At 44.3% G+C, this 57,671-nt stretch carries 27 protein-coding genes and 2 pseudogenes (2 of these 29 cut by a window edge); 21 read left to right on the forward strand and 8 right to left on the reverse strand.

The window, feature by feature from the left end:
• A protein-coding gene (locus AACW75_RS10745; protein ID WP_145568765.1) for a glycoside hydrolase crosses the window boundary here: on the forward strand, nucleotides 1–125 show its final stretch. The gene continues 2,275 nt to the left of window position 1, outside the view; only the last 125 of its 2,400 coding nucleotides appear in the window; its start codon lies off the left edge, out of view; it ends in the stop codon at nucleotides 123–125.
• A gap of 87 nt (nucleotides 126–212) precedes the next feature.
• Here AACW75_RS10745 and AACW75_RS10750 read toward each other — a convergent pair whose 3' ends face one another.
• Nucleotides 213–1,115, reverse strand: coding sequence for a LysR family transcriptional regulator (locus AACW75_RS10750; RefSeq protein WP_135457764.1), 903 nt, complete (start codon nucleotides 1,113–1,115; stop codon nucleotides 213–215).
• A gap of 127 nt (nucleotides 1,116–1,242) precedes the next feature.
• On the opposite strand from AACW75_RS10750, the gene AACW75_RS10755 reads away from it, so the two are divergent.
• The 5 genes from AACW75_RS10755 (at nucleotide 1,243) to AACW75_RS10775 (ending at nucleotide 7,454) form a co-directional block, all read left to right on the forward strand.
• Nucleotides 1,243–2,307, forward strand: a complete 1,065-nt coding sequence (locus tag AACW75_RS10755; protein ID WP_145568763.1) for an HlyD family secretion protein — start codon at nucleotides 1,243–1,245, stop codon at nucleotides 2,305–2,307.
• 3 nt (nucleotides 2,308–2,310) lie between these two features.
• Complete coding sequence (locus tag AACW75_RS10760) at nucleotides 2,311–3,861, forward strand: DHA2 family efflux MFS transporter permease subunit (protein WP_237297418.1); 1,551 nt, start codon at nucleotides 2,311–2,313, stop codon at nucleotides 3,859–3,861.
• Nucleotides 3,862–4,190: 329 nt separating this feature from the next.
• On the forward strand, nucleotides 4,191–5,774 hold the full coding sequence (locus tag AACW75_RS10765; protein ID WP_017074403.1) for a response regulator: 1,584 nt from the start codon (nucleotides 4,191–4,193) through the stop codon (nucleotides 5,772–5,774).
• Nucleotides 5,768–6,100 (forward strand): Hpt domain-containing protein, encoded by a 333-nt coding sequence (locus AACW75_RS10770; RefSeq protein WP_017074404.1) that lies wholly within the window; start codon nucleotides 5,768–5,770, stop codon nucleotides 6,098–6,100. Before AACW75_RS10765 ends, AACW75_RS10770 begins: the two co-directional genes overlap by 7 nt.
• Nucleotides 6,101–6,557: 457 nt before the next feature.
• Entirely contained in the window at nucleotides 6,558–7,454 is an 897-nt protein-coding gene (locus AACW75_RS10775) for a sigma-70 family RNA polymerase sigma factor (RefSeq protein WP_017074405.1), read from the forward strand.
• 167 nt (nucleotides 7,455–7,621) lie between these two features.
• Here the strand turns inward: AACW75_RS10775 and AACW75_RS10780 are convergent, their stop codons facing one another.
• The 3 genes and pseudogenes from AACW75_RS10780 to AACW75_RS26555 all read right to left on the reverse strand — a co-directional run.
• Entirely contained in the window at nucleotides 7,622–7,975 is a 354-nt protein-coding gene (locus AACW75_RS10780) for a hypothetical protein (protein ID WP_017074406.1), read from the reverse strand.
• Nucleotides 7,976–8,199: 224 nt separating this feature from the next.
• On the reverse strand, nucleotides 8,200–28,260 hold the full coding sequence (locus AACW75_RS10785) for a tandem-95 repeat protein (protein ID WP_445329519.1): 20,061 nt from the start codon (nucleotides 28,258–28,260) through the stop codon (nucleotides 8,200–8,202).
• Nucleotides 28,234–29,736 (reverse strand): annotated as a pseudogene (locus AACW75_RS26555) (tandem-95 repeat protein); the annotation flags it as partial. The pseudogene AACW75_RS26555 and the gene AACW75_RS10785, both read right to left, overlap by 27 nt.
• A 186-nt stretch (nucleotides 29,737–29,922) precedes the next feature.
• Between AACW75_RS26555 and AACW75_RS10790 the strand changes: the two are divergent.
• From AACW75_RS10790 to ggt, 11 genes are all read left to right on the forward strand, one after another.
• Nucleotides 29,923–30,285, forward strand: coding sequence for a hypothetical protein (locus AACW75_RS10790; RefSeq protein WP_017073944.1), 363 nt, complete (start codon nucleotides 29,923–29,925; stop codon nucleotides 30,283–30,285).
• A 3-nt stretch (nucleotides 30,286–30,288) separates the two neighbouring features.
• Nucleotides 30,289–31,638, forward strand: coding sequence for an HlyD family type I secretion periplasmic adaptor subunit (locus AACW75_RS10795; protein WP_145568757.1), 1,350 nt, complete (start codon nucleotides 30,289–30,291; stop codon nucleotides 31,636–31,638).
• Between the two features lie 3 nt (nucleotides 31,639–31,641).
• Entirely contained in the window at nucleotides 31,642–33,873 is a 2,232-nt protein-coding gene (locus tag AACW75_RS10800; RefSeq protein WP_145568755.1) for an ATP-binding response regulator, read from the forward strand.
• Nucleotides 33,848–35,272: a TolC family protein gene (locus AACW75_RS10805; protein ID WP_145568753.1), complete on the forward strand. Its 1,425-nt coding sequence runs from the start codon at nucleotides 33,848–33,850 to the stop codon at nucleotides 35,270–35,272. Before AACW75_RS10800 ends, AACW75_RS10805 begins: the two co-directional genes overlap by 26 nt.
• Nucleotides 35,262–36,845, forward strand: a complete 1,584-nt coding sequence (locus AACW75_RS10810) for an ABC transporter transmembrane domain-containing protein (protein ID WP_145568752.1) — start codon at nucleotides 35,262–35,264, stop codon at nucleotides 36,843–36,845. The genes AACW75_RS10805 and AACW75_RS10810 overlap by 11 nt, the downstream gene beginning before the upstream one ends.
• On the forward strand, nucleotides 36,845–38,983 hold the full coding sequence (locus AACW75_RS10815; protein ID WP_145565493.1) for an ATP-binding cassette domain-containing protein: 2,139 nt from the start codon (nucleotides 36,845–36,847) through the stop codon (nucleotides 38,981–38,983). Before AACW75_RS10810 ends, AACW75_RS10815 begins: the two co-directional genes overlap by 1 nt.
• Nucleotides 38,984–39,091: 108 nt before the next feature.
• A complete protein-coding gene (locus tag AACW75_RS10820) occupies nucleotides 39,092–39,466 on the forward strand; it encodes a hypothetical protein (RefSeq protein WP_145568750.1) in 375 nt (124 codons plus the stop codon).
• A gap of 215 nt (nucleotides 39,467–39,681) precedes the next feature.
• Nucleotides 39,682–42,864, forward strand: a complete 3,183-nt coding sequence (locus AACW75_RS10825) for a response regulator (protein WP_145568748.1) — start codon at nucleotides 39,682–39,684, stop codon at nucleotides 42,862–42,864.
• Between the two features lie 9 nt (nucleotides 42,865–42,873).
• On the forward strand, nucleotides 42,874–43,350 hold the full coding sequence (locus AACW75_RS10830) for a hypothetical protein (RefSeq protein WP_017073952.1): 477 nt from the start codon (nucleotides 42,874–42,876) through the stop codon (nucleotides 43,348–43,350).
• A 1-nt stretch (nucleotide 43,351) separates the two neighbouring features.
• Nucleotides 43,352–44,419 (forward strand): sulfate ABC transporter permease, encoded by a 1,068-nt coding sequence (locus AACW75_RS10835; RefSeq protein ID WP_145565491.1) that lies wholly within the window; start codon nucleotides 43,352–43,354, stop codon nucleotides 44,417–44,419.
• Between the two features lie 258 nt (nucleotides 44,420–44,677).
• On the forward strand, nucleotides 44,678–46,408 hold the full coding sequence (gene ggt, locus AACW75_RS10840; RefSeq protein ID WP_145568746.1) for a gamma-glutamyltransferase: 1,731 nt from the start codon (nucleotides 44,678–44,680) through the stop codon (nucleotides 46,406–46,408).
• Between the two features lie 224 nt (nucleotides 46,409–46,632).
• Here ggt and AACW75_RS10845 read toward each other — a convergent pair whose 3' ends face one another.
• Both AACW75_RS10845 and AACW75_RS10850 read right to left on the reverse strand, forming a co-directional pair.
• A complete protein-coding gene (locus tag AACW75_RS10845; RefSeq protein WP_145568744.1) occupies nucleotides 46,633–47,691 on the reverse strand; it encodes a HEAT repeat domain-containing protein in 1,059 nt (352 codons plus the stop codon).
• An 82-nt stretch (nucleotides 47,692–47,773) separates the two neighbouring features.
• Nucleotides 47,774–49,105 (reverse strand): anaerobic sulfatase maturase, encoded by a 1,332-nt coding sequence (locus tag AACW75_RS10850; RefSeq protein WP_135456890.1) that lies wholly within the window; start codon nucleotides 49,103–49,105, stop codon nucleotides 47,774–47,776.
• Nucleotides 49,106–49,242: 137 nt separating this feature from the next.
• On the opposite strand from AACW75_RS10850, the gene AACW75_RS10855 reads away from it, so the two are divergent.
• Nucleotides 49,243–50,031 (forward strand): formylglycine-generating enzyme family protein, encoded by a 789-nt coding sequence (locus tag AACW75_RS10855; protein ID WP_145568742.1) that lies wholly within the window; start codon nucleotides 49,243–49,245, stop codon nucleotides 50,029–50,031.
• A 209-nt stretch (nucleotides 50,032–50,240) separates the two neighbouring features.
• Nucleotides 50,241–51,923, forward strand: a complete 1,683-nt coding sequence (locus AACW75_RS10860) for an alkaline phosphatase family protein (RefSeq protein WP_145568740.1) — start codon at nucleotides 50,241–50,243, stop codon at nucleotides 51,921–51,923.
• A gap of 129 nt (nucleotides 51,924–52,052) precedes the next feature.
• On the opposite strand, the gene AACW75_RS10865 is transcribed toward AACW75_RS10860, so the two are convergent.
• On the reverse strand, nucleotides 52,053–53,147 hold the full coding sequence (locus AACW75_RS10865; RefSeq protein ID WP_237297420.1) for a substrate-binding domain-containing protein: 1,095 nt from the start codon (nucleotides 53,145–53,147) through the stop codon (nucleotides 52,053–52,055).
• An 81-nt stretch (nucleotides 53,148–53,228) separates the two neighbouring features.
• Between AACW75_RS10865 and AACW75_RS10870 the strand changes: the two genes are divergently transcribed.
• Nucleotides 53,229–54,347: a substrate-binding domain-containing protein gene (locus AACW75_RS10870; protein ID WP_017073960.1), complete on the forward strand. Its 1,119-nt coding sequence runs from the start codon at nucleotides 53,229–53,231 to the stop codon at nucleotides 54,345–54,347.
• Complete coding sequence (locus AACW75_RS10875) at nucleotides 54,344–56,836, forward strand: EAL domain-containing protein (RefSeq protein WP_145568736.1); 2,493 nt, start codon at nucleotides 54,344–54,346, stop codon at nucleotides 56,834–56,836. The genes AACW75_RS10870 and AACW75_RS10875 overlap by 4 nt, the downstream gene beginning before the upstream one ends.
• Before the next feature lie 157 nt (nucleotides 56,837–56,993).
• Here the strand turns inward: AACW75_RS10875 and yegS are convergent.
• Nucleotides 56,994–57,671 (reverse strand): annotated as a pseudogene (gene yegS, locus AACW75_RS10880) (lipid kinase YegS); it runs 226 nt beyond the window's last position.

The raw sequence follows: 57,671 nt of genomic DNA on the forward strand, positions 1-57,671 counted from the left end.
GCAAGATCATCGCGAACTTTTCAGAACAAACCTTTCACAAGGGTGGTCTTAAAATCGCGCCTACCTCTATAAAAGCCGTGTTAAGCAATGGAAGAATCGTAGAGTGGAAATCAGAGCTTAATTAGTTCTTTTTTATTCAGCTCTTTAGTTTTCTATTTTGATACTAAAGAGCTGAGTACTTGTTCAGTAACTTGATATGGCTAGACAAGAAGCTACTTATGCTTCCCACTTTTAAAAGCTGTTAACAGATAATCGATAAAGACTTTCTTACGCTTTGGCATCAACTGTCTGTCGGCATACACCAAACTTACAGATACCTCAGGCATATCATATTCGGGCAATAGTCTTATTAGCTTCCCTGTCTGAAAATGGTCCCGACAGATAAACTCCGGCAACACGGCGATACCCAAACCATCAACACAAGCAGTCAGGCAGGCTGTAATCGTGTTCACCCTCAACTGGCATGGCAGCTCTATCAAAATCGATTCACCGTCCTCCAGTTGCAAATGCCATTTAGGCAACCTTGCCGCTTTATTCACCACTTCAATCAACCTAAACGGTGGTTTTAGATCTGCGGGTGTTTTGATATCACCAAATTGCTCTAAATATTCCGGGCTAGCTACTAACGCACGTTTTGATGTTGTGAGATATCGAGAAACCAAGCTCGAATCCAAAAGCTCACCAATTTGCGCATAAAGATCGATACCTTCCGCAATGATATCAACTTCGCGATTCGTCAGTTCTAAGTTCAATGTGACATTTGGATGTTCTTTGAGGAAACTGTGAATATACTTCGCCAGAACTTGATGTCCCAACTCAACGGGAAGAACAACATTTAGAGGGCCACGGATGAGATCTTGGTTTGCTGAAACTTCTAATTCGGCTTGGCTCATGATCTCATGCATTTGAATACTCGATTGATAGAAGCGTTCCCCTTCCGGTGTTAGCACCAAACTTCGAGTCGAACGAGTGATCAATCTCACACCTAAGTGCTGTTCCAACTCTGCCAATTTCCGACTTACGGTCGACTTAGTCATGTTTAGAGCTTCCGCGGCATGCGTAAAACTCCCACAATCAACGACTTGTGTAAAAACAGTCACAGCATTTAAGTCCATCAGGTTCTCCTAAACTCACTATTAGTAAGATTTTTACAACAGTGTTTCCCTTTTTTCCTATCTTATCAATTAATGATATTCATTTACAATTCGTTACATCTAAATAAAAACAAAATGAGAAAACGAAATGACAGATAACAACAATGCTTCGCAATCAGTAAGCACAAAAAAACGTAAAAAAGCACCGCTTATTGCTACTGCGATCATGCTGTCATTGGGTTTAGCGGGGGCGGGATACTGGTACGGGTACGGTCAGTACTTTGAATCTACCGATAATGCCTATCTACAAGGCGACATCACTAACATTAGCCCTAAGGTATCTGGTTATATTGTTAAGTCTTACGTCAGTGACAACCAATCAGTAAAAGCAGGTGATTTGTTAGTGCAAATCGATGACCGCGATTATCAATCAGCACTTGCTCAGGCCAATGCTCATCTATCCGTTGTGCAATCAGATGTAAAAAACCTCACAGCCCAAAAAACGTTACAACGTAGCAAAATTAACCAAGCAGAAAGTCGAGTCGACTCCGCACAAGCAGAATACGAACGTGCGATTCAACAAGTTGTTCGCTCTCGTAGCTTGTTAAAACGTAATTACGCATCGCAAGATGAAGTCGATAGCATGGTGGCACAACAAAAAGTCACCCAAGCCGATTTAGAAGAAACAAAGGCTAATCTCGTCGCTACTAATGACCAATTAATCGTTATTGATAGTGAGATAGAACAAGCCAATGCATCGGTTACAGAAGCACAAGCGCAAAGGGAGCAAGCACAGCTCAATCTCGATTACACCAAAGTCTACGCCCCAACAGATGGTGTGATTGGTAAGCGCAGTGTGCGTAAAGGTTTGTTGATTCAAGCTGGCGCGCCGTTGATGAGTTTGGTGCCAAACAACCAAGTGTGGATTGAAGCAAACTTCAAAGAGACACAATTAAGCGGCATCCATAAAGGTCAAACCGTTGAAGTTGAATTAGATGCTTTTCCAGGTCAACCACTTGAGGGTGTCGTCGACAGTTTCTCTCCTGCGACTGGTGCAAAATTTGCGCTACTTCCACCGGAGAACGCAACGGGTAACTTTACAAAGATCGTTCAACGTGTACCTGTCAAAATTACCATTTCAGATCAGCAACAGCTTAAAGGTAGATTGCTTCCCGGGTTGTCTGTGGTAGCGACCATCGATAAACGAGGCTAGACCATGAGCAACGCTGGTGTTGTCACCCAAACTAATGATGAGCACGAGGTCACAACCCGTCATTGGATCGCCCTATTTGGCGGCTTGATTGGCGCGTTCATGGCGATCTTAGACATTCAGATCACCAACTCGTCTCTCAAAGACATTCAAGGTGCACTTTCTGCAACCTTAGACGAAAGCTCGTGGATCTCTACGTCTTACCTAGTCGCAGAGATGATCGCGATCCCACTCAGTGGCTGGCTGTCAAAAGCACTTGGTAAACGCCGTTATATCACGTGGACAACGGCCATTTTCACCATTTCATCTTTGTTGTGTTCGTTCTCTTGGAACATGACCTCGATGATTGTATTTCGCGCGATGCAAGGCTTCAGTGGTGGTGCTTTAATCCCGCTTGCTTTCTCGCTAGTGATTCAGTTATTGCCTGTCAATAAGCGCGCTGTGGGTATGGCACTGTTTGGTGTCACGGCAACGTTTGCTCCGTCTATTGGCCCAACGTTTGGTGGTTGGTTAACCGAGAACTTCTCGTGGCACTATATTTTCTACATCAATATTCCGCCTGCTCTGCTCGTAGTCTCAATGATCCGCTATGGCTTAGACGATGAAAAACTCGACCTTGGCACACTTAAAAAGGCCGATTGGTTCGGTATCGCCACCATGGCTCTCGGGTTAGGTTGTTTAGAAGTGGTATTGGAAGAAGGCAACCGTGAAGAGTGGTTCAGCTCAAGTTTCATCATTGGCTTAAGTATTGTGTCGGCGGTGAGTTTGGTTTACTTCGTAATAAACGAACTCCAACACAAAAAGCCGTTGGTTAATTTGCGGCTATTGCGGGATGGGCAATTTGCTATGTCTTGTATCGCCTATCTGATTTTAGGGATGGCGCTACTCGGGTCTATCTATGTTCTGCCAATGTACTTAACGCAGATACAGCAATATAACGCGATGGAAATTGGTGAAGTGTTGATGTGGATGGGATTCCCACAACTACTGATATTTCCGATTGTTCCGAAGCTGACACAAATCATTAAGCCCAAATACTTGGTCACCTTTGGTTTCGCGATGTTTGGTGTCAGTTGTTATGTAAATACCCATATGACGATTGATTTTGGTGGCCATCAGCTGATTTTGTCTATGGTTCTGCGTGCTATTGGCAGTCCATTTATTATGGTTCCATTGTCACTGGTTGCCATGAAGAACATCAGCAAAATGGACACGCCTGACGCTTCAACCTTAACCAACGTAATGCGTAACTTAGGTGGCGCTTTCAGTATCGCGATTATCGCTACTCTACTGGATAACAAAACCCGTGAGCATTTGGCTCATATCAAAGAGTCACTGCCTTCAGTGAGTCAATTAGGTTGGCAAACACTTAAAGACCAGCAAGCGTTCTTTATCCAATCAGGAAGCGATGCAGCAACGGCAATGCAACAAGCTCAGGCTAGCTTACTAGGAACCATGCAGCGTGACGCCGCAATTATGGCCTACAACGATGTATTCTTAATGATGACTGCGTTCTTAGCGTTAGCTGCGGTTCTGATTTTGAACATGCGTGATTAAAAGCCTATTGCTCTTAATTATAAGTTCTAACCTAAAAAATGAGTTCTAACCTAAAAAAGGCGACGAATAAAAAGCAAAATATCAAATAAAAAACGGTAATCACCCAAAGAGGTAAGCTTAGCGGCTTACTTCTTTTTGTTTAAAAAACCTGCTTAGCCACACAAAATTAAGGTCAAAATAATAACTACCCAATAGGTTTCATAAATTTTCGTTAATATTCTTTAATTACCAATAGTTTATTGAGTATTTACATGTGGTATTGCCACCTTGACAATGTGCAACTTGACACCTAAATTGAATCTATAGTTGAATATTTAGGGAAAGACGATTTGACCTTACATCCAGATCTAAGGGTTTTGCTTGTGGACGACTCTAAGAGTGCCACCATTCTTATCAAACAGCAGCTCGTTGGTCTGGGGATTTCGCACAAAAATATTTTCATCGCAACCAACTACCAACAAGCTATCAAAGCCGTCGAGACTCACTCTTTCCATGTACTTCTCATCGACTACCATCTCGAACAATCTTTTACTGGGTTTGAGTTATTAGGGATTCTTTATCGTAACCGACTCATTGACCATACCGTTGCGACGATTTTGCTTTCAGGTGATATGCGTCAGGAAACGGTATTGACGGCTTTATCCGGTGAAGCGCATCACTTTATTTCTAAACCGATCAATACGGCCGCTCTCGGAAAGAAAATCCAAACGGCGGTATTTGAAGCCAAGCAAATTACGCAGCTCACCAACCTTTATCCAATCAATGATCAAGCCGCACTCAATTCAGCGTTAAACATTCCGGGTAAAGACACAAAGGTACAGTTTGAAGCAACGCTAATAGAGCACTTGATCGCAAGCAAGAAATGGGAATTGCTCTCGTTTTTGCTCAATGAATCTAGAACAAACATGCACCCAACCAAGTTAGTGGCAGAAGCATTAATTTTAGACGGATTAGGCAAACCCAAATCAGCGATAGATAAACTACACAATTATCTTGTTGCGCAGCCTCTTTCTTTGAACGTAATAGATTGTCTGAGCTGTATTTACGAAAAGCACCACATGTTATTGCCAGCCCTAAAGCTAGCAATACGAGCCTTTGAATTAACGCCGAGTATCAGCCACCGAGCGATTCGTGCCATCGATTTAGCTGAGAACGCCGACAACACGCAAATATTAATCAAATTAGGTGAGATTTACGCGAACAGTATCTCATCCGCAGACATCGATGTAATTCACTCTATATCAACCTACTTCAATTCGTTAAAAGTTACGTACGAACGAGAAACGAATATGAACCGTAAGAAAGCGCTGATAGAACATGCAAACCAATTTACAACGCAGGTTAACTTAAAGCTCCCAAGTCATCTTCAAAATCAAGTACTTTCAAACCTGGCAATCTTCCATAGTCACATCTTAATATTTGAAAAAAACGAAAAGCTTGCTCATCAGAAATCAATCAAAGCGGCCATCTTGCTTTCTAACCGTTTTTACGAAAACCCTACTGATTTACTCACCCAATTATTACCGCTATTGATTCACTTTGGGGAATACTCTCTATACCGTGCAGTTGCGGAATGTATTCAATCTCGTGGCGATCCTTTGCTGCATAAAACCCCACCAGAAACGCTGTCACCTTCAACGTTGATCAACCTCGAAAGCTTGGATTCGATTGAAGATATTAAGGACTATATTCACAGTTATCCATATTCGGTCGCCGCTAAACTTGACTATTTATATGCTGTCAATAAAACTCAAATACAAGAACAACTTAGTGACGATTTCGTACAAGATATCACCCAACTAGAACTTCCAAAAAAATGGGAACAATGGATTAGTGACGCATCGTGTCATGGTTTTTCCACTAAGCCACCTAGCCCATTTTCAACAAGCAGCCGACAGGAGTCTATATGCTAGATTTTGATGCTTTGAATGCCTACTTAGACAATGACCAAGAAGTAATTTACGCGGTGTTATCCGTGTATCAAGAAGACCATGGCAATTCATTAGAAGAAATACAAGAATTAGTGCAACAGCAAGATTGGGGCAAGCTTCATTTTACTGTACATACTTTGAAAGGCATATTAGCCAGTTTCGGTGAAGAAACGGCTACAATGGCACTAGAAAGAGTGGAGCAAAACACGCTCAATAAGCTTGCCCCTCAAGATGAGGACCTTTCCGTCATCTATACAGAAGTGAAGATAATCAACCAACAAATTGAAGAAGTACTTAGCACTTATTAATAAGTCCACTGAGCTTTTAGTTGCTAGACCTTCTAGCTTCTAATTTCTAACTTCTTGGCTTAACATTTAAGGCTTCAGGCGCTATACATATCACCAGAATCAGATAAAGAGTTGAGATACTTTGGGAACATAGAACCTCAACTCTTGTCATTTCCTTTCAAAATTATCGACGAATCACCCACCTATAAATTCACCCAATTTATCGAGACCTAGCAACGTATAACACACGCTTAGTAAGTCCTGCATATTCATGTTTTCAATGAAGAACTGACATATTTGACGAGATGCAAAATAGTTAAATATTTGTAGATCTTTTTGTGACAGAAGCGCACGAAATTACATTTTATTTATTGGTAAAGAAGAAACTGTTATCTACACTCTAGTGAAACCAGGCGTTAATCACTTGGTGGCATAATAATAAAATAAAACGTTCAGTCGGCTAGATAAGGACAAGGAAATGAACAACGATAGTTTTGGTGTGTTCCAAGGGCTCACGGATCACCCTCCCATAAAAGAATCATTTTCTACCACAACAGAACCCTATGCTCACTATCTAAAGGATATTGTAGGTATTGATTTATTGTCTCGCGAAGATGAAGTGTATTACGCAAAATTAAACCAAACGGGTGACAAACAGGCGCGTGATGTAATGATCGAATCGAACCTGCGCCTTGTTGTAAAAATCGCCAAGAGTTATCTAAAACGTAAAGGTAACAATTTCACACTGCTCGATCTTATCGAAGAAGGTAATATCGGCTTGATTAAAGCCATCGATAAATATGACCCAGAACCGGGCTATCGTTTTTCAACTTATGCAGTGTGGTGGATTCGCGAAAACATCGAAGCCGCATTAATGAACAAAGGGCGCACCGTTCGATTACCCGCCCATGTTTGTAAAGAGATAAATAGCTTGGCATCAAAGAAGCTCGATGTAAGCAAAAAAATGAGTAAAGAGGTTTCTATCTCAGAGTTATCACTCAGTTCTGGTGTAAAAGCTGAACGTGTCGATCAACTGGTAGCCTTAAGCGGGTTTATTGATGTTACAACAACGGTTGGTATCAGCCACGCGCCACTCGTACTAGAACAATGCGAAAGTGAATACATCACCGACCCTCAGCAAGATTGTGAAGACCAATCATTCACACATGCGCTAGAGCAGATCATAAACACACTGCCACCTAAATTGCAGAAGGTTCTCATTCACCGTTTTGGCTTCTTCGACAACAACGTAAAAACGCTATCCGAAGTGGGTAAAATGTTGGATGTAAATGTATCCAATGAGCGAGTGAGACAGATGCAGAAAGAAGCCGTTGAGAGAATTCAAAAACGACTTAAATTTGATGGCTGGGTCTAAATAACTAAATCGACAAAGGTCTAAATAGATCAATAGGCATTAAAAGAACAATCACAAGGGTGAGCCTAAAGAGCTTGCCCTTTTTGTTTGCCGCCTTCTTAACAGACGCAGATCATCATAAACATTCAAACCAGAAAACATTGTGAATGAACAAAATCGACGTTTACTCACCTTAACGAAGTGGCTCTTTCACTACGCAGAATTAGATAACTCACATAAGTGGTTTCTAAGCAGTCTTGTTCCCACAACGACAAAATACGCTTGGTCGCAAAATAATAGTCTTTGTTTCTTAGTAACATGCCAACCGTACGGCTGAGTTTCTCAAATCGCGCTTGGTCGCTTGCCGAAATATAACCGTCTTCACTTTGAATAATCGGCGCTAGACCGTCGGCAAACCAATTATTCAGAATTTCTCGCATCTCCAATTCAGCCTCAGGCACATCAACGCTCGATAACTCACGGTGTTGAGGTGGTGGCACTATGTACTTCGATGCTTGCGGCGAACTAACATAACGATACATGTCGCCCCTCCTTCTTAACTGACCCTTTTAGTAATAAAGAACAATTTTGGCAATTCTCAAGTTTTTAGAGCCTTGTTTTTAAGATCAGCCTTTAAAGACAAGTAATGGAACCATAAATGAAGCATAAAAAAGCCACGCAAAGGTCACTCTGCATGGCTTTGATAAGGGCAACGTTACGGTGCCCTATCTGCTTGTCGGTTCAAAAGACAACTGAACTCATTGGGTTAAATTTGGCTTTGGTCGAAGTCGTTGCCTTGATCAGTTCCAGTTTGAGAATCTGAATCGAAGCTTCCAGAGTCGTCCGTGAAATCAACACCTTGCTCTTGACCACCTGAACTTGTCCAGTCACTGCCACCAGATTCCATACCCGCCATGTCCGGTTGCTGCTCTTGTGTAGAACCTTGCATGGTGTATTGATCATCGACCTCAACTTCAACAGAACCGCTTGCTCCGTCTATTGAGCTACCCAACTCGTCGTAACCTTGGAATTGGATTTCGCTAGTCCCTTCGTAACCTTCTGGAAGTTCAACGGACACCGGTTGCTCTAGGTTGCCACTGATTGTGAAGCTACCATCACCGTTATCCAGAGCGTTACTCACAGTGGAACCCTCAGGTAGGCCAGACATTTCAGCGTAATCAACCGATTCATTGCCACTCACCTCATCTGGAATCGAGATAGAAACAGTATCGCCCGGAGCCGCCGTTACATCAGCTATGCTGTCTTCGGCTTCAGTATCTTGAGCTTGGTCATCAACTTGTTGAGCCACATCTACTTGTTGCTCTTCTGTTGCTTGAGCAGCTTGTACTTGTGGTTCATCGCTTTGCACTGAATCATCGGTTACTTGGATACTTAAGCTATGGCTCGACACCTCACCACCATCGTTAACGTCAACATTCATTGCTAAGTTGCCATCGAAGTCTTCGTTTGGCCAGTAGGTCCACTCACCTTCGCCAGATTCAGCAAAGAAGCCTGCATCATTGGCGTCTGCAACATCGACAACTTGTGCCGAATCACTCGCACCTAATTCATCCACCAGCTGTGACTCGGTGATAGTTAATGAGCCATCGTCAGCTAAGACATAACCTTCGCTCACCATAGCTTCATCACTACCTTGAATATCCACATTGAAGAAACTTTCGATGCGATTTTCGCCATCGGTCGCTATAAATCCAACTTGAACATCTCCGGTGTAATCTTCCGCAGGTGTGAATTGATAGTTACCTTGGTTATCGCTCTCTATCACGCCCTGACCTTCCATCAAGCTCACTGATTCAATGCTCATGCTGTCGCCTTCTGCATCGCTCAGGTTCGCTAGCATGTCTTGATCCGTGAACGACAAGGTTGCATCGGCTGCGATTTCCGTAGTCGTGATGCTGTTAACTTCTGGTGCTGCATTCTCTTGTGAGTCGCCTTCTTTCACGACCACGCCAGTTTGCTCATCATGAAGCACGCCATCTTTATCAACCACGTAAGCAATGTCTGCTTCGCCAGTAAAGCCTGGTGCTGGTGTGAACGTCCAAGTGCCATCGCCATTATCGACAATCTCACCTTGGCTGCGGTCGGCAAGATGAACCAGTTTCACTTCATCATCGCTGTCAGCATCCACATTCTCAGCAAAGCCGATTAGGTCGTCCGCGGTTAGGATAATGGAATCACCCGCTACGGTTTCGAAATCACCTGAATCGATGCCATCTTCAAACGCTTCTGGCTCATCTCCGTAATCAACGGTTGTTGCACTTACGGTTACGAAGAACTCACCATGGAAGTCTTCAGGCGGCGTCATTTGAATGTTTGAGATATCCCAGTCAAACAGGTCGATATATTGACCCGGTTCGGTGATCATCACGGTGTTCACACCATCCGTCACCTCGAACCCAACAGGGAAACCTGTCATCACCAAGTTACTGAGTGTTTCTGAATCATCGACTAGGCCAACATTCAATCCTAAGTGACCCGTTTCATCTTCACCGAAGACTAACGGACCGTCATGGTCAGTTGAAATAACCGCACCATCTGCGACTGGACGGACAAACACAGGAACATCAAGAACCGTTTCGAACTCACCGTCACTCACGACCACTTGTAGGTCAGAAACGCCTGCAAAGTCGCCCGTTGGTGTGAATGTCCAAGTTCCATCACCGTTGTCTGTTACTTCTCCGCCATCTTCACCGTCTGCGGTGATAATGCGTGAAACCACAAGGTCCGCCGTATCAATGTCACCGAACAAGTTCATCAAGTCGCCAGCATCGAAGGTGAACGCGCCATCTTCGTCTGTGGTCATCATTGCGTTACCGACGTTAAATGGTGCGTCGTTAACCGGAATGACATCCACATTCAGCGAACCATCAACCACTTCTTCGCCGTCAGTAGCTTGATAACCCAGTTCTACCAAGCCATTGAAGTCTTGCGTAGTCACTAAGTGATACATGCCGTCTGGTTGCTGAGTTAAGGTCGCATTCGCTGGAGCTCGAACTGTGATGCTCTCAATGCTGATCTCATCGCCATCAAGATCTGTAACTTGATCCGCGATGTAAGCTGGGTCAATCACCATGACCACATCTTCTTCGCCTTGCATCTGAATCATTGGTGCTTCAGGTGCATCATTCACTGGCGTGACATCGATGTTGCCGTCAACAGAGATCGTCTCTTGGCCATCGCTAACGTTAAACGTCATCGGCACATCGCCATTGAAGTTTTCGTTTGGCGTGAATGACCAAGTACCATCTTCGTTGTCTAGCAACTCACCCAAGCTAGGGTCGATTTGTAGACCAGAAGCAGACAATTCATCTGCGGTGTTATCGATGTCGGTAGCTTGAGCTAACAACATGTCTTGTGTGATAAGAATGGTACTGTCTTCGGCTGTGGTTAATTCCACTTCCTCAGATTCAGGTCCATCGTTCACAGCCAGAACTTCGATACCTGCCGTTGTTGTTGAAGTTGCACCGTCATCATCGGTTACGACCACATCCAGGTTAATATCACCGTTAAAGTTCTCACTCGGCGTGAAGGTCACAGACCCATTATCGTTTTGAACCAAGGTGCCGTCAGAGCCCGAGTAAGTCACGCTTTCAAGCGATACTTCACCATCAACGTCCGAGCTATTAGCAATTAGCTGTTCAGGGCTAATTGCGATGGTGCCATCTTCGTTCATTTGGTAAGACGTTGAACCCGCAACCGGCGCATCGTTAACATCCGTTACCGTCACATCAATATTGGCATCGACTGTCTCAGTGCCATCAGTCACTGTGAAGCCAAGGTTTACATCGCCATTGAAGTTTTCGTTCGGAGCAAAACTGTAAGTGCCATCACCGTTATCAGTGAACACACCCTCTGCGCCCGTGTAAGACACATCCGTGATTGACAGGTCATCACCATCAATATCTGCAGCACCTGCTAATAGGTCAGCGTCAGTGAAGGTTAACGTACCATCTTCCTCAACAGTAAAGCTTTGGTCAGCAGCCGTTGGTAAGTCATTCACTGGGTTAACCGTTAGGTCGACGCCAGCTTGAACAGTTTCAAGGCCATCTGACACATCGAAGCTTAGGTCAATGTCACCGTTGAAATCAGCATTCGGCATGATAGTAAATGAACCATCATCGTTTGCTGTTACGGTTGCATTGTCACCTGCAGATAAGTTGCTTGCGGTCAGCGCATCACCATCAACATCGGAAGCGTTCGCCAACAACTGTTCTTGAGACAGCGTAATTGAGCCATCTTCATCAACCGAGTAAGCCACGTTTCCTGCTACTGGTGCGTCGTTGACGGCAATCACTTCAATACCAGCCGTTGTTTCAGCCGTTGCGCCATCGTCATCAATAACCGTCACATCAAGGTTGATGTCGCCGTTAAAGTTTTCATTTGGAGCAAACGTGACTGAACCATCTTGGTTTTGAACCAAGATGCCGTCTGGACCCGAATAACTCACGCTATCAAGTGATACTTCACCATCTACATCGGAGCTATTCGCAATCAACTGCTCAGGGCTCAATGTGATGGTGCCATCTTCGTTCATTTGGTAAGACGTTGCGCCTGCCACTGGTGCATCGTTAACGTCGGTTACCGTTACGTCGATGTTTGCATCAACCGTCTCTGTACCGTCAGATACTGAGAAGTCTAGGCTTACGTCACCGTTGAAGTTCTCGTTCGGTGCAAAGGTGTAAGTGCCATCGCCATTGTCGGTGAACACACCCTCTGCGCCAGTGTAAGAAACATCAGCGACTGAAAGCTCATCACCATCAATATCCGAAGCACCCGCTAGCAGTTGCTCGTCTGTAAAGGTAAGTGAACCATCCTCTTCAATGGTGTAAGCGACATCTTCTACAACCGCAATGTCATTCACTGGATTCACAGTAAGGTCGGCCGTTGCAACAACCGTTTCAGTACCATCAGAAAGGTCGAAGCTTAGGTCGATATCGCCATTAAAGTCGGCATCCGGGGTAATGGTAAATGAACCATCATCGTTTGCCGTAACCGTCGCGTTATCACCTGCGGTTAGGTTCGCAGCGGTAAGATCATCTCCGTCCACATCCGATGCTTGAGCTAGCAATTGTTCTTGGCTTAGCGTGATTGAACCATCTTCATCTACTGAGTAAGCCAAGTCGCCAGATACTGGAGCATCGTTGACGGCGATAACATCAATACCCGCAGTCGTTTGAGCGGTTGCACCGTCTTCATCAGCAACCGTCACATCTAGGCTGACATTGCCGTTGAAGTTTTCATTTGGTGCAAAGCTGTATGTACCATCACCGTTATCAGTAAAGATACCGTCTGCACCCGAGTACGAAACATCACTTACGGATACATCACCTTCAATGTCTGAGCTGTTCGCAAGAAGCTGAGCATCAGATAGTATAATGACGTTGTCTTCGTCGACACTGTAAGCCGTAGAACCCGCTACTGGTAAGTCATTTACTGCTATGACATCAATACCGGCTGTGGTTTCAGCCGTTGCGCCATCTTCATCCATAATGGACACATCAAGACTGATGTCGCCGTTAAAGTTTTCGTTTGGCGAGAAGGTGTAAGTGCCATTACCATTGTCAGTGAACACACCATCTGTGCCGCTGTAGCTTACATCGCTAACAAACACTTCCCCTTCAACATCCGAACTGTTCGTCAGAAGTTGTGCATCGCTTAGGGTTATGCTGCCATCCTCTTCAACACTGTAAGCGGTAGTTCCAGCAACCGGTACGTCATTAATTGGGACAACTTGCACATCAATGTTTGCCGATACAACATCGGTACCGTCACTGACATCGTAAGTTAGGTCAACGTTACCATTGAAGTTCTCGTTTGGAGCAAAGGTATAAGTACCATCGCCATTATCCGTGAACACACCGTCGGTACCTTCGTAATTAACCGATTCGACAGAAAGGTTCTCGCCATCAATATCCGTTGCACCAGCTAATAGCTGTTCATCGGTAAAGATCAACGACCCATCTTCATTAATGGTGTAGTCGTGGTCGTAAATAACAGAAAGGTCGTTAACGGCTGTAACGGTAACGTCTAGTTCTGCTGGAGTAACCCCACCGTTGCCATCGTCCACGTTATAGCTAATCGAGAATTCACCATTGAAGTTCTCTTCAGGAGTGATGGTGTAAGTGCCGTCACCATTGTCAGTGATAAGTGCGTTCTCAATTGAGACGTCTCCAACACTTGGTTCGTTACCACCCGTTTCACCAGAGTCTCCATCTTCATCACCCGTTAGCAACTCAGAGATATCAATGCCGTTTTCATTCGCGAGCGCTTCTTCAGCCGTTGGTAAATCAAACGCATTCTCGCTGCCTACATCTTGGCTTGGAACCACAACGCCATTAACGATATCAAACACATGCCAATGCTCACCCGTTGGATTGTCAGGCAAGTCTGGGGTAAAGGTCTCAACCAAAGTATCGCCTACAAACACCTGAACCTGCACATCTTCAACACCATCTACATCCCAACTTCTGTTGGTGTAATTGTGTACTGAATAGTGCATGTCAGCATCTTGATAATTTGGAATAGTGATGGTTTCAGGGCCACCGCCATTTGTGTCATCAACATCTTGTTGGACGACATTACCTTCACCAAGGTCGTGGCTCATATCGCGGTAATAGATATGGTCTAACTCATTCCCAGACTCTGTATCGTAAAGCCATAGGTGATTATCCATATCACGAGGGCTCTCACCCCAGGTCACGACGATACGCATATCTGTGTCTTCAAGGACTTCAGATATTGCAGTCACGCCACCATTAGTATCTTCACCTGCTGGTACAAGGAAGCTGCTGGTAATAGAGCCTTCTTGTTCAATAGTAACGGTACCTTGTTCAACAACAGGCCCACTCACAGAGTAGTGACCAGATTGGTCTGTCACCGTGGTGTATGAGTGACCGGCGTTATCGGTCATTGTGACGTCTGCACCAACGACTGGGCTACCCGTTTCAGCATCCAGCACTGTACCGGTTACGGTCGTTTCATCGCCCTGCTCTCCGATAATTGCGGTCATGTCATCGTCTTCGATGTCAGTCGCGAATTGTAGGAGTTCTTCTTGAGTAATGGTGTACGAACCATCTTCTTCAATGGTTATCGCAACATCAGCAGAAACAATTGGCGCATCGTTAACTGGATCAACCGTCAAACCTAAGTTAGCCGCAATCGGTGTGTCACCATCGCTGATACTGTAAGCCACATCGATGTAGCCATTGAAGTTTTCGCTTGGAGTGATCGAGAATGTGCCATCGCCATTATCGACAATCGTTGCATCATCTCCCACCAAGGTTAAGTCGGAAGCGACAAGATCATCACCTTCAATATCAGCGGCATTCGCTAGTAACTGCTCCTGCGTGATAGTGATGACATTATCTTCATCAACGTTCGCGTAAACATCAGATGTCGTTGGCAAGTCATTAACTGGGTTTACCGTCAGATCGGCGTTTGCCACAATTGACTCTGTACCATCCGAAATATCAAAGCTTAGGTCGATATTACCGTTGAAATCGGCGTCTGGTGTCACCGTAAAGGTACCATCACCGTTATCTACGACTGTCGCATTATCGCCCGCACTTAGGTTGCTTGCCGTAAGGTCATCACCATCCACATCAGAAGCTTGAGACAGCAATTGCTCTTGAGTCAGAATAATCGAGCCATCTTCATCAATGCTGTACGCCAAGTCACCTGATACCGGTGGATCGTTAATTGGCAAGACATCAATACTTGCGCTGGTGGCTACTGTCGCACCGTCTTCATCTGTCACTATGACATCGAGGCTCACATCGCCGTCGAAGTTTGCGTTAGGTGCGAAGCTAAATGTGCCATCGCCATTATCGGTAAAGATACCGTCTGAGCCTGTGTAGTTAACGCTGTCAATCGCCACTTCACCTTCGATGTCTGAAGCGTTCGCCAACAGTTGCTCTGAACTGATGGTGATGACTTCGTCTTCGTTGACTGAGTAACTGGTTGAACCCGCAATTGGTGGATCGTTCACCTCAAGTACAGTAATTCCAGCTGTCGTTGCTTCAGTTGCACCGTCTTCATCGGTCACAACAACATCTAGACTAACTTCGCCATTGAAATTTTCGTTTGGCGAGAAGGTATACGTACCGTTACCGTTGTCTTCAAATACACCATCGGCACCGGTGTAAGCCACACTATCAATCGCCACTTCACCTTCAATATCTGAAGAGTTAGCTAATAGCTGTTCGTTACTGATAGTAATCGAGTTGTCTTCATGAACCGTGTAAGACGTACTACCCGCCACTGGAGGGTCGTTCTCCGGCGTTACACTCACATCAATATTGGCTTGAACCGTATCCGTGCCATCTGACACATCAAAACTGAAGTTCACATCGCCATTGAAGTTCTCGTTTGGTGCAAAGCTGTAGCTGCCGTCGCCATTGTCAGTAAGAACACCGTCCGCACCCGTGTAAGTCACACCTTCTACTGTTAGGTCGTCTCCTTCAACATCGGTTGCGCCAGTTAACAAGTCAGTGTCCGTGAAATTAAGAACACCATCCTCACTAATAGTGAATGCTTGCTCTTGTGGCTCTGGCGCGTCATTGACTGGCGTTACTGTCAAGTCTAGACCGGCTGCCACCATCTCTTCTCCATCGGTGACATCGTAACTAAATTCGATATTACCGTTGAAGTTTTCACTTGGGGTAACGGTGAAGCTACCATCGTCGTTCATTTCAATGGTGGCATTTTCATCATTGGTGGTTAGGTTGATTGCTGATAAGTCATCACCATCAATATCGACAGCGTGTTCTAGCAGCTGTTCTTGCGTTAGCGTGATGCTATTATCTTCGGCAGTGACTGCACTGATATCCCCCTCAACTTCTGGAGCATCATTTGCTGGAGAGATATGAATCGTCACATCTTGTGTTGCCGTTGCGGTGGTGCCTGTATCAACATCAGTCGATGTCGCTTTAACGGTTAGTACCACATCACCATTGAAGTCACCTGAAGGAATAAACTCTAGCCCTTCTAGTTCTCCTGGTTGCAGTGACCAAGAGCCATCACCGTTATCCGTACCTGCAGAAAGCGAGCTTCCTTCCGGCACATCTTCGATCAAGATAGCGAGGTTTTCTGAACCATCCGTATCCGTTAGTGCCGCATCAATATCCAGTGGTACTGGCGTATCTTCGGTACCAATGATTTGGTAATCCGCGTCAGACACTGTGATTTCAATGTTGTCGATACCAAATGACTCATCACTCACGCTTTGGTTCAAGGTTGAACCGAAGCCTAATTCAAGTTGGCCGTCTTCAACGGGTACCGTTAGGTTGATTTGGTGTGCTTGGTCATTCCAACCACTGAAGCCCTCACCTTGTGATACGCCATGAACGACTTCACCCACTTCATTGCCAGCTGAATCGTACAACGTTGTCGTGCCATCTTGAGTTTGGAACGCCGAGTTGTCTAACGAAGTAAGCTCTTCGCCGCCGACAAAGATTTGGAACGACTCACCATCCCAAGAATCAATTTCATAGAAGCTAAACGAAATATTAACTTCGCTCACATCACTTGGAATGTCGTAGGTTTTGCTGACTGCTTCATCGCCGCCCGTGCCACCAATACGACCCAACATGTCACCCGACTCGAAGCCTTGTGAGCTTTCAGTACCCGTATTCCAGCCATTTGAGCCAGACTCGAAGTTGTCTGAAGCAATCACCAAGTCAGACGCAATCGACAGCTCTGGCATATCAACCACAGATTGAACATCAATCGTCGCTTCTGCTGGTACTATCGCTGTGCCGTCATTCACATCGAAGGTCACATTCACATTGCCATCGAAGTTTTCATTCGGAGCAAATGTGTAAGTACCGTCGCCGTTGTCCACCAGAGAACCGCTGTCAGAAGCGACATTTTCAACCGATAAGTTATCGCCATCAATGTCGCCTGCATTTTGCAGCAGTTGCTCTTCTGTGAAGGTAAAGCTGGTGTCTTCCTGACTGGTGAATTGTGGTTCACCGACTGTTGGCAAGTCATTCACAGGGTTAACCGTGAGATCTGCCGTTGCTTGAATCGTTGCATCACCATCGGTAATGTCGAAGTTCAAATCAATGTCGCCATTGAAGTTCGCATCTGGCGTAATGGTAAAGCTACCGTCATCGTTTACAGTGACGCTCGCATCACCACCAACGGTTAGGTTAGCCGCTGTTAAGTCATCGCCGTCAACATCGCTCGCTTGAGCAAGTAATTGCTCTTGGCTCAAGGTAATTGAACCATCTTCATCAACACTGTAAGCCAAATCACCCGATACCGGAGCATCGTTAACAGGCAGAACATCAATGTTTGCGTTGGTCGCTACGGTTGCGCCATCTTCATCAGTCACGACAACATCAAGGCTTACATCGCCATCGAAGTTAGCGTTTGGTGCGAAGCTAAATGTGCCATCGCCATTATCGGTAAAGATACCGTCTGAGCCGGTGTAGTTAACGCTGTCAATCGCCACTTCACCTTCGATGTCTGAAGCGTTCGCCAACAGTTGCTCTGAACTGATGGTGATGACTTCATCTTCGTTAACGGAGTAACTGGTTGAACCCGCAATTGGTGGATCGTTCACCTCAAGTACAGTAATTCCAGCTGTCGTTGCTTCAGTTGCACCTTCTTCATCGGTCACAACAACATCTAGACTAACTTCGCCATTGAAATTTTCGTTTGGCGAGAATGTATACGTACCGTTTCCGTTGTCTTCGAATACACCATCGGCACCGGTGTAAGCCACACTATCAATCGCCACTTCACCTTCAATATCTGAAGAGTTAGCGAGTAACTGTTCGTTGCTAATGGTAATCGAGTTGTCTTCATGAACCGTGTAAGACGTACTACCCGCAACCGGTGGATCGTTCTCTGGTGTCACGCTCACATCAATATTGGCTTGAACCGTATCGGTACCATCTGATACATCAAAACTGAAGTTCACATCACCATTGAAGTTCTCGTTTGGCGCAAAGCTGTAGCTTCCGTCGCCATTGTCAGTAAGAACCCCATCAGCCCCTGTGTAAGTAACGCCTTCAACCGATAGGTCATCCCCATCGATATCGGTAGCACCTGTTAGCAAGTCTTCATCTGTGAAGTTCAAGATGCCGTCTTCGCCAATGCTGAACGTTTGATCTTGAGGTTGTGGAAGGTCATTAACTGGATTAACGGTGAGGTCAGCCGTCGCAACCAGCGTATCGGTACCGTCACTAATGTCGAACGTTAGGTCAATGTCACCATTGAAGTTTGCATCTGGCGTAATGGTAAAGCTACCATCATCGTTAGCAACAACTGTCGCGTCTCCATCAACAATTAAGTTAGAAGCAGTAAGGTCGTCTCCGTCTACATCACTAGCTTGAGAAAGAAGTTGCTCTTGGCTCAAGGTAATTGAACCGTCTTCCTCTACGCTGTATGCCAAGTCTCCTGATACTGGAACATCATTGATTGGTAAGACATCAACCGTAATATGAGTATCAACTTGAGCGCCGTCTTCATCTTGAATGGTCACATCCAACTGCACTTGGCCGTTGAAGTTTTCATTCGGTGCAAAGCTACATGTGCCGTCACCATTGATTGAGAAGATTCCGTCTGGGCCGTCGTAGTTGATCTCGACGAGTTGTACATCACCTTCGATATCAGATGCGTTCAATAGAACTTGAGTCTCATTGAAGGTCAGTACCGAGTCTTCATCGATAGTGTATGACGTTGGACCAGCCACAGGAGGGTCGTTTACCTCAAGGACTGTAATACCCGCAGTCGTCGATACGGCTGCATCGTCTTCATCCACAACAACCACATCGAGGCTAACTTCGCCATTAAAGTTTTCGTTTGGAGAGAAGGTGTATGTGCCGTTACCGTTTATTTCAAGCACACCATCACTACCACTGTAGGTGACGCTATCAATCGCCACTTCCCCTTCAATATCTGAAGAGTTCGCTAGCAATTGTTCGTTACTGATCGTGATGGAGTTGTCTTCATGAACCGTGTAAGACGTGCTACCCGCGACAGGTGGATCATTCTCTGGCGTCACGCTGACATCAATGTTACCGGTTACCGTATCGGTACCATCTGATACATTGAACGAGAAGTTTACATCGCCATTGAAGTTTTCGTTTGGCGCGAAGCTGTATGTACCATCGCCATTATCGGTTAGGACACCATCTGCGCCAGTGTAAGTCACACCTTCAACACTTAGGTCGTCCCCTTCAATGTCCGTCGCGCCTGTTAATAGGTCTTGGTCTGTGAAGGTTAGTACACCATCTTCATTGACTGTAAATGCTTGGTCTTGTGCTTCTGGACCATCGTTCACTGGTGAAACCGTTAGCTCTAGATTGGTAGAGACAACATCATCACCATCAGAAACATCAAACGTAAAGTTAACATCGCCATTGAAATCAGCATCTGGCGTTAATGTGTAAGTACCATCACCGTTATCGGTAATCGTAACGCTGTCATCATCAGTGGCTAAATTCAGAGCGGTCAGCTGATCGCCATCTAAATCGCGAGCATTAGCTAACAAGTCTTCTTGCGTAATGATGATAGAACCATCTTCTTCCACAGTTGCAGCAACAGGAAGTGCTTCAGGTGCGTGCTCAATGTGCGCGCCTGTCGCGTTAATGTAGATGGTTTGAGAGACCGTTTCAGAATCATCATTCGATAGCTCTGTTGCGGTTGCGGTTACATGAACTTCAAGCTGTTCGTTGAAGTCTTCTGGTAACTGGATTTGTAGTGCATTTTCGATAGCCGTTGTTGGTAGGTTCACCGTACCATCAGGACCAACCGTCACTTCACCACTGTAGATTTGGCTGTTCACTTCACCGACATCGATTGTGAAGTTGAAGTCTGAATAGTCAGCATCACCGCCACCATACAAATCTTCAAAGCCGTAAACCAGCTCGCCGTCTTCATTAACCGTTGTGCGCGTATGTTCGATACCATCTTGGTTGAGCTGAGAGCTTGAACCACCATGGAATATCGCGTCACCATTCTGCCCTTGAACTACAGTTTCAGTTCCATCGGCAGCAACAAATACAAGTTGAGGATCAACCGTATCCATGTTTGCAGGCGAACCATCCGCTGCACGGAACTCGTACTGACCTTCCTGCATCGCGTCAAAGTCATTGTGCTGATGCCCGTTTGGAATCAAGAACAGGTTGAAACTTTCACCTTCTTCAACTTGGAAGCTGAACTGATCTTGCCCAGGAACAAGGTCACCACCGCCACCAACTTGTGATGCATTTTCATAGACAACTTCAACACCCGTGATGTTGCCGTCTTCGTCAACTTTGTAGTAACCCGCTGCGTTTTGGTAACCTGCCGTTTCACCTTCAAACGTTACTGTAATTTCAGTGTCGTTGTAACTGGTGATACCGTTCTCTTGGTCATTCAGAACGCCTTCGTTATCGTATTGAATAACCGAACCTTCTGGCACACCATCTACAGTTACGGTAAGTGTTTCAGATAAGTCTTGGTCGACAAGCGCCGCTGCAATATTCAGTTCAACAATGCCGCCTGGCTCAACCAAAATCGCTTGGTCATCAACGTTAACGCCATCGCCATCGGTAATCACAAGATCCGGCGCATCTGCGACCGCTTCAATGTGAACATTGAGGTCTTGTTCTACTTCAGTTGTGCCATCGGTAACTGTAAAACTGAACTGTAGATCGCCACTAAAGTGCTCTTCAGGAACGAAGCTGAACGTGCCATCGCCGTTATCGGTGACTGTGCCTTCATCACCAGAGTAATTGATACTAGTAACGCTTAAGTCGTCGCCATCAATATCAATCGCACCACTCAACAGATCTTCTTGGGTGAACAGGATGCTGCCATCCTCTTCAATGTGGTACATGCCTGGAGCAACAATTGGAATGTCATTCACCGGATTAACGGTCAATGTCATGTCATTAGAGGTACTTAACTCACCGTCGCTCACCTCATAAGTGAATGCAATATCACCATTGAAGTTTTCCGAAGGCGTCACTGTGTACGTGTCATCACCATTATTTACGATGGTGGCGTTTGGATCATTGGTTTCCAGCGCACTCGCAAACAGCTCATCACCATCTTGATCGCTCGCGCTTTCCAACAACATCTCTTGTGTAACGAGAATTGAACCATCTTCGTCGACATCTGCAACCATTGGCGTCGCTTCTGGCGTGTCATTGACGAACTCAACTTTTAGGTCAATGTTTGCGGCAACCACGTCAGTGCCATCGCTAACGTCAAACGCTAAGTCAACATTGCCGAAGAAACCCTGCTCTGGCGTTAATGTGTATGTACCGTCACCGTTGTCCGTGACTTCTACCGTGTCGCTCGCGCTAGTCACATTCACAACAGACAGCTCATCGCCTTCAACGTCTGTCGCTTGTGCTAATAGCTCAGCTTCGGTAATGGTGATTGCTTGACCATCTTCCGTTGTGAAAGACATATCCGGTACGTCTGGCGCATCGTTGATTGGATTTACGGTCAGGTTAAGATCGGCTGCCACTGTCTCAATTGCGTCAGTGACATCGTAAGTGAACTCAATCTCACCAAAGAAGTCTGCACTTGGTGTGATTGTGAAGCTACCGTCTGAGTTTTCTACAATAACCGCATTTGGATCGTTGGTCGCAAAGTTAACCGCTTCAAGGTTGTCACCATCGACATCGGTTGCATTCGCCAACAAGTCCTCTTGCGTAATGGTGATTGAACCATCTTCATCAACCGCCGCTTCAATTGGGCCGCTAACTTCAGGGCCTTCGTTGACAATCTCAACGTCGACTGTTGCAATGCTTGGCGCGCTTGCTTGACCATCACTAATATCGAAGGTCAGATTCACTTCACCAGAGAAGTTCTCTGCAGGCTCGAAGGTGAACGTATTATCTCCATTATCTGTTAACGTACCTTGCGTTTGGTCTGCAAGTAATAGGTTTTCAACATGAAGAATGTCACCATCAACATCGGTCGCACCAGACAATAGGTCTTTCGCTTCGATGATCATGGAGCCGTTTTCAAGCATTTGGGTGTGTAGCGGCTCACCTGGAACAGGAATATCGTTGACTGGTATAACTGTTAGATCTAGGTGCGTTGCTACTTCATCGGTGCCATCGAAGACTTTGTAATCGATGTCGATTTCACCATTGAAGTTTTCATTCGGCATGAAGGTAAACGTGCCATCGCCGTTGTCGACCAAGTCACCGTGATCACCACCGTAAGTGATGTCAGAAATAGACAGCGTATCGCCTTCCACATCTGTAGTGTTCGCCAATAAATCATCAGCACTGAAAGTAATACCTTGGTCTTCGTCTGTCGATAGCACCATTGGACCAGAAACGATTGGTGCATCATTCACCGACTCGAAGTTAATGTTAATGATGTTGTCGTCGGTCAATTCACCATCGGTAACTTGATAACCCAGTTCGATTTCACCATGGAAGTTTTCATCCGGTGTTACCGTCCAAGTACCATCACCATTATCAGTCAGTGTTGCATGCTCTGAGTTTTCACCCACCAGCTCTAGATTTTGAATATCAAGGTCGTCGCCATCAATATCAGAGGCTTGTGCCAGTAGCTGTTCTTCTGTAATCACAACAGAAGCAAACTGAGCAGAACCTTCCGTATCGATAGTGATATTTGGAAGATCAGCCGTTAGCTCGATTTCGTTGTCACCCGCATGGATGTTCAACTCAACCGTTTCAGTGATTTCAGAACCGTCTACACCAATCGAAGTAAACACGGCTTCATCATGACAGGTTTGTGACACTGTCATGTTTTGAACGACGTAAGTACCATTTCCTTGTACCGTACCGAGTTCAAAGTAAGACACAGGTTCAGAAACGGTAAGCGTGTAATCAGTCTCGTAACCACCACGATCTTCTTTGTGGTAAGTCATCGAGTCAATTAGGTCGCCATCCTCATTGAATGCTTTGATTTCTACTTCTGTAAAGTGACGTGAATCTTCCATGAACCAACCACCTAAACCATCTAGGTGGAAACTAATTTCGTTGATGTCTTGGCCTTCAACTGAAACAGTCAGTTTTTCATCACCACTCAGCCCTTGGCGATCGGTATCACCAAGGCCGTGACCAATGTGTGTGTTGCCATTCCAAGCGCCAAGCGGATCATCGTTACTTTGAACCGTTACCGTTAAGTCGCCATCCGAGAACTCACGCGTGTATGGGTCTACTTCTGTGCCCCAATCGTCTACGCTCGCATTATCGTCAAAGGTACCAATTTGCGTGGTATGTGTTCCTTCAGCCAGAGCACCCTCGCTTGGAACAAAGCGTACTTCTGTATCAGCAGGCACTTCTTGTCCGACTTCCAGTACTACCCACTCATTGTCAAGATTTGCTTCGATGATGCCGTTTTCTGGTGCTTGATCCAGGCGTAGTGCCGGCTCTTCACGAAGCGTCACACCAACCGTTTGGTCTTCTTGTGCTTGAATGAAGATTTCTTCGCCCGCTTCTGGCGCATCATTGACTGGGTTAACCGTTAAGTCGAGTGTGGTCAGAACTTCATTGTCACCATCACTGATGCTGTATGTGAAGTCCAACTCGCCATTGAAGTTCTCTGTGTGCGTGATGGTGAATGAACCATCGTCATTAGTAACAATTGTTGCGTCTGGATCGTTGGTTTGTAAGTTAGATGCCGTTAACTCATCACCTTCAACGTCAGTTGCATTCGCAAGTAACTGCTCTTGAGTAATAGTAATGGAATTATCTTCGTCTACCTCAGCCTGAATGCCCGAAGTTTCAGGTCCATCATTCACAGCAATAACATCGATGCCAGCGGTTGTTGTTGCGGTTGCACCGTCTTCATCAACGACAACAACATCAAGTGAGATGTCACCGTCGAAGTTTTCATTTGGTGTGAAGGTGTATGTGCCATTACCGTTACCAACGAATGAGCCGTCATCACCAGCGTAACTAACACTTGATAGAGCAACATCACCTTCAACATCGGAAGAATTTGCTAATAACTGCTCATCACTGATCGTGATTTGGCCGTCTTCTTGAACTGTGTAAGACGTTGAACCTGCGACTGGAGGATCGTTCTCTGGCGTCACGCTGACATCGATGACAGCAGCCGTTGAGCCCGTGCCATCAGAAACATCAAATGAGAATTGAACATCGCCATTGAAGTTCTCGTTTGGTGCAAAGCTATATGTGCCGTCACCATTATCACTAAGAACACCGTCTGCGCCAGTGTAGAGCACGTTTTCAATCGACAATTCATCACCATCAATATCCGATGCTCCTGCGAGTAGGTCAGCATCGGTGAAGAGTAGTGTGCCGTCTTCTTCAATTGAGAACTGTTGATCTTGCGCTTGTGGCAAGTCATTCAGCGGATTCACGGTAATGTCTAGGCCAACTTGAACTGAACCACCGTCGTTATCGATAATATCGAAGCTTAAGTCTAAGTCGCCGTTGTAATCAGCGTCTGGTGTAATCGTATAGCTACCATCGTCGTTTTGTTGGATGGTCGCGTTTTCATCGGTCGACAGGTTAATAGCTTCTAGGTTTTCGCTATCAATATCACCCGCTCGAGCTAGTAATTGATCCTGGCTCAGAGTGATCGAGCTATCTTCATTAATGGTATAAGCCAATTCACCAGAAGTCGGTGGATCGTTGATTGGTAGTACATCAACATTAATATGAGTATCAACCGTTGCGCCGTCTTCATCTTTAATGGTCACACCCAGTTGAACTTGACCATTAAAGTTTTCATTGGGTGCAAAGCTACATGTACCATCACCATTTACGATAAAGATTCCGTCCGAGCCATCGTAATTGATGCCAACTAGCTCTACATCGCCCTCAACGTCAGAGGCATTCACTAAAATCTGAGATTCGCTGAATGTAAGAACAGAATCTTCATCAATGGTGTAAGACGTTGGACCTGCAACCGGTGGGTCATTCACTTCTAGAACGGTAATGCCCGCGGTGGTTTCATCAATCGAACCATCTTCATCAGCAACAACCACGTCAAGGCTGATATCACCACTGAAGTTTTCATTAGGAAGGAAGGTATAACTGCCGTCACCGTTGTCTTGGAACACACCATCTGTGCCGCTGTAGGTCACGCTATCAATCGATACCGCGCCTTCAACGTCAGATGAATTTACTAACAATTGCTCATCAGAAATAGTAATGGCATTGTCTTCGTTCACCATATATGAGGTAGAACCCGCAACTGGCGGATCGTTCTCAGGCGTCACGCTAACGTCAATGTTGGCGCTGACTGTTTCTGTACCATCAGACACATCGAAGCTGAAGTTCACATCACCATTGAAGTTTTCATTTGGCGCAAAGGTATAAGTACCATCACCGTGGTCGGTCAGTACGCCATCACCACCTGTATAGCTAATACCCTCTACGGTTAAGTCATCGCCATCAATATCGGTGGCACCGGTAAGTAGATCGGCATCTGTAAATTGCAGCGTACCGTCTTCTTCAATACTGAATTGTTGGTCTTGAGGCGCGGGTAAATCGTTAACTGGATTAACAGTAAGATCTGCAGTTGCCTGAACCGTGTCAGTACCATCAGTGAGGTTGAATTGAATATCAATGTCACCATTGAAGTTCGCATCTGGCGTAATGGTAAAACTACCATCATCATTAGCGGTTACTGTCGCGTTACCATCAACCGTTAGGTCGCTCGCAGTTAGGTCTTGGCCTTCAACATCAGACGCCTGAGACAACAACTGTTCTTGGCTCAATGTGATTGAACCATCTTCGTTAACGTTGTACGCCAAGTCACCCGATACTGGCGCATCATTAATTGGCAGAACATCAACATTGATGACAGTATCAACTTCTGCACCGTCTTCATCACGAATGGTCACATCAAGCTGAACTTGGCCATTAAAATTCTCATTCGGAGCGAAACTACAAGTACCATCGCCATTAACTGAGAAGATACCATCTGGGCCATCGTAGCTAATACCAACAAGCTCAACGTCCCCTTCAACATCAGAAGCATTAAGTAGCACTTGCGACTCATTGAATGTCAGTACTGAGTCTTCATCAATGGTGTAAGACGTTGGGCCTGCAACTGGCGGATCGTTCACTTCAAGAACGGTAATTCCAGCGGTTGTGGCATCGGTTGCACCTTCTTCATCAGTGACAACCACATCCAGTGCTATTTCACCGTTAAAATTCTCGTTTGGCGAGAAGGTATAAGTACCGTTACCGTTGATTTCAAGGACACCGTCACTACCAGAGTAAGTCACGCTGTCTATGGATACATCACCTTCAATATCTGAAGATGTTGCCAATAGTTGTGCATCAGAAATGGTAATCGAATTATCTTCATTCACCGTGTAAGACGTTGAACCCGCAACTGGCGGATCGTTCTCAGGAGTCACGCTAACATCAATGTTTGCAGACACCGTATCGGTACCGTCAGAAACAACAAAATTAAAGTTTACGTCGCCGTTGAAATTTTCATTTGGAGCAAAGCTATATGAGCCCTCACCCAGGTCTGTTAATACGCCATCAGTACCTTCATAAGTGATACCTTCAACAGTTAGGTTATCACCTTCAACGTCTGTCGCGCCTGTAAGCAGATCCGCGTCAGTGAACTGAAGAGTACCGTCTTCTGCAATACTGAACTGTTGATCTTGAGGAACTGGTAGATCGTTAACTGGGTTAACCGTAAGGTCTGCTGAAGCTTGAACCGTATTGGTGCCATCTGAGATATCGAAGCTGATATCAATGTCACCATTGAAGTTCTCATCTGGCGTGATGGTAAAACTGCCATCATCGTTTTGAGTAACTGTTGCATCACCGCCAACTGTTAGGCTGCTAGCCGTTAGGTCATCACCTTCAACATCTGATGCTTGAGAAAGTAGCTGTTCTTGGCCTATACGAATTGAACCGTCTTCGTCCACTGAATAAGCTAAGTCACCCGACACTGGCGCATCATCAACCGCGGTAACACTTACATCGATGTTCGCAGAGACTGTATCTGTACCATCTGATACATCAAAACCGAAGTTTACATCGCCGTTGAAGTTTTCATTCGGAGCAAAGGTGTAAGTACCATTACCGTTGTCGGTAAAAATACCGTCGCCGCCATCGTAGGTCACACCTTCAACCGTTAGGTTGTCGCCTTCAATGTCCGTTGCACCTGTTAACAGATCTGCATCAGTGAAGATGAGTGTACCGTCTTCTTCAACGCTGAATTGTTGATCTTGAGGAACGGGCAAATCATTAACTGGGTTAACCGTCAGGTCTGCAGAGGCTTGAACTGTGTTGGTACCATCTGAGATATCAAAGCTGATATCGATGTCGCCATTGAAGTTCTCATCTGGCGTGATGGTGAAACTGCCATCATCGTTCTGAGTAACTGTTGCATCACCGCCAACTGTTAGGCTGCTAGCCGTTAGGTCATCGCCTTCAACATCTGATGCTTGCGATAAAAGCTGCTCTTGGCTTAAACGAATCGAACCGTCTTCGTCCACTGAATAAGCTAAGTCACCCGACACTGGCGCATCATCAACAGCGGTAACACTTACATCGATGTTCGCAGAGACTGTATCGGTACCATCTGATACATCAAAACCGAAGTTTACGTCACCGTTGAAGTTTTCATTCGGAGCAAAGGTGTACGTACCATTACCGTTGTCGGTAAGAATGCCGTCACCGCCATCGTAGGTCACACCTTCAACCGTTAGGTTGTCGCCTTCAATGTCCGTAGCACCTGTTAACAGATCTGCATCAGTGAAGATGAGTGTGCCATCTTCTTCAACGCTGAACTGTTGATCTTGAGGGACTGGTAGGTCGTTAACTGGGTTAACTGTTAAATCTGCTGATGCTTGAACCGTATTGGTACCATCGGAGATATCGAAGCTGATATCGATGTCGCCATTGAAGTTCTCATCTGGCGTGATGGTGAAACTGCCATCATCGTTCTGAGTAACTGTTGCATCACCGCCAACTGTTAGGCTGCTAGCCGATAGGTCATCACCTTCAACATCTGATGCTTGCGATAAAAGCTGTTCTTGGCTCAAACGGATAGAACCGTCTTCGTCCACTGAGTAAGCAAGGTCACCCGATACTGGCGCATCATCAACCGCCGTTACACTCACATCAATGTTTGCGGACACCGTATCAGTCCCGTCAGACACATCGAAGCTGAAGTTTACATCGCCGTTGAAGTTTTCATTCGGAGCAAAGGTGTAAGTACCATTACCGTTGTCGGTAAAAATACCGTCGCCACCATCGTAGGTCACACTTTCAACCGTTAGGTTGTCGCCTTCAATGTCCGTTGCACCGGTTAGTAGATCTGCATCAGTGAAAACAAGCGTGCCGTCTTCTTCTATTTCAAAGGTTTTATCTTCTGGTACAGGTGCATCATTAATAGGACGAACCGTTAAATCAATTGCGCTGCTTACGGTTTCTTGACCGTCACTAATATCAAAAGTAAGGTCAAGCTCACCATTAAAGTCAGCGGAAGGTACAACTGTGAATGTACCGTCACCATTGTCTTGAACCGTTGCATCTGCGCCGACTTGAACGTTTGAAGCAACCAGCTCATCGCCATCTACATCACTTGCGTATTCGAGTAATTGTTCTTGAGTGAATGTTATGGATCCATCTTCATCGATGATGTAAGCCAGGTCTTGTTGAGCTTCTGGTGCATCATTTTCACTTTCCACTTTGATTTTAAACGTTTCGCTTACCGTCTCAGAATCAAAGTCATCTTCTACTTCACTGATAGTCCCTTCGTCAGAAGCTTGAACATCAACGGCGAATGTCTCTTCTACCGTTTGTGAATCGAGATCATCACCGACTTGTTGCTCACCAGAGTTAGAAGAATCAGCACTAGGCGCAGCTGACGTTGTTACTGCTTGGCCTTGTTCTTCATTACCTTCAGCGCTCGAAGCACCTCCAGAACCTGCGGTATTTTCACCACCGACAGCTTGAGCGCCAGCACCCGCTCCGCCCCCACTACCGGCAGCATTCTCTGAGCCAGCTTCAGAAGCCGCACCACCGACTACATTGGATTGAGCTACATCTGAATCACTACCACTTTCTGGCGTCTCTTCTTGAACAGCCCCACCAGAAGCAGACGCATCTTCTGCATTACCTGCGCCACTTGGGTTGTCTTCTAGCGCTTGGTTGATTTCATCTGCCGCATCCGTGTTTTCAGCACCCGTCGCGATTGTCGACGCAATCGTATTCTGTTGATTTTGTTGATTCTGCTGTTGGGAGGGCGTACCCGCGTCGTTCGTGTCCGTTTGTTCTACCGCGTCATTTAGATCTTCGTTTTGGTTGTTTTGGTTATTTTGGTTATTTTGGTTATTTTCGCCTGCCATTACAGCCTCCGTTGCGACTAGCTAACTGATCGTATTTAGAGGCATTAAAGGACACCATTTTGAAAAACCAAGTTTTTATACAACTTTTTTCATATTTTTCTTTTTATACATAAAGAATGAAAAAAAATTTGAAAACTGTCTTTAAAGATCCTTAGTTATTGTCATTAAAGCAATTAAGGCAGTGGAATGATGATAGACATGACGAATTTGTTGCGTTCAATCGGCAACAACCACAAAGGGCTGCAATTGTTGTTAGGCGACTTTTATCAAGATTTTTCAGACGCAGATATGAACATAGATACTCTCCATGACAAGCAGCGTTTTGATGAGCTCAGCAGTTACTCAAAAAAACTGAAAAGCATCTTAACTTTGCTCTGTGACCAAGACCTACCACCCAAGATGGCCAAATTGGAACATTTGAGTAAACACCACTTCCCTGCGCCTGAAGCGCTTTTAGAGGATGTAAAAACTGAGCTACAAAACGTCAATCGACAGATCAATCACTTGTTGGATATTAAGGAAGTAATAGATGACAAGTCATCGAGGTAGGTCATGAGCAATAACCAAATAGAGCATCACCTTAGAAAAGCGCTCGTTTCTAATAACGAAGCGTCTAAGGTAACAGCGGATGACACCATCGTGCTCGCCAGTGCCATGACCAGCGTTCACAAAACGTTGCTCATCATCTTTCTGCTCGCTTTGGTCGCTATCGCTGTAGCGTCACAAGCACGTATCGACATTGTCGTTTCTGTGCGCGGTGAATTGCTACTGGAATCCGACGTCGAGAAAGTTCAACACTTAGAAGGCGGCATATTGGAAGAGATGTTAGTCCGAAAAGGAGAAGTTGTTTATGAAGGACAACCAATCGCACGAATACGCTCATTAGACCGCAACACACAACTCGATACCGTGAATACCGAAATTACTCAGCTAGAGCTAGACAAAATTCGTTATGAAAGCCTACGTGACATGATCGAACCAAACTTCGCTTCTTACATCGAAAAGTTTCCGGAACAAGTTCAGGTAAACATGAATACGTGGCAGCAAGAGTTCTCTAAAAACCGCTCTAACGAAGAGCTCATTACACACGATATTAAACACAAGAGTTCTCTGATTAAATCGATGCTTAAGCGTCGTAAAAGTTCAGAGAACCAACTATCGCTCATTCGCAAACAACTCAACATCAAAAACACGCTTTATAAAGAAGAGATGGCGTCGTATGTCGACGTTCTGAACATGAAAGTACAAGAATCCAATATGGTACGTGAGATTGAAAACCTCGATGAGTCGGTCATGAATGAACGTTTTCAGCTCGACAAACTTGAAAAGCAGCACCGAGACTTGGTTGAGAATCGAAACTCAGAATACCAAGCACAAATCATTCAGGCGAATAAAGACCTCAAGCTTAAACGAATCTTACAACCACAACATTCCGACAAGGTTGATCGATTAGTCGTCTACTCTCCGGTTGATGGTGTGGTCGATAAATTGCACTTCAACTTCCGATCGGCAGTAATTCCACCAGGTGAGAGTATCGCTGATATTGCACCGATTAATAACTCCCTACACGGAGAAGCAAAGATCCCTCGTAAAGACATGGGTTTTGTTGAAATTGGTCAGGCTGTGAAAGTAAAAATGGACACTTATAACTTTGCAAAATACGGATTTGTTGAGGGAACGATCGCCTCAATCAGCCGTTCATCATATGAAGAAGAAGATGCCGAATTCTATTTAGCCGAGATCGAAATTGACCGAAACTTTCTTGAGCGAGGAGGCACACAATACAAACTATCGCCTTACATGGAATTTACCGCCGATGTAAAAACAGGCTCGCGTCGCGTAATCGAATACGCAGCGAAACCTGTGATGTCTGCCATTGAAGATGCATTCGATGAGAGGTAGTCAATGAGCGGAAAACCTTCATACAACATTTCAGTTCCAGCGCTACGTCTTAGCATAGGGTTTAGCGTGGTATTAGCCACGCTCGCTTTCTATTTATACTTTTCTTGGTCAAAAGTAGATTCAGTAGCGCAAGTGCAAAGTGCCCCACTGCTCATACAAGCTCAGAAGCTTAATCAGACCATAGAACAAGATATTCAAACTCTGCAGCAGTGCTTAAGTACCGACACTTGTGGTACTAACGAATTCAATCTAGTTAACTTGAAGCGTGAAATAGATGAATTTCGATCTTTAGCCTCTTTGAACAAAACTGAGTTCAGTTTGGTTGGAGCAACTGAATACACGCAACTGGAATTAGCGATTAACCGCTTCTCCGATAGCGCTAAAGCACGTACCGATGTACTCGATTTATATCTATCACTGACCAACAACTATCTACAGATGGATGACAACTACCGCACCATGTTTAACAACCATGCGAGCGATTTGATGTCTGAGAAAAACGAGTTCTTTGTTTGGTTGTTTATGGTGGTCGTAATACTGGCCGTGATAACGGTTCTATCTAACGCAGTCGCCATGTTGAAGCTGAAAAAATCCAGCTCTAACGAACGCGAAATCGACTACGAGTTCGATGCACTATATCAAGAACTAAAACAGTTAGATTTACAAAGGCTTGAAGAGCTTCTTAATGAAGTGAGTATCAATCCCAAACAGCGTCAGATCTACTCCCATCTAAAACTGATCTTCAGTAAATTGGAAGACCAAAAGCGCAATAACGATCTCTACAAACAGTTGTATGCACTCATCGGCTATGAGATTCGCGGAATCACCAATACCATTAACGGCGGTGTCCAGTACCTCGTTCAAGAAACCGATGAAAACGGCGTGTTGATGGCGAAGGACATTACCTCTGCATGTAGCACCCTATCTGAGCTAGCAGAAAACTATAATCGATTGATTTCACAGGGTACGGAAAGCAAGTCGAAAGAGTTTTCTCTGCTGAGCGTGTTATCTGAATTGATGATTCATATCAGCGCCAAAGTTCAGAGGAACGAAGGTCAACTTGACTGCTTTATTTCCGACAACTTACCTAATCGTGTTGAAGGCCAATCTACCAGCTTGTTCTGGATCTTGTTCCTGCAGCTTTCTAATGCCATCCAACTCAAATCAAACAAGAAGTTGTTCGTGACAATAGAGTCTGGCGCAGCTTCGGATATGGAAAATACGCGTGTCACCATCAACCTTAATTTCCTTTCAACGTTAGATGTCTCTGTCGCCAAGCTCAATAAGCTCCATTGGAGCGATCATAAACACCATACTGCTAACACAGACGACTTAGCGAAAAGCGTATTAAAAGATTACGGGTATTACGAAAGTCACTGGTTCCAATCGGGTACACAGGAACGTTTTCAGATCGAGCTTGATCTCAAGGCGAAGAATTTCCATACAGAGAAAACACGCTTCGATGGCAAACGTTTACTGCTGTGCGCCAATACACAAGTTCGTATCGATGTAATGAAGAAAATGCTCAACAACTTGGGGCTTGATATCACTGAAATCCGCACTGCAAATGAGTTGTTTTCAGCGGCGAAGACCTTTGGTGAGTACGATGCCATCATGCTGACCGATACCTTTGAACCTAACAAGCTGCCATCACTGAGCAAAACGGTGAAATCTCAACTTAAGAATCATCCAAATACCAAGCTGTTGCTATCAGTAACCAATACTCAGCATGCACAAGAGTGTCACAGCTTCGTCGATAAGATCATCAACTCCCCTGCGATTCCTTATGAGTTTATTCCGAACTTACTCACCATTATGGAAGCAGAAGCATCAGAAGAGCAGATGGAAAACAGTTCATTCCTTATCGTAGAGGATGACCGAGTTCAACAAATCTTACTTAAACGAATCCTCACCAAACAAGAGTATGAACCAGACACGGTTGGCGATGGTGCCGACGCAGTTGAGCACTTTATGAATAAACGTTCTGACATCATCTTCATGGACTGCATCATGCCAGGTATGGGCGGCATTGAAGCGACCAAACGCATTCGCCAGTTTGAACAAGAGAACGAGAAAAACCCTTGTACCATCATAGGGGCAACCGCATTGACCAGCAGTAACGAACACCAGGCTTGTATTGAAGCCGGAATGGATTACGTGATCAGCAAACCTTACAAAAGCGACCAAATCATCAAGGTGATCAACAAGTATGTGGCGGTACAGAAACTTAACTAGCAGCATTATGGCTGCGCTTGCATTCAGCACAACACCTTCAGCATCGGCGACGACCCTGCTTGAGGCGGTAGAGCTCGGCCTACAAAACAGTCTTTCTCTTCGTGCGAGCAACAAAGGGGTTGAAGAAAACGAGTACAACATTGGCGTCAGCCGATCTAAGTTTCTCCCTTCGCTTAATGGTGCCGCCGATACCACCTGGAACGAAAATGAAACCTTGTTATCAAGTGTGCCTGATGAGACCTCAAGCTATAACTCAAACAGCTACAGTCTTTCCCTTTCCCAATCAGTATTCAACCTTGGCGATATTTTCAAATACGGAACAGCAAAGCTCGACTTCAATATTGAAGAGATTAAACATGAGAACAAAATTCAAAGCACTATTTCGGAAATCGGTTCACAGTATTTTGAATACCTGAAAAACAACGCTCAAATCAAAGCGACTAAGGTTGAGCTTAAATCGTCTGAGACTCGTGAACATCAGATGCGACGTAACGTAGAGCTAGGAAATACAGCGGCCAGTGAACTGTACGAAGTTATTGCTCAAAAAGAAGGTGTGTCGAATCGATTAAGAACCTTGCAGAAAGATCGTCGTGTCATTCTTAACGGGCTGTCTATTCAAATTCAGTACCCTATTACGCCATCACAAGATATATATGAAAGTGTCCCGTTAAAGGAAATAAATGAAACCGAACAGCGCACGATCATGGATCAAGCCTTAAAGCTCAATAACGACTTGTTAGTAGCAAAGAAAAACGTCGAAAGAAGCCGAAGAAGCTTAAAAGAAAGCGGTTCGAACTTCTTACCTACCGTTTCGCTTTCAGCCAGCTATCGTCACGATGATGCCAATAACTACGACAAAACCGACATAACAGCGACCGGCGAAAGCAACTCAACAAGCGTAGGGCTGAATCTCGCTGTACCTATCTTGTCAGGTGGTTCTGACTACTATGGATATCAAAGATCTTCAACTGCCATTGAAAGAACTGAATTGCTTTACCAAGACTCGCTATACACCACACGCAACAGCGTTAACACCTCAGTTCTCAACATTAACGATTTCTCACAGTCTATAAGCAGTTACGAAAACATCATTCGCGCTAATTATGCCTCTTACAAAGGTATCCAAAGGGCGTACCAGTTAGGCACGCGTACTATCACCGATTTGCTTGCCGCAGAAAGTAAATTGTTCAGCGCGTTAAGAGACTATGAAAGCGCACGTTACGACTACATCATCGAAACCATCAAGCTTGAGCAGGTTAAAGGCGTGCTTTCCGTGCAGTCTATAGAGAGTGTTATGCAGCTAATGAGTGACATCGAAGGTCGAAACAAGCAAGAATTAGTGCCTAAACACCTGCTCTCAACGTCGTCTTTGAGAAAAGGAGTTAGCAATGCAAACTGAGCAATTTTCTCAAAAAATCAACATGGCAGATAAATGCTATCTGACTTTCTCGACAATCATTTCAACGCTATTTGGTTTGGTGCTGCCCTTCTCGATTCTGATCATTTTCGACCGAGTCTTGCCCAACCAAGCACAAGACACGTTGTTCTTGTTGTTCGCGATTATCTTGATTTCCATCTTCCTCGACTACCATCTGAAAAGTCAGGAAGAGAAGATTTCTTCCGTAATCATGAGACAGTTTGAGACCAATTTAACCAACAAGGTATTCCAATCCATTTGTTTGGCTGAAATCTCCAAATTTCGCCGCTTAGAACCTGGTGAATACCTAGAACGGATCTCAACCATTCCTGAGCTGAAAACCTTCTTTGGTGGAGAGTCGGTTCGAGCCCTGATAAACCTTGCCGTCAGCGTGATAACCATCCTCATCATCGGCCTAATTAACATATGGGCAGGCGTTACACTTCTGATTGCCTCGGTTATCTTAGCTATTTTCGCTTGGAGCCTGTCTAAACAAAAGATTGGCAGCCTACAAAACAAGTCTGATATTGAAGGTTTAACGACGTCCAAAATCATTGAAATCATCTCTAGTCCACTTGATATTAAAGCGCGAAACATGGAATACCGAGTTGAAAGTTTGATGACACAGATGGTCGAAGAGCGTGAAGTTGAGAACATCAAATATGAACAAATTGAATCGAATTTTGGTTTGATCTTGGCGCTGATACAACAACTCTCGATTGCTTGTGTGGTTGTGGTTTTAGCAACCGCGGTTATCAACATGGAATCAAGCCAAGGCATCATGGCGGCAATCATTATGCTGACCAACCGTTACTTCGCGCCTTACCAACAAGTAATGCGTACTGCGAGCCGCTGGGAATTAAACAAACTCCATATACAACGTATCGCGGAACTGCTTGAACTGGCAGCCTCTGTTGAGCATCAACATGAAACAACAGAAGTTGAACGTATTTCAATCAAGTACTCTGACAAACAACGTATCGAGTTTGAACTAGGACAAGCCTACCTGCTCACAGGTAAGAGTGGTGCAGGCAAGACACACTTAGCCAACTGTATTACGCGACAAAACAATGATAGCAAACTAGAAATAATGATTAACGACACGCGTCTAGATGATGTTAACTACAACGTGTGGCGCAACAGCGTGCTAATGGTAGATAAAACCAGTTCGTTCGTAGAAGGATCCATTATTGATAATCTGACCTGCTTTCGACCGAGTTTGAATAACACTGCGTTTGCGTTATGTGAAACCATGAACATCAAAGCACAAATAGATGCCCTGCCGGCCGGCTTTTACACTGAAATCAAAGGCCATATGCGCAATCCATTCTCGCGCCAAGTCGGTTACGCTTTGTTGTTAGTCCGCGCTCTGCTCGCCAGTAAACGCGTCTTAATATTCGACGACATCGATTGTGTCTTTGATGATGAATTTGCGCGCGTGGTGTTAACCAGTACCGCTTATCGTGCCAATGACAAGATCCTGATTATCGCCAGTAATAAAATGGACAAACTTAACCATCGCCTCAAACGTGTCAAACTTACGGGAGGTGAATAATGAGTATCCTAGTAGACTTCAACAATGTTCCACAGCGCGTAGCAGATTTTGAATCAAGCGGGTATGACGAGCGCTACAGCCAATCACCTCTGATTCGAGGTTTGGCCTACACCCTGATAGCACTTGAATGGGAAGGGACTCCTTCTATCCTCAGTGACGCCTTTATTCCAAAACCGAAAGACAGCGATAGCTTTACCGCAACCATAGAACGCCTAGGGTATCGCTGTGATGTCACTAAACTTAAAACACTCGAGAATATCGATAAGCACCCTCACCCATGCTTTATTGAGATAGAAAACCTTAATGCCATCTTTTTGGGGACCAAGGATGGCAAGTTGCTTTTGTTCGATTACACGAACAACAACACCATTGAATATCCAATGTGTAAGAAGCCCTGCTTATTGATTGCAATTAGTGAATATTCTCGTCTGTTTCGCGAACCCCCACCCGAATCCCAAGATAGAAGTAATTGGATAAAATACGCTTTTTACCGCTACAACAATGAACTCAAAAGCCTAATCATCCTAAGCTTTGTGATCAGTATCTTAGGAGCGTTGCAGCCTTTCTTCATTATGAGCGTGTATAACTTCGCACTCACCTCGAGTTCTCAAGCAACGCTCTATTGGTTGACCTTGTTTGCCGTCATTGTTGGTTTCTCGGAATACTTCTTTAAAAAGATGCGGGTCAACATCATTGCGACCTCCGGTAAAGATCTCGCGGTGCACATATCCCAAGCCGTAATATCGAAGCTTCTTTGGCTGCCCTACGCGATGACATCAACCGCTGGCGTTTCATCCCAGTTAGCTCGTTTGAAAGATATCGACACCTTCCGTCGATTAGTGACTGCAGAATCCACCCTAAGCTACTTTGATATGCCATTTGTGATTGTATTCATCATTGCGATTGCTCTGATGTCTGGCACCGCAGCTCTTGTGGTGATGGGCGGCTTAATCTTGATGTTGGTGTTCTGTGTGTACTCACGCTATATCTACTCACAAGCCACATCCAAAAGCTCTCGAGCTAACGCGATGGTGTCTTACCAATGGAATGAAATTCTTCGTGGCATCAAGACCATTCAAGGCTTGCCTCTACTGCGTGTGGTTCAATCTCGCTTTAGCGCTTCGCATATGCAAAGTACCAGTGATGCCGAGAACGTAGCTGTGACAAACAGTAAAATTCAGGCTGCGGGCGGTAGTTTAATTCAGGTGATTGGTACTGCCAGTATCGTGACTGCAGTAATTGGGGTAATGGAAGGCACTTCAGATGCTGGCGCCATGCTCGCGACCGTTATTCTGGTTTGGAAAGCATTAGGCCCGATCATGGGCATCTATAACTCAATTTCTAAGTTTCAATCCATAAAGGCGTCATCGGCACAGATAAACAATTTAATGTCGATGAATGACGACAAGCTAACGCTAGAGAAAAGTCCGCCTATTCGCCTGTTCCAAGGCAGCATTGTGGGCAGTGGGGTGAGCCACCGTTACACCGGGGCCGCAACAGGCTTAACCAACCTTGGTTTCAAAATTCCACCCAGTGCAAAAGTGGTCATCTGTGGCCCGACAGGTTGCGGAAAAACAACGTTAATTTCTATCATTGCAGGGTTGGAAGATCGCTATCAAGGCGCAGTGTCCGTCGATGGTTACAACATTAAGCAATTTAACAGTTATCGATATCGTACATCGATTAACTACATCCCTTTTAATCTACACATTTTTGAGGGCTCTTTAGAAACCAACTTCATTCTACACAATGGGCTCATTCCAACAGATAAGATGCAAGAGATGGTGAGCTTCTTCGAGTTAGATGAATGGCTACCAGAAGGCTTAGCAACACAATTAAGCGTGGATAAATGTAAAAGTCTTCCCAACGGAATTCAGCAAAAACTGCGCTTAGCGCTTGGCCTAGGTAACTGTGAGCAATCTCTGATCATCATTGATGAACCGTTCAACGGCTCTGAAAATGAAAATGCACAGTATTTTAATCGTTTGTTCACCGATAAACTTCTGAATAAAACGGTGATTTTTTCCACCAATGATCCTGGTTTGATTGCCACATCAAACATGAGTTTAGTCTTAGAATCAGACGGGAATTTGAAATATTTTGGCTTAACAGACAAATACTTAAACAGTTTGAGTTAAAACTTCAACGCTTATTCACAATTCACTCTTTAGATAAATGGATGTAATTGACAAATTCATAAGTGAGAGGGATGATTCAGTCTCAAAACATTGGTAACAAGGAAGCAAATGTACACTTTCGTTGCAGACAAGCTTGATGTAGCGTACTTATCCGCGATTCCTGAAGGTCATCAACTTCAGGACTGTGACGTACCCGAAGAAGAAATCGAACTCAGAGAGATCGTTGAAGTTTGGTACGTGTGTGCATTCCTACCCGCTTTCAATCTTAAGAAAATTGACATCGCAAACAAAGCCGAGCTGTCCGTCATACAAACACATGCTTTGAATAACGATACAAATACGCTCGCTTTTTTATTAAAAAACAGAGCATATCGTGCCGCGCTAAAGCGAATGCTAGGAATTTGGACATTAGAGCCTTCAGCAAAAACGGTGTTAGAACAGCTTCTATTTGAAGTAACTCAAGACAAAAATCGTGCTCATTAGCGCGTCTTTTAGGTTACTCATCAATAAGCATAAAAAAATAAACCGACTGCCAATCGCTATAAACCACTAAAAACAGAATCCATTTCAAAATAAGCTCTGGAATCACAAGAACTTATACCCCTCCCACACTTCCACTAAATTTACAGTTTCAAAGTTTCCATATCATCATTTTTATTCTACTGTTTTGATATAAAAACAGTTGGATGGATCCTTATATGGCAATTACGGTCTGGAATAACCTTTCAGTCAAACATAAACTCTTTGGCTTAGTTTTACTTCCCATTTCACTACTGCTCTTTCTTGCTGGCAGACAAGCTTTTATCTTGACGACTCAGTTAACCGACTTTGAGCGAACGAATCAGTTATCAGCCTATCTTCAAGATATTTCGGTCTTGTATCGAAGTACATCAGCTTCTAGCCCTGAAGAGTTCGCGATGCAAAGCAGCCAAGTAAAGGCAGAATTAAAAAACCTATCCCCAATCATTTTTTTAGATGCTGCTGATGAGATGAATCAACTTGTTGCTGATTTTAACGAAGCGACCCTTTCTACGATGCAAGCTACCGACAGTTACGATAAATTGGACGCACTTGAATGGCAGAGCGATTTGTACAAACAATTACTGCTAGAGGTTGAAAAAGTCCCATTTGAAAACACCAAGCGGGAAATTCAACAACACCTCACGGCCTTGCAACAACTTGAATGGTTGATGTTTTGGTCGAACGAGGAATTCAAACTCGGTACCTCATTGATTGAGATATTCCAAAACAGCCAAGAGTACGATCCTGAACTTGCAGAGCAAATCGAAACATTGAGCGAAAGACAACAACTGTTTTTAGAACGCTTTGTTTCGTTGAATGCAAACGAACATCAAGTATCTTTAATGGTTGAAGTATTTAGAAATGATGTTTTCGCTCAGAGTCAAGAAATCAGAAGCGCTCTGCTAGACCTCAACGCAATCAGCCAACTTACACCACAAGAAATCTCTGTTGGCCTAGAAGCGATGAGTGCTCGACTTAACTTGTTGCAAAGCCTTGGAGGGGTAATTAAACAGGAATTCCAAACAGAAGTTGCTCAAGCGATTTCAGATGCCCAAATGGAACGAACACTGTTTATCTCCATCGTCGCCTTACTCGCCACCATTGTTATGGGCTTAACCTTGAGTCTGGCAAGACAAGTGACGAATAATCTTGGACTCGTCCTTAATTTTTTAAAAAGCGAAAACGATGAAACCCGCCCCTCTCTGGAAAAACTGATTCAAGGTAAGGATGAACTCAGTCTTTTTGCTCAACAGGTAGAACGACTAACCATCGAAAGAGAACACGCCAAAGAAAAACTAACCCTAGCAAAAGAAGACGCAGAAAAAGCGAAAGACCACGCCATACAAGCTAGCAAAGCTAAAAGTAGTTTCTTGGCCAACATGTCTCATGAAATTCGAACCCCTCTCAATGGCGTCATTGGTATTTCAGAAATACTGGCTGATACACCACTGACACCAACACAACGAGATTACGTTGATACCATTGAAACCTCATCTCAACTATTACTCAGCTTAATCAACGACATCTTAGACTTTTCTAAGATCGAATCCGGCATGCTGCTTATCAGCCCACATTCAGCATCCATTAGAGAGTCGATATATGACATCGCTTCTATCGTTGCACCAAAAGCAAAAGAGCAGAAAGTTTTGGTTAACGTCGATATCAGTCCAGACACCCCCGCTCGAGTGATGATAGACGATCATCGATTAAGACAAATCTTAATGAACTTTATGTCTAATGCGGTGAAATTTACTGCCGAAGGTGGGGTGACATTATCCATCCAGACTCTCAGCAATACTGAAAACAACGTGACCATTAGATTCGCAGTTAGGGATACCGGTATTGGTATCGATAGACAGCAGCAGAAACAGATATTCGAACCCTTTGCTCAAGAAGATGATTCAACTACACGTCAGTTTGGTGGCACGGGGCTTGGCCTGGCGATTAGTACGCAATTAGTTGAACTGATGGGTGGTCAGATTCAACTCGATTCCGTTAAAGGTGAAGGCAGTTGTTTCTACTTCGATTTAGAGTTACCCGTTGACTTAATGCTACCGAAGCCAAGCATCGCAACTGCCGATATTTACGTACTTGGTAACGAGAACGAGCTATCTAGACGCATAGAATGCGACCTCAATCTTTATGGTCTAAAAGTTACTCAGCAAACAAGTGATACGGTTGCAATAACAGAACAACTCGCTGCTCAAAAGCACAATAAACCAATCACTGTTGTTTTTGCTGAAGACGATGCGTTCCAAGCCAGTGACTACTCGAATGACTTGGACAAGCTGCATCAGAATGGAATCACTATTTGTCTAATTCGTTCATTTCTTAGCGAGCCAGCCGATATCGGAGACTGTGTTACAGCACAAGTATCGCAGCCCCTACTCGGCTTGCGGTTAATTAAAGCGGTTGAACTTTGTGATACACAAGGTCTAGCTGAATTATCAGAGGCTAGCCAAGCACCTTTAGAGATACAGCATAAAATTCTTATCGTCGAAGACAATAAAATTAACCAGAAGATCGCTGGTCTTCATGTTGGAAAAAGTGGTTTCGAATTTGAGTTTGCTAACAACGGCCAAGAAGCCATAGACAAGTTCACAGCAAACCCTCATTACGCTGCGATCCTGATGGACTGCATGATGCCCGTTATGGATGGTTTTGAAGCAACGAGTAATATTCGACGAATTGAACAAGAAACTAAGGCTACACGCCGTATTCCGATCATTGCCTTAACCGCCAGTGTTATTGATGACGACATTCAAAAATGTTTCGACGTAGGTATGGACGACTACGTACCAAAACCTTTCAAGTTCGAAATGTTAAAAGAGAAAATACTCACCGCAGTAGAAGCAATGCCGCTTCCTAGCGGGCATATCCCTCCTGCTACATCAAAAGCTTCAACCATAGCCCCGATTCACAATGCTAATTCAGCTAAACCAACGTTACCGGAAGAAGTCGACCAACAAACAGTGCCAACTAAATCCGAAAGAATATTGTTAGTTGAAGATAACCGGGTTAATCAGAAAGTGGCATCTGTAATGTTAACTAAAGCGGGATATGCATTTGAAATTGCTGAGAACGGGCAAATCGCCGTTGATATGTATCAAAACGACAGTAGCTTCGACATTATTCTCATGGATTGCATGATGCCAGTTATGGACGGTTTCACAGCGACAAAAGAGATAAGAGAGCTCGAGAAAAATCTAGGTTTAAGAAAGACGCCTATTATCGCGTTAACGGCCAGTGTTATCGATGATGATATCCAAAAATGCTTTGATTCGGGTATGGATGGATACGTAGCGAAGCCAGTGCGAAAAGAAAAGCTATTCCACCAAATAGAAAGTGCGACTTGTTAGGAGAAACCAATGGATTGGATCAGAACGATTAACGCACTCTCTCGCAGAGTTGTGCTACCAACCGCAATTGGGCTGTTAGGGAGCTTACTCCTTTTCACCCCAGCGCATGCAGCGGAAGATTACGCCATTTTTTCTTTAGATTCTGGTTTTGAAGAGATATCAATAAACAAAGCCAGAAAGCTATATCGAGGAAAAACCAAACGCCTGAACGGCAAGCGAGTAGAACTATCAGATTGGCCTGAAAACAGCACCGAAAGAGAAGATTTTTATCAGCTGTTACTTGGGAAAAATGCAGCTCAAATGAACGCGCATTGGGCTGGCTTATCTTTCTCAGGGAAAGCGCGTTATCCAAGAGAGATCAAACAGGCTTCAGCTGACAGCTTAGTTAATTGGCTGGACGACAAACCAAATCGTATTGGTTACTCACCGCTCTCTTCAGTTCCTCAAAATGCCAACGTTCTATACGTTATAAGTTCGGAGAAATAACATGAAAAAAATAATCACGTCAGTGCTATGTGCTTCAATTGCCTCTCCGGCCTTTGCCATTATTGAACTTACCGATAATTTGTCATTAAGCGGATTTGGCTCTACGTCTTGGGCAAAATCAGATAACGACAATCCTTTAATCATTAACCGCGGTTTTACTGATGAAAACTGTTATGACTGTGATACCACGTTTGGCGTTCAGTTAGATTACTACTACAACTCGTTCAGAGCCTCAGTACAAGTTGTCAAACCACCACAGTTTGAATGGAGTGACCCACAGTTAGAATGGGCTTACGTCGGCTATGAGTTTAATGACTTCGATGTCAGTGTAGGGCGATTAAGACTTCCACTTTTCCTTGCATCTGAGTATTACTATGTGGGTCAAGCCTACATGACAGCTAGACCGCCTACAGAGGTCTATAACAGCGTACTTGGCATCACGGCTTTCAATGGTATCAAAGTGAGCTGGACTCATGATGTAAGCGATGAAGCGACCCTATTACTCTCCCCATTCTTCGGTATAAAAGACAATAATGAAGTTGATTTCAATTCGACAACCGAGCTTGAGTTTGAAACCAATCGAATGTTCGGAGCGAACCTGCAGCTTAGTGGTGAAGATTACCGTTGGAACTTATCTTTCCTAGATTCAAATTTTGATCAAACGGTTAAAATCAAAAACATTGGCTCTCTTCCAACAGATGACAATCAGCATATCCAACTTTGGTCTTTGGGTGCAGAATATGAATTTGGTCAAGCTGTGCTTTCAAGTGAGGGGCAAATTAGCGACTTCTCATCATCGATGTATGCAAGTTTGGGCTATAGATTAAGTTCATTCACTCCCTATGTAGTTTACGGAGCAGAGTTTGATTCACACGAGCACCTAACAGGAAACAGCTACCTAATTGGTGTGGATTACGATGTGTTACCAAACGTCTCTATCAATGGTGAAGTGCAATATTTTGAAGCTCGTAAAACAAACGGGGCGTTTGTAGAAGATTTTAACGCACTCACTGGCTTTGATGATAAAGATGCGGTGCTCTACACCATCATGCTAAGTTTCGTTTTCTAACCTAGAATTAAACAATCGTCATTCAAATCAAAGCCCAAGATAACCACTCTACCTTGGGCTTTTTTATCGCTGTAATTTTTCAGTCCAACCTATCGAAACATAAACCATAACTATCGTTTCAATGGTGAATATTGAGATGGTTTTATTCCAATGTCAGAGCCGTCAACATTGTGTCAAAAGGCTGCAAACTCACGAACTTCACTCCCATTGCTCGGTCAACTTCACAGCAAATAAAAAGACACCTTAAACGGAGAACGCATGCGAATAGCGACTTTATCTTTAAGTTTGGTTTCAGCGGTCGGTTTCGCGGCCGAGCCAAATCCTTTTCCAATTACGCCAGATGAAAGTGGCGAAGAGTTTATGGTAAGTGCAACTAACCCATACGTGAGTAGTACTGGGTATTCGATACTCAAAAAAGGTGGTAATGCCATTGATGCAATGGTGGCGATGCAGATGACCATGTCGGTCGTAGAACCAGATATGACGGGAATCGGCGGTGGTACTTTCGCTCTGTTTTACCAGCAAGACAAAGACCAGTTTCTTGCACTCGATGGGCGTGATGAAGCCCCTTCAAGCGCCACACCCGATATGTTCATCGAAGATGGTGAAGCGCTCAGTCGCAACAAGATTTTAGGCCCTCGTTCTGTTGCTATCCCTGGCACACTTCGCTTGCTTTATAGCGCTCATCAACAATACGGAAAAATGCCTTGGTCTGAACTAGTTCAACCCGCCATAGATCTCGCAAGCAAAGGCTATGCGATGAACAGCTACACCTACGACATCGTAGTTCGTGAGCAAGAACGGTTGATTGAAGATCCAGAAATCAAAGCACTCTATTGGAATAGCGACGAGATTAAGCCAACAGGCACTTTAATGAAAAACCCAAAACTTGCCTATACGCTCGCGAACATAGCTCTGCGGGGTGATCAGTATCTCTATGGTGGAGAGTTTGGTAAGCGAATCGTTGAGACGGTTAACAGCCGAATCGACTCAGACCACGCCAAGCTTTCTATTAAAGACTTTGAGCAATACAAAATGAAGCAACGTGATGTTATTGAAAGCGACTATCGTGGCAATAAGATTGTGTCATTTGGCTATCCTGCCTCTGGAGGCGTGATGGTTGCTCAAAGCCTTGAAATGTTAGAAGCCTACGACTTGGCAAGTATGTCGACAACGGATGTTGAACCATGGCGACTAATGACAGAAGCAATGAGAATAGCCAAAGCCGATCGTATCGCTTATGCAGGTGACCCGGATTTCGTTGAGGCACCCGTTACTGCCCTACTAAACAAAGCCTACATCGACGAGCGACGTAAACTCATCCCTGAAAGTGGCATAGCTAAAACCAAACCGAAAGCAGGCAAGTTATCCAATACTGAATACGCTCAGTATCAAGGGTTTGAGAGCCAAGACACTGGGCATATTTCCATTATCGACAAAGATGGTAATGCCATTGCAATGACCAGCACCGTCGGCACGGGAATGGGATCCGGAGTAATGGTCGATGGCGTGATTCTCAATGCACAAATGGCAAACTTTTCTACAAAGCCAACCATCAACGGTAAGCCCACTCAAAACTCCATTGAAGCAGGCAAGCGACCTCGCTCAGCGATAACGCCATTAATGGTGATGGATAAAAAAGACGACCTGCGTTTAGTGGTTGGTTCTCCTGGTAGCTCACAAATTCCGGGGTATGTGTTAAAAACCGTGGTTGGTGTTTTAGATTGGGATCTGTCTGCGCAGGAAGCAATTGACCTTCCAAACATCCAATACGGCACCAAGATCGACCGCACCAAACCTTATGACCCAACAGGTTTATTGGTCGAGAAGAAAACTTACGCTGAAATGTTGGTGCCAGAGTTTATTCAGCTCGGTTATCCAGTACATGTTATTCCTGTGGTCAGCGGCTTGAACGCCATTGAAATCAAAGATGGCAAGATCCATGGCGCAACAGACAGACGTCGTGCATCTAGTTCTATGGGTGAGTAATTAGTCGAAATGAGCAAAGTAATATAGGTGACTAACGATATAGGTGACTAACAATATAAGTGGCCAGCAATAGAAATGGGTAAGTAATGAACTTGCCCACTTTTTCTTTTCCAACCTTTGTTTTGTCTAAGCATTAGGTGAATGCAAAAAAGCCAGTCGAATATATCGACTGGCTTTTAAGCTTATGTGCTCTGATGATCTAAGTTTACGCGGTTAATCTAAACTTACGAGCTTGAGCTCACTCGTTTTTCTTTTAATTGCTCAATAACATAGTCTGGTGCGACTTTACCTAACTCTGTCAGGCAATCATCAGTTTTTTCATTACCGTAACGTACGTAAATATCACAAACCGCGTACAGTTGTTCTGGAGAACCAGAAATCAAATACGCTTTCTCGAACGATTTAGTCGATTTATCGATATCCAACTCTTCTTGTAATACCCCATTGAGATACCAATAGTAGCTGTTGTCTTTTGCAAGGTTAGCGGCGACCTCGATCTCTTGAGCGGCTTGTTTCTTTTCTTCTAAGCGAACTAAAGTCAGTGATTTAGAGTAATGCAGTGCCGCGTTGTTTGGCACTTGCTCAATACCACGATCTAACACCGCAACTGCTTCTTGATCTTTAGTTTGCGCTCTAAAGTTATCTGCATAGCTCAACCAAACTTGGGCGTTGTTGCCATGGGACTGCACTAGCTCAACATAAATAGTTTCCGCTTTTTCCCATTCGTTATGCCAACGTAAAACATCAGCAAACAACAATTGAAACTTTTCAGATTCTTGTGTTTCCAAAAATGTGATTAGCTCAGCAACAGGCTGTTCTATTTGAGCTTTTTGCTCGTCATCTAACGTATTGTAATCACGAACTAAATTGGATGTCGCTGTGTGACGCACCATTGAATCACTGTCTTTTAGCAAAGGAGAAACCAACGCCCAACGGTGCTCCAATTGATATGGTGCAGAACCGATAACCGACGCTTCACGAACTTCAGGGTTTTGATCCTTTAAGCCTCGCGCAACTGCCACCAGCGCATTCTGGCTTGGGTATGATGCTAGCTCCTGCAGCGCGCCAGTGCGGTTTTCAATGGACTGATTCTGATCTTGAGCCATGTAAGACAGCTGTTGAATACGCGTTTGAGTGTCCGTCATTTCGAGCACTTGATTGATATTTTGAGCAGGTGCATCAACGGTTTCTTGAACGCTATTCGCTGCCATCGCAGACGTTGATATCAATGCGGACGTTGAAACCAATAAAGCAACAGCCGTCGCTAAACTCTTCTTCATCATAGTATTACCTTAAACTGGGGAACTTAGCCTGTCCTTAGACTCGTTTCTTATTAAATTAAGGTCTGCTGACCTAAAAAATCCGTTAAAACTTTGTCTCAAACGTCGCTTGTTGCACCTGTTGTGCTCGACGCGCCATCACTATTGAGTCACTGAATTTTCCATGAGCAACGGGATGTCCCATCGCACGAGCGATGTACGCCATCGACTGATCAACATGAGCAAAGAACTTGTGCCAACCGGCACATAAATAGTTCAAGCCCGGTTCACCTGCACGAGTTTTAATAAAGCGATTTTTAGGACACTCTCCATGGCAGGCAAACTTATAGTCACATTGCTGACATTGGCTAGTCAGTGTGCGTGATTTAGCAAAGCCAAATTTCTGTTGGGGCGCGCTGTAAGCGAGATCCTCAAGCTTCTCATGATGAATGTTACCTATCTTGTATTCAGGGTATACATAGTGGTCACATGAAAATACGTCGCCGTTCGGCTCCATCGCCAACCCTTTTCCACATATTTCATTCAAAGTACAAAGAGGATTTGGACGGCCAATCCATGTTTCTAGACTGGCTTCAAAATACTGAACAAACACTTTACCGATGTCGTTCTTCGACCACTCATCAAACACAGAAATAAGGAAATTACCCCACGCCAAGTCTGACACACACCACGATTCCATGATGGAATCTTTATGACCAGGGATCAGACGCTTGTCGCCTTGTTTTAATTGTTCGCTCACTTGAGATGTTTGAGGCGCAACCGTTCTAAAGGTTTTTTGCTCTACGATAGGAATGAACTGCATTTGTGGTGATTTAACTTCATCGCGTAAAAAGCGATACACCTCTAATGCATTTTGGCTGGTTAAATTATTCACACAGGTAAGCGTGGCGAACTTCACTTGATATTTGTGCAGCAGTTCGACTGCCGCCATTACTTGCTTGAATGTGCCACGTCCTGCTCTGTTGGTACGATAGGCGTTATGGAGCATTTCTGGGCCATCAATACTTAAACCGATCAAGAAGTTGTTCTTCGCTAAGAATTGCCCCCAATCGTCATTCAAAAGTGTGCCATTGGTTTGTAGGTCATTTGAAATCAACACACCTTGAGGTTGATACTTCTTTTGTAGCTCAACCACTTTTTCAAAATACGCTAAACCCAGCATGGTCGGTTCACCGCCCTGCCATGAGAAAATAATTTCAGGGGTATTTTGTCCTTCGATGTATTGTCGAATGTAAGTCTCCAACGTCTCATCATCCATTCTTGGAGAACTGCCTTTCTTGTACTCCAACAAATCTTGCTTACTTAGGTAATAACAATATTTACAGTCAATGTTGCACGCTGCGCCAATCGGTTTAGCCATAACATGTAAGCGCTTAGACGCTTTACCGTTATATTGTGGACCTTGAGTAATGTGCATGATTTACCTACCTATCTTAATGTCTTGTTCCCATCATAATTCCTAATAAAGTCAGTGGCATGTTATACCCTTTATAACCAATAGGAATGACCTTAAACGTTAGAATCACAGCCTATTTCGAACATTTGAGGCACGTGATGAAATTTTTCAATTACAAATATTTAGCAGCAATTAGCAGCGCTACCATGACAATTTTCCTGAGTGGCTGTGTAAGCGTGCCTACACACCCAATCGCCCAACAAATTGACCAAGATATGGTGCTGGTTGAAGGTGGTACATTCACCATGGGTTCAAACAACTCTGACGCAACCAAAGCAGAGCGACCTGCGCGTAATATAACTGTAAATAGTTTCTACATTGCAAAGTTTGAGGTAACTCAAGAATTGTTCGAATCTGTTATGGGTTCATCTCTCAGTTACTTCCAAAACCCTCAGGTTCCAGTCAATAACCTCAGCTGGCAACAAGCTAACTATTTCGTTGAGCAACTGAACGAATTAACGGGCGAGGAATACCGCCTTCCAACTGAAGCCGAATGGGAATTTGCAGCGAAAGGTGGTAACAAAAGTAAAGGCTTTACTTACAGTGGTTCCAACAACTTAGATGATGTTGCGTGGTACTCAGCAAATTCTAAAAATAGCGCACATCCTGTCGGGCTAAAGAAACCAAATGAACTAGGCTTATATGACATGAGCGGAAATGTTGGAGAGTTTGTGATTGATGCCTTCGATGACACCTTCTATCGATTCGGTCCAACAGACAACCCAAACAATGCAAAACACAGTGACGTTGGTTTATCACATAAGTCGGTACGCGGCGGCAGTTTTGCGTATGACGAAAATGAATCTGAAAGTTACCGTCGTGACTTCGCAAGCCAATCGATCACGATGTCGGATATGGGCCTGCGCCTAGTGAAAGATGCCGACTAGTTACGCTACCAGCGCAAGCTCGTTACAGATCATAACTAGTTACTGATGAAAACCGCGAACGAATTAAGGCTGAAACGAGTAAAAAATTCGACAAGTAAAAGAGACAAGCTAACGAAACACCCCATGGTCACTGAACAGAGGTCTGCCTCTGTTCAGTGTCCAATCCAGGTCATTTGAAGTAACGAAATCACATCGAAGAAGGACACTCTATGCAATACACCAAAATTTCTGGCTTAACACTTGCCGTGCTTTGTGCATTTCCAGCGTCGGCAGCCGATAAGCCAGACCTAGTCCTACAAATCACGGTAGATGGCCTACGTGCAGACCTTATAGAGCGGTATAAGCACAACTTCGGTGAAGGTGGATTTCGATATCTAATGGACGACGGTACTTACTACACCAATGCAAACTACCAACACGGCAACACAGAGACCATTGTGGGTCATGTATCGCTTGCAACCGGTGCTCCGCCGAGCGTACACGGCATGGTAGGTAATGTTTGGTATGACCGCAGTGAAGAACGTTTGGTTTATAACGTAGAAGATGGCAACTACAAGATGTTAACTTCAGGAGCGGGAGTTGATAAGGCCACCGAGATCGACCCAACGCAGAAGACAGCACAAGGTGATGGCCGCTCCCCAGCACCAATTCTCTCGACCACTTTTGGTGACGAGCTGACTATTTCAAACAGCGGTAAATCTAAAGTATTTGGCGTATCGGTAAAAGATCGCGGCGCAATATCTCTCGCCGGACATAGCGGTAAAGCTTTTTGGTTCTCAAAAGCACAATCTGAGTTTGTAACCAGTAACTATTACTACGATGAATATCCAGATTGGGTATCACGTTGGAATGAAAAAGCTATTGCGAGTCAATATTCTAAGCAAAAGTGGGAACTGTCCTTACCTCGTGAGAAATACACCCTGCAAGAACACAACATGGACCACAAGGTTAAACTAGGCAGTTTCGAACGCACGTTCCCACACCCTTACGGCCCTGCTAGTTACAAGTATTACAGTACAACATTGACCGTAAGCCCTGCTGGAGATGAAATCACTGAAAACTTTGCTAGTACGTTGTTGATGCAAGAGAAGTTAGGCCAAGGTGATGTGACTGATTATCTCTCCGTGAGCTTTTCATCGAATGACTATGTGGTCCACCTTTATGGTCCGGAGAGCTTAGAAACGGAAGACAACTTGATTCGTTTAGACAAAACAGTTGCGAAGCTTTTAAAAACTGTCGATAACCAAGTCGGTTTGGAAAATACCTTAATTGTCTTGTCTGCCGACCATGGTGTTCCTGAATCATCACCTGCGGCAAACGCTCTCGGCTTCCGACAAGCACAATACTTCAATAAAGATACCCTTTTATCGCAAGGTGTAGAACAACGCTTGAAGAGTGAGTTTGGTTTAGGTAAAGACGCCATTCGATTGTATGCACAACCTTACATCTATCTGAACCACGACGTGATTGCCAAGAAAAAGGTCGATCTAGCGAAAGTGCAAAATGCCATCGCTGATGAAATTGCGAAAGTGAAAGATGTTGCATTTGCAGTATCAAGCAGTGATATTGCGGCTAACCGAGTACCTGATACTCATGTGATGCAGCTAATCAAGAATAACTACCACCCTGCTCGCTCTGGTGATGTGTATGTAGTTTTTGCTCCACGTAGCTACATTAACGACATGGAAGGCCTTCAAATTGCCTCTACGCATGGCTCTCCATGGAAATATGACACTCATGTACCGGTAATTTTCGCAGGTTATGATGTTGAAGCTCAAAAGATCTCTCGTGCAGTTACGCCATACGATATAGCACCTACACTTTCGAATAAACTGGGGATCACCCAACCAAGTGGCTCAATTGGAGAGGTATTACAAGAGATCACTGAATAGACTAAATCTCTAAGGTTTCGTCATCTAGATTTCGAATCCAGAATCCACTCAATAAAAGAGTCGTTTATCATATTAAGACTGACTCAGTCGAAACAGATAAACGACTATTTTAGGTTTTTACGGTCAAAACTAATTTTTAACAGAGTAACGAAATGCTTCTCGCGTCAACTGATTCAACTCATCGTCATTCATTTTGTTATGTACAACCGTAATACGCCCCAAGTAGATCAACGGCACTTCTTCTTGTCTTTCTTCTAGGTGGAACTTAATAGCTTCTGCGGTCGCAACGCCAAGGTCATCACTCATTCGCATTGGAGTAGCGTCTAACTCATCGGAGCGAATTTTCTCAATTTCCTTTGCCGTTCCTCCCCAACCTGTGACATAGATTTCAGACAACCGATCAGCTTTGCCCAACGCATCAACAGCGCCCATTGTCATCGCCGTATTTGCATTGTGTACCATTGTCACTTCAGGGAAATTACCTAAAACCAAACGAATCCCATCGGCACCACCGATTTTTTGATATTGACCGAAGTGTTCATATACCGTTAACCAGTCGCCTCTCTCTTCAACACAATCTATAAAACCTTGTGAGCGTTGGGTGTCTGTTATTCCAGGAATCCCTCGATTGGCAGAAAACTCAACTTCACTCCCCAATTCTTGAAGTACGTGTTCACACAAAACATCCGCGCCCATCGAACTGGAAAAATCGAACCAACTGTCTGGTTGATGTACCCATTGTTCGTTTGGCGTGTGAAACGCCCAGATAAAAGTTTTGAAGTCTTTAGACGCAGACAACTTCTGAATATTACCGGCTTGAATATCCAATTCAGACGGTCCAAAAATAACGAAATCATAAGGCGCCTCAGAGTTCAGAACATGCTCTGTATGTTGTGTCTGTAACGAGTGTTCGATCTGTCTTGAAGTGAACTCCTCTATTTCAAACGGCAGCTCTAGATCAATGAGGCGCTCTTTCAATGCGATGTAATTTCGTATCCAAAAGTCAGAAATATCTGCACTTGGGTAAATTAATGCAATCTTAACTGGTTTCTCAACTGTCATCGGGGCCATAGATATCGGGTCTCCACTGACAGTCTCTTGAAATTTATCCAGTTTTTTTACGTCTGAGGCTGTGTTTAAGCCACTTGCATTCACATGCAAAGGGAAAGAAAAACAAGCTGTAATCAGGGCTAGCAAGACGTTTTTACAAATTCGATGCAACATAACTGTTACCAAATGTTTGAATGTTTATTAACATTATTATAAATATAGAATGATAATGAATTAAAGCCTTTTATAGAGCCTATGAATAAGATATTAAGTTTTGCGGGTTTATTGCTCGCTACCACCTGCTCCTCCTCGAGTTTTGCAGGCAATCAAGAAGATGAATTCTTCAAATACGCTGAAGAAAAAGTGATGCGTGCGGTGTCAAGTCAGCTAACTTGGGGAGGTCCAACTCAAGGACCAGCCGTCCTCCACGAAAAAAGTATTATTTTTGTCGCGTCAGACTTACGCAATGGCGGCGTTTACGGTGTGGGAAAAGGCATATCTGAAGCCATTTCTAAAATTAGTTGGCACCTGCGGTTTATCGATGGTTTAGGTTCCGAAGTTAGACAGGGTGCCGCTATCAGAAAAGCCATTGGATTCGAGCCCGATGCGATTGTCTTAGGTGGAATTGATGCTGTCCGCCACAAAACCATTTTGAAGCAAGCTGAAGATCTTGGGATCGTGGTTATTGGTTGGCACGCAACAGAACTCGTTGGAGGAAATCCAGAAATTGGTTTATACACCAACATAACCACTGACCCGCTTGATGTGGCAGAAGTTGCCGCCCTGCTTGCTATAGTCAATTCAAATGGTCGAACGAAAACGGTCGTTTTTACTGACCCCAACTATGAAATCGCTATGATCAAAGCAAATGCGATGGTTAATACCATCAAGCGATGTGGCACTTGTGAGGTTCTTGAACTGAACTACTTACCGTTGGATCAAATTGCCGAACAAATGCCTGCAACCTTAAAAGCGCTCGAACAAAAGTATGACGAAAAGATCACACACATGCTGGCGATCAACGACCTATATATTGATTACGCAATCCCATCTTTAGAATCGAATCTAGAAGAGTACAAACTTATTCCACAAAACATTTCGGCTGGAGACGGAAGTAAAGCGGCGTATAAAAGGATTAATAGCGGTCAATTTCAACTCGCAACCGTCCCCGAACCCCTATACCTACAAGGGTGGCAGATAGTCGACGAACTCAACCGAGCATTTAATCAAATGCCACCGAGCGGTTATTCAGCCCCTGTTCATTTGGTTACCCCAGACAACGTCGAAGAGCTTATTAACCAAGAAGACACCGGAATTTATGACCCTAAAAATGGCTACCGTGAAGCATATTTGAGAATTTGGAAGCCAAAATGAAATTGAACCAGATAAACATCACCCAAAGACTCATTATCTCCAACCTTTTGTCGTTATTGATTGTAAGCCTTGCCGTTATAATGGTGATTCGATCCCTATATTACGTAGAGTCGACACTGAAAACCGAAACCTCAACGCATGTATCAGAGTTAATTGTTAACTCTGAAATCAGCCGCCGAGTTTTTACCTTAACGTCGAGAGTAAAGCTACTTGAACAAACCTTTTTGTTCAGCGAAACCACTTTATCTGAAGAAGCATTTAATGTTGATTTTCAACTACAGAGGTTAAGGGGCTTATCTACGAACGAAGGCTTTTCACAAAGAATTGATGCATTCATTAATAATTTTCATCGATTTTTAGGTAGCTCACTCGCATTAAATCGAATTCTAAAACAGACCAACAAAATTGATGTAACGCTAGCAGACCAACTTGATCAGCTCGAATTTGCTATCGCTGATAGTAAACTTAAACATTTAGATCAACCTGATTTTATTCGTTATAACAACGAGTTAGATCTGATAAATATGTTACGAGAGTCTTTTCTTACTTCTGGGAAAATGGTTGGCGACATTCATAGCCGTATTACCCCAGAAACCGAAAAAGTGCTGCTTATCGAAGTAGAAAAAGAACTCGATATATTCTTACTTCACTTAGAAAATGTAGACATCGAAACCGCTGCTGTCATTGCCGAGAAGAAAAAGATCAGCCGTACAGTTAGGCAGTACAACGCGGCTTTAAAACGAATTCGAGCTAATTTAGAGCAACGGTGGCTAGTCATGGCGTCCCTGTTAGCAGCACAAAGTGACTTATTGGAAATGGTAGAGAACACAGAGTCACGAGTTCAAAAACAAGCATTGGAACTCACCGATCAACTAGAGAAAGAGATCGGAAAATCAAGACTCAACGCCATTGTCATGAGTTTCTTTGCGTTTGTTTTATCGATATTACTAGTTAACCACGTCGTTAGACACCATATCAGAAAGCCTCTTAATGCCCTTAGACATGGCTTTGACCGTCTAGAGTCAGGTAGCCTAAAGAACCCAATAGCCTTAGGCAGAACTGATGAATGGTCTCACTTAGAGAAAGCATACAATGACATGGCATCGAGGCTATCTGAAGCTTACCTTGAACTCACAGAAGAGAAGAAAAACTTCGACTTCTTAGCTCACCACGATCCACTGACAGGTTTGGCGAACCGTCTTTTGGCGACAAAAAAATTAGACAAAGAAATTAAACTGTCCACTAACACCAACACACCGTTTTTATTACTGTATCTCGATATTGATGAGTTTAAGACCATTAACGATTCATTGGGTCACGCACCAGGCGATAATCTTCTGGTCAACGTATCCGATATTTTGAGAAACCTGATTGGAGAGACTGGTTTCGTCGCTCGGATGGGGGGTGATGAGTTCATGATAATTTTCTCAAATGTTGGCTTGAAAGAAGGCGAAGCTCTCGCCGATCGCTTGAACCAAGCACTTAGAAAGCCCTATTACATCGGAAATAGTTCTATATTCGTTTCAGCGAGTATTGGTGTTTGTGAATACCCTACCCATGGCTTAGATGGTGAAACCTTGATCCGAAATGCTGACACTGCCATGTACCACGCTAAACGAAATGGCAGAGACCAATACCGAATCTATGCGGACAAGATGACGCATGAAGTCAACGATCTCATCGAAACTAATATAGGATTGCGTCAAGCCATCAATAATGATGAGCTTGAAGTTTTCTTCCAACCAAAAGTTGATTTGAACTCGCAAGAGATAATCGGAGCAGAAGCTCTCGTCAGATGGCGACACCCAAAGTTAGGATTACTTCCTCCCATTGATTTCCTTGAAGTTGCGGAGAAAAGTGACCTTATTATCGACATTGATAAATGGGTGTTCAAGGAGGTAGCAAACCTCATCACAGAGTGGCAACACGCAGGGATAGACTTACAAGGCGTCATCTTTTCAGTCAATTTTTCCGCTCGAATGTTCTACATGACAGACCTTGCTCAACAACTACAAGTGATTCTCGATGAAACAGATTGTAAGCCTCATCAGCTTTTACTGGAGATTACAGAGAGAGACATGATGAGAGACTTTGAAACATGCTCGAGAACAATAGAAGTTTTACATTCAAAGGGTTATAAAATAGCGATCGATGATTTTGGTACCGGCTATTCCTCTTTGTCGGTTTTGAAAAACCTTTCTGCTGATTGCGTCAAATTGGACCGCAGCTTCATTGAAGACATCAACTCTTCAAAGGTGGATTACGAAATAACGTGCGCAGTATTGAAACTCGCACAAATACTCGATTTTTCAGTCATCGCTGAAGGCCTTGAAACACAAAGTCACGTTGAAACTTTACGGAATATAGGCTGCAAATATGCACAAGGTTACTTCTTCGCCAAGCCTCTTCCTGTTGATGCCTGGCTCTCCTATTTCTTAATTAACTCAAAGCAAAACGAAAACAAGTTACACGCCAGAGAGTTGCTTTAAATGAAACTATCGACTGTGGCTTGAAAGACAATAAAACGGATTTCACCACAGTTATAACATGTGATTCACCTTAACGTGCAAGCCATGTTATGCATGAACAGCTAAACGATATTACGCGTCAGCAGTCAAGCAATGTAATACGTCACCAGCCAATATGCTACGCGTTCACAGTCAAACATGGACAATTGCTTGGCAACACCAAACTGATACTGGCAGGGACAACTTCAAATCGAATCTGATTTGAACGATAAGGTTCTCCGTCTAAGTTAACGGGTAAAGTTTGAGGGAAATCGATATCGAGCCAGCGAGCTTGAGTATGCACGACATATTTACCATTTTCAGCAGGGCGCTTTAGCTCTTCAATCACTTGCGGTAATTCTGACGCGACAAACGATTTAACTAACGTTAAATCCATCAAGCCATCGTCAATCAGAGCTTCGGGCGCAAGCAATTGTCCACCACCCGCTAAGCGTCCATTGCAAAAAGCGCCAACCAGAATTTCACCGGTAAATGTGCCTTTATCTATGGTCAAAGTGCCGCTGTAAGGCTTAAAACCAAGCGCTTTCACTACACCTGTGTGTGTATGCCCCACCACCGAGAAAGTCTTTCAATTCAACAGGTGTTTCTGCTGTCACCTCTGCGCCAAAACCGGCCGCCGCCACATTCATAAAGTAACGATCGTTTGCTTTAACACTATCAACAGCATAGGCCGAGCCTTTTAAAGCTAATTTGAAGGCCGATGCTATATCATTAGGAATCCCTATAGCGGTCGCAAAGTCGTTTGCTGTACCCATTGGGATAATGGCAAGTTGCGGCCTTTCGCTCGCGCGAAATT

Origin of the sequence: Vibrio sp. L3-7, from assembly GCF_963898195.1 — a bacterium.
In the GTDB taxonomy this organism is placed as follows: Bacteria; Pseudomonadota; Gammaproteobacteria; order Enterobacterales; family Vibrionaceae; genus Vibrio; species Vibrio echinoideorum.

What these genes read in the sequence shown, in the direction of transcription:
- AACW75_RS10810 (WP_145568752.1), top strand. Translation starts at nt 35,262, where the DNA reads ATGCAAACTGAGCAATTTTCTCAAAAAATCAACATGGCAGATAAATGC.
- AACW75_RS10790 (WP_017073944.1), top strand. Translation starts at nt 29,923, where the DNA reads ATGATGATAGACATGACGAATTTGTTGCGTTCAATCGGCAACAACCAC.
- AACW75_RS10825 (WP_145568748.1), top strand. Translation starts at nt 39,682, where the DNA reads ATGGCAATTACGGTCTGGAATAACCTTTCAGTCAAACATAAACTCTTT.
- AACW75_RS10845 (WP_145568744.1), bottom strand. Translation starts at nt 47,691, where the DNA reads ATGATGAAGAAGAGTTTAGCGACGGCTGTTGCTTTATTGGTTTCAACG.
- AACW75_RS10815 (WP_145565493.1), top strand. Translation starts at nt 36,845, where the DNA reads ATGAGTATCCTAGTAGACTTCAACAATGTTCCACAGCGCGTAGCAGAT.
- AACW75_RS10750 (WP_135457764.1), bottom strand. Translation starts at nt 1,115, where the DNA reads ATGGACTTAAATGCTGTGACTGTTTTTACACAAGTCGTTGATTGTGGG.
- AACW75_RS10860 (WP_145568740.1), top strand. Translation starts at nt 50,241, where the DNA reads ATGCAATACACCAAAATTTCTGGCTTAACACTTGCCGTGCTTTGTGCA.
- ggt (WP_145568746.1), top strand. Translation starts at nt 44,678, where the DNA reads ATGCGAATAGCGACTTTATCTTTAAGTTTGGTTTCAGCGGTCGGTTTC.
- AACW75_RS10835 (WP_145565491.1), top strand. Translation starts at nt 43,352, where the DNA reads ATGAAAAAAATAATCACGTCAGTGCTATGTGCTTCAATTGCCTCTCCG.
- AACW75_RS10780 (WP_017074406.1), bottom strand. Translation starts at nt 7,975, where the DNA reads ATGTATCGTTATGTTAGTTCGCCGCAAGCATCGAAGTACATAGTGCCA.
- AACW75_RS10830 (WP_017073952.1), top strand. Translation starts at nt 42,874, where the DNA reads ATGGATTGGATCAGAACGATTAACGCACTCTCTCGCAGAGTTGTGCTA.
- AACW75_RS10795 (WP_145568757.1), top strand. Translation starts at nt 30,289, where the DNA reads ATGAGCAATAACCAAATAGAGCATCACCTTAGAAAAGCGCTCGTTTCT.
- AACW75_RS10755 (WP_145568763.1), top strand. Translation starts at nt 1,243, where the DNA reads ATGACAGATAACAACAATGCTTCGCAATCAGTAAGCACAAAAAAACGT.
- AACW75_RS10770 (WP_017074404.1), top strand. Translation starts at nt 5,768, where the DNA reads ATGCTAGATTTTGATGCTTTGAATGCCTACTTAGACAATGACCAAGAA.
- AACW75_RS10870 (WP_017073960.1), top strand. Translation starts at nt 53,229, where the DNA reads ATGAATAAGATATTAAGTTTTGCGGGTTTATTGCTCGCTACCACCTGC.
- AACW75_RS10875 (WP_145568736.1), top strand. Translation starts at nt 54,344, where the DNA reads ATGAAATTGAACCAGATAAACATCACCCAAAGACTCATTATCTCCAAC.
- AACW75_RS10760 (WP_237297418.1), top strand. Translation starts at nt 2,311, where the DNA reads ATGAGCAACGCTGGTGTTGTCACCCAAACTAATGATGAGCACGAGGTC.
- AACW75_RS10850 (WP_135456890.1), bottom strand. Translation starts at nt 49,105, where the DNA reads ATGCACATTACTCAAGGTCCACAATATAACGGTAAAGCGTCTAAGCGC.
- AACW75_RS10805 (WP_145568753.1), top strand. Translation starts at nt 33,848, where the DNA reads ATGTGGCGGTACAGAAACTTAACTAGCAGCATTATGGCTGCGCTTGCA.
- AACW75_RS10800 (WP_145568755.1), top strand. Translation starts at nt 31,642, where the DNA reads ATGAGCGGAAAACCTTCATACAACATTTCAGTTCCAGCGCTACGTCTT.
- AACW75_RS10855 (WP_145568742.1), top strand. Translation starts at nt 49,243, where the DNA reads ATGAAATTTTTCAATTACAAATATTTAGCAGCAATTAGCAGCGCTACC.
- AACW75_RS10820 (WP_145568750.1), top strand. Translation starts at nt 39,092, where the DNA reads ATGTACACTTTCGTTGCAGACAAGCTTGATGTAGCGTACTTATCCGCG.
- AACW75_RS10865 (WP_237297420.1), bottom strand. Translation starts at nt 53,147, where the DNA reads ATGTTGCATCGAATTTGTAAAAACGTCTTGCTAGCCCTGATTACAGCT.
- AACW75_RS10775 (WP_017074405.1), top strand. Translation starts at nt 6,558, where the DNA reads ATGAACAACGATAGTTTTGGTGTGTTCCAAGGGCTCACGGATCACCCT.